The 55,895-nt window shown below is 73.4% G+C and carries 48 protein-coding genes and 2 pseudogenes (1 of these 50 running past the window's edge); 23 read left to right on the top strand and 27 right to left on the bottom strand.

Annotation, left to right across the window (positions count from 1 at the left end; translation table 11 throughout):
* The 6 genes from ACFXDE_RS10910 to ACFXDE_RS10885 form a co-directional block, all read right to left on the bottom strand.
* Positions 1-328, bottom strand: partial view of a permease gene (locus ACFXDE_RS10910; protein WP_380492966.1) — the start only. The gene continues 683 nt to the left of window position 1, outside the view; only the first 328 of its 1,011 coding nucleotides appear in the window; it begins with the start codon at positions 326-328; its stop codon lies beyond the left edge, outside the window.
* Positions 329-526: 198 nt separating this feature from the next.
* Complete coding sequence (locus ACFXDE_RS10905) at positions 527-1,027, bottom strand: Fur family transcriptional regulator (protein ID WP_380492964.1); 501 nt, start codon at positions 1,025-1,027, stop codon at positions 527-529.
* 4 nt (positions 1,028-1,031) lie between these two features.
* Positions 1,032-1,892 carry a metal ABC transporter permease gene (locus tag ACFXDE_RS10900; protein ID WP_380492962.1) on the bottom strand — a complete coding sequence of 287 codons (861 nt, stop codon included), beginning with the start codon at positions 1,890-1,892 and terminating at the stop codon, positions 1,032-1,034.
* Positions 1,889-2,806: a metal ABC transporter permease gene (locus tag ACFXDE_RS10895; protein ID WP_380492960.1), complete on the bottom strand. Its 918-nt coding sequence runs from the start codon at positions 2,804-2,806 to the stop codon at positions 1,889-1,891. Before ACFXDE_RS10895 ends, ACFXDE_RS10900 begins: the two co-directional genes overlap by 4 nt.
* Positions 2,790-3,689, bottom strand: coding sequence for a metal ABC transporter ATP-binding protein (locus ACFXDE_RS10890; protein WP_380492958.1), 900 nt, complete (start codon positions 3,687-3,689; stop codon positions 2,790-2,792). Before ACFXDE_RS10890 ends, ACFXDE_RS10895 begins: the two co-directional genes overlap by 17 nt.
* Positions 3,690-3,737: 48 nt before the next feature.
* Positions 3,738-4,721 carry a metal ABC transporter solute-binding protein, Zn/Mn family gene (locus ACFXDE_RS10885; protein WP_380492956.1) on the bottom strand — a complete coding sequence of 328 codons (984 nt, stop codon included), beginning with the start codon at positions 4,719-4,721 and terminating at the stop codon, positions 3,738-3,740.
* Positions 4,722-5,017: 296 nt separating this feature from the next.
* Between ACFXDE_RS10885 and ACFXDE_RS10880 the strand changes: the two genes are divergently transcribed.
* Positions 5,018-6,106 (top strand): polyprenyl synthetase family protein, encoded by a 1,089-nt coding sequence (locus ACFXDE_RS10880; RefSeq protein ID WP_380492954.1) that lies wholly within the window; start codon positions 5,018-5,020, stop codon positions 6,104-6,106.
* Between the two features lie 19 nt (positions 6,107-6,125).
* Here ACFXDE_RS10880 and ACFXDE_RS10875 read toward each other — a convergent pair whose 3' ends face one another.
* The 3 genes from ACFXDE_RS10875 to ACFXDE_RS10865 all read right to left on the bottom strand — a co-directional run bounded on the left by ACFXDE_RS10875 (position 6,126) and on the right by ACFXDE_RS10865 (position 8,930).
* Positions 6,126-7,022, bottom strand: coding sequence for an MBL fold metallo-hydrolase (locus tag ACFXDE_RS10875; protein ID WP_380492952.1), 897 nt, complete (start codon positions 7,020-7,022; stop codon positions 6,126-6,128).
* On the bottom strand, positions 7,019-8,266 hold the full coding sequence (locus ACFXDE_RS10870) for an MFS transporter (protein ID WP_380492950.1): 1,248 nt from the start codon (positions 8,264-8,266) through the stop codon (positions 7,019-7,021). The genes ACFXDE_RS10875 and ACFXDE_RS10870 overlap by 4 nt, the downstream gene beginning before the upstream one ends.
* Positions 8,267-8,348: 82 nt before the next feature.
* Entirely contained in the window at positions 8,349-8,930 is a 582-nt protein-coding gene (locus ACFXDE_RS10865) for a TetR/AcrR family transcriptional regulator (protein ID WP_380437709.1), read from the bottom strand.
* Positions 8,931-9,002: 72 nt separating this feature from the next.
* On the opposite strand from ACFXDE_RS10865, the gene ACFXDE_RS10860 reads away from it, so the two are divergent.
* Together ACFXDE_RS10860 and ACFXDE_RS10855 are read left to right on the top strand one after the other, a co-directional pair.
* On the top strand, positions 9,003-11,006 hold the full coding sequence (locus tag ACFXDE_RS10860; protein WP_380492948.1) for an AAA family ATPase: 2,004 nt from the start codon (positions 9,003-9,005) through the stop codon (positions 11,004-11,006).
* 136 nt (positions 11,007-11,142) lie between these two features.
* Positions 11,143-12,375, top strand: a complete 1,233-nt coding sequence (locus tag ACFXDE_RS10855) for an alpha/beta hydrolase family protein (protein WP_380492946.1) — start codon at positions 11,143-11,145, stop codon at positions 12,373-12,375.
* Between the two features lie 5 nt (positions 12,376-12,380).
* Here ACFXDE_RS10855 and ACFXDE_RS10850 read toward each other — a convergent pair whose 3' ends face one another.
* Positions 12,381-13,124, bottom strand: a complete 744-nt coding sequence (locus tag ACFXDE_RS10850; protein WP_380437767.1) for a FadR/GntR family transcriptional regulator — start codon at positions 13,122-13,124, stop codon at positions 12,381-12,383.
* 219 nt (positions 13,125-13,343) lie between these two features.
* Between ACFXDE_RS10850 and ACFXDE_RS10845 the strand changes: the two genes are divergently transcribed.
* From ACFXDE_RS10845 to ACFXDE_RS10825, 5 genes are read left to right on the top strand one after another with little or no spacing between them, the layout of a single operon-like run.
* Positions 13,344-14,927: an amino acid permease gene (locus tag ACFXDE_RS10845; RefSeq protein WP_380492945.1), complete on the top strand. Its 1,584-nt coding sequence runs from the start codon at positions 13,344-13,346 to the stop codon at positions 14,925-14,927.
* A complete protein-coding gene (locus ACFXDE_RS10840; RefSeq protein ID WP_380492943.1) occupies positions 14,924-16,282 on the top strand; it encodes a glutamine synthetase family protein in 1,359 nt (452 codons plus the stop codon). The genes ACFXDE_RS10845 and ACFXDE_RS10840 overlap by 4 nt, the downstream gene beginning before the upstream one ends.
* Positions 16,279-16,992, top strand: coding sequence for a gamma-glutamyl-gamma-aminobutyrate hydrolase family protein (locus ACFXDE_RS10835; RefSeq protein WP_380492941.1), 714 nt, complete (start codon positions 16,279-16,281; stop codon positions 16,990-16,992). The genes ACFXDE_RS10840 and ACFXDE_RS10835 overlap by 4 nt, the downstream gene beginning before the upstream one ends.
* Positions 16,989-18,362, top strand: coding sequence for an aldehyde dehydrogenase family protein (locus tag ACFXDE_RS10830; RefSeq protein WP_380492939.1), 1,374 nt, complete (start codon positions 16,989-16,991; stop codon positions 18,360-18,362). The genes ACFXDE_RS10835 and ACFXDE_RS10830 overlap by 4 nt, the downstream gene beginning before the upstream one ends.
* Positions 18,363-18,367: 5 nt before the next feature.
* Positions 18,368-19,135 carry a 3-oxoacyl-ACP reductase gene (locus tag ACFXDE_RS10825; RefSeq protein WP_030557237.1) on the top strand — a complete coding sequence of 256 codons (768 nt, stop codon included), beginning with the start codon at positions 18,368-18,370 and terminating at the stop codon, positions 19,133-19,135.
* A 61-nt stretch (positions 19,136-19,196) separates the two neighbouring features.
* Here ACFXDE_RS10825 and ACFXDE_RS10820 read toward each other — a convergent pair whose 3' ends face one another.
* From ACFXDE_RS10820 to ACFXDE_RS10790, 7 genes are all read right to left on the bottom strand, one after another.
* Complete coding sequence (locus ACFXDE_RS10820) at positions 19,197-20,561, bottom strand: carotenoid oxygenase family protein (RefSeq protein ID WP_380492937.1); 1,365 nt, start codon at positions 20,559-20,561, stop codon at positions 19,197-19,199.
* Positions 20,562-20,590: 29 nt separating this feature from the next.
* Positions 20,591-22,078: an MFS transporter gene (locus ACFXDE_RS10815; protein WP_380492935.1), complete on the bottom strand. Its 1,488-nt coding sequence runs from the start codon at positions 22,076-22,078 to the stop codon at positions 20,591-20,593.
* 100 nt (positions 22,079-22,178) lie between these two features.
* Positions 22,179-23,618 (bottom strand): lyase family protein, encoded by a 1,440-nt coding sequence (locus tag ACFXDE_RS10810; protein ID WP_380492933.1) that lies wholly within the window; start codon positions 23,616-23,618, stop codon positions 22,179-22,181.
* Positions 23,615-24,829 (bottom strand): MFS transporter, encoded by a 1,215-nt coding sequence (locus ACFXDE_RS10805; RefSeq protein ID WP_380492931.1) that lies wholly within the window; start codon positions 24,827-24,829, stop codon positions 23,615-23,617. The genes ACFXDE_RS10810 and ACFXDE_RS10805 overlap by 4 nt, the downstream gene beginning before the upstream one ends.
* Entirely contained in the window at positions 24,829-25,458 is a 630-nt protein-coding gene (locus tag ACFXDE_RS10800) for a GNAT family N-acetyltransferase (protein ID WP_380492929.1), read from the bottom strand. Before ACFXDE_RS10800 ends, ACFXDE_RS10805 begins: the two co-directional genes overlap by 1 nt.
* Before the next feature lie 37 nt (positions 25,459-25,495).
* The gene (locus ACFXDE_RS10795; protein WP_380493105.1) at positions 25,496-27,205 is read right to left on the bottom strand and encodes an FAD/NAD(P)-binding protein; all 1,710 of its coding nucleotides are present in this window, start codon (positions 27,203-27,205) and stop codon (positions 25,496-25,498) included.
* 445 nt (positions 27,206-27,650) lie between these two features.
* Positions 27,651-28,415 (bottom strand): VOC family protein, encoded by a 765-nt coding sequence (locus tag ACFXDE_RS10790; protein ID WP_380492927.1) that lies wholly within the window; start codon positions 28,413-28,415, stop codon positions 27,651-27,653.
* A 289-nt stretch (positions 28,416-28,704) separates the two neighbouring features.
* Between ACFXDE_RS10790 and ACFXDE_RS10785 the strand changes: the two are divergent.
* The 5 genes and pseudogenes from ACFXDE_RS10785 to ACFXDE_RS10765 form a co-directional block, all read left to right on the top strand.
* Positions 28,705-29,235 (top strand): annotated as a pseudogene (locus tag ACFXDE_RS10785) (carbohydrate binding domain-containing protein); the annotation flags it as partial.
* A gap of 267 nt (positions 29,236-29,502) precedes the next feature.
* Positions 29,503-30,456, top strand: a pseudogene (locus tag ACFXDE_RS10780) (chitinase); the annotation flags it as partial.
* Positions 30,457-30,616: 160 nt separating this feature from the next.
* Positions 30,617-31,294, top strand: a complete 678-nt coding sequence (locus ACFXDE_RS10775) for a TetR/AcrR family transcriptional regulator (protein ID WP_380492925.1) — start codon at positions 30,617-30,619, stop codon at positions 31,292-31,294.
* Positions 31,295-31,441: 147 nt separating this feature from the next.
* Positions 31,442-33,058: a cytochrome bc complex cytochrome b subunit gene (locus ACFXDE_RS10770; protein WP_380492923.1), complete on the top strand. Its 1,617-nt coding sequence runs from the start codon at positions 31,442-31,444 to the stop codon at positions 33,056-33,058.
* 43 nt (positions 33,059-33,101) lie between these two features.
* Positions 33,102-33,542, top strand: coding sequence for a PPOX class F420-dependent oxidoreductase (locus ACFXDE_RS10765; RefSeq protein WP_380492921.1), 441 nt, complete (start codon positions 33,102-33,104; stop codon positions 33,540-33,542).
* A gap of 9 nt (positions 33,543-33,551) precedes the next feature.
* Here the strand turns inward: ACFXDE_RS10765 and ACFXDE_RS10760 are convergent, their stop codons facing one another.
* Complete coding sequence (locus tag ACFXDE_RS10760) at positions 33,552-34,055, bottom strand: metallophosphoesterase family protein (RefSeq protein WP_380493103.1); 504 nt, start codon at positions 34,053-34,055, stop codon at positions 33,552-33,554.
* 239 nt (positions 34,056-34,294) lie between these two features.
* Between ACFXDE_RS10760 and ACFXDE_RS10755 the strand changes: the two genes are divergently transcribed.
* From ACFXDE_RS10755 to ACFXDE_RS10745, 3 genes are all read left to right on the top strand, one after another.
* Positions 34,295-35,530, top strand: coding sequence for a PucR family transcriptional regulator (locus ACFXDE_RS10755; protein ID WP_380492919.1), 1,236 nt, complete (start codon positions 34,295-34,297; stop codon positions 35,528-35,530).
* A 209-nt stretch (positions 35,531-35,739) separates the two neighbouring features.
* Positions 35,740-36,096, top strand: coding sequence for a DUF485 domain-containing protein (locus ACFXDE_RS10750; protein ID WP_380492917.1), 357 nt, complete (start codon positions 35,740-35,742; stop codon positions 36,094-36,096).
* Entirely contained in the window at positions 36,093-37,697 is a 1,605-nt protein-coding gene (locus ACFXDE_RS10745; RefSeq protein ID WP_380492915.1) for a cation acetate symporter, read from the top strand. The genes ACFXDE_RS10750 and ACFXDE_RS10745 overlap by 4 nt, the downstream gene beginning before the upstream one ends.
* Before the next feature lie 16 nt (positions 37,698-37,713).
* Here the strand turns inward: ACFXDE_RS10745 and ACFXDE_RS10740 are convergent, their stop codons facing one another.
* The 5 genes from ACFXDE_RS10740 to ACFXDE_RS10720 form a co-directional block, all read right to left on the bottom strand.
* Complete coding sequence (locus ACFXDE_RS10740; protein WP_380492913.1) at positions 37,714-38,601, bottom strand: carbohydrate ABC transporter permease; 888 nt, start codon at positions 38,599-38,601, stop codon at positions 37,714-37,716.
* Complete coding sequence (locus ACFXDE_RS10735) at positions 38,598-39,911, bottom strand: carbohydrate ABC transporter permease (protein WP_380492911.1); 1,314 nt, start codon at positions 39,909-39,911, stop codon at positions 38,598-38,600. The genes ACFXDE_RS10740 and ACFXDE_RS10735 overlap by 4 nt, the downstream gene beginning before the upstream one ends.
* 5 nt (positions 39,912-39,916) lie before the next feature.
* On the bottom strand, positions 39,917-41,242 hold the full coding sequence (locus ACFXDE_RS10730) for an ABC transporter substrate-binding protein (protein ID WP_380492909.1): 1,326 nt from the start codon (positions 41,240-41,242) through the stop codon (positions 39,917-39,919).
* 45 nt (positions 41,243-41,287) lie between these two features.
* Positions 41,288-43,000: a glycoside hydrolase family 13 protein gene (locus ACFXDE_RS10725; protein ID WP_380492907.1), complete on the bottom strand. Its 1,713-nt coding sequence runs from the start codon at positions 42,998-43,000 to the stop codon at positions 41,288-41,290.
* 194 nt (positions 43,001-43,194) lie between these two features.
* On the bottom strand, positions 43,195-44,502 hold the full coding sequence (locus ACFXDE_RS10720; RefSeq protein ID WP_380492905.1) for an ABC transporter substrate-binding protein: 1,308 nt from the start codon (positions 44,500-44,502) through the stop codon (positions 43,195-43,197).
* A gap of 146 nt (positions 44,503-44,648) precedes the next feature.
* Here ACFXDE_RS10720 and ACFXDE_RS10715 point away from each other — a divergent pair, with 146 nt between their 5' ends.
* The 4 genes from ACFXDE_RS10715 to ACFXDE_RS10700 are packed head-to-tail and all read left to right on the top strand — an operon-like array spanning position 44,649 to position 48,826.
* Positions 44,649-45,152, top strand: a complete 504-nt coding sequence (locus ACFXDE_RS10715; RefSeq protein ID WP_359970602.1) for a PadR family transcriptional regulator — start codon at positions 44,649-44,651, stop codon at positions 45,150-45,152.
* Entirely contained in the window at positions 45,149-45,913 is a 765-nt protein-coding gene (locus ACFXDE_RS10710) for an ABC transporter ATP-binding protein (protein ID WP_380492903.1), read from the top strand. Before ACFXDE_RS10715 ends, ACFXDE_RS10710 begins: the two co-directional genes overlap by 4 nt.
* Before the next feature lie 4 nt (positions 45,914-45,917).
* Entirely contained in the window at positions 45,918-48,344 is a 2,427-nt protein-coding gene (locus ACFXDE_RS10705) for an FtsX-like permease family protein (RefSeq protein WP_380492901.1), read from the top strand.
* A 47-nt stretch (positions 48,345-48,391) separates the two neighbouring features.
* Positions 48,392-48,826 (top strand): tetratricopeptide repeat protein, encoded by a 435-nt coding sequence (locus tag ACFXDE_RS10700; protein WP_380492899.1) that lies wholly within the window; start codon positions 48,392-48,394, stop codon positions 48,824-48,826.
* 14 nt (positions 48,827-48,840) lie between these two features.
* Here ACFXDE_RS10700 and ACFXDE_RS10695 read toward each other — a convergent pair whose 3' ends face one another.
* From ACFXDE_RS10695 to ACFXDE_RS10685, 3 genes are all read right to left on the bottom strand, one after another.
* Positions 48,841-50,073, bottom strand: a complete 1,233-nt coding sequence (locus ACFXDE_RS10695) for an epoxide hydrolase family protein (protein WP_380492898.1) — start codon at positions 50,071-50,073, stop codon at positions 48,841-48,843.
* A 34-nt stretch (positions 50,074-50,107) separates the two neighbouring features.
* Entirely contained in the window at positions 50,108-51,028 is a 921-nt protein-coding gene (locus ACFXDE_RS10690; protein WP_380492896.1) for a hypothetical protein, read from the bottom strand.
* 81 nt (positions 51,029-51,109) lie between these two features.
* A complete protein-coding gene (locus ACFXDE_RS10685; RefSeq protein WP_380446605.1) occupies positions 51,110-51,514 on the bottom strand; it encodes a VOC family protein in 405 nt (134 codons plus the stop codon).
* Between the two features lie 114 nt (positions 51,515-51,628).
* On the opposite strand from ACFXDE_RS10685, the gene ACFXDE_RS10680 reads away from it, so the two are divergent.
* Positions 51,629-52,606 (top strand): helix-turn-helix transcriptional regulator, encoded by a 978-nt coding sequence (locus ACFXDE_RS10680; RefSeq protein ID WP_380492893.1) that lies wholly within the window; start codon positions 51,629-51,631, stop codon positions 52,604-52,606.
* Positions 52,607-52,669: 63 nt separating this feature from the next.
* Here the strand turns inward: ACFXDE_RS10680 and ACFXDE_RS10675 are convergent, their stop codons facing one another.
* Positions 52,670-52,966, bottom strand: coding sequence for a winged helix-turn-helix transcriptional regulator (locus tag ACFXDE_RS10675; protein WP_380493102.1), 297 nt, complete (start codon positions 52,964-52,966; stop codon positions 52,670-52,672).
* 139 nt (positions 52,967-53,105) lie between these two features.
* Here ACFXDE_RS10675 and ACFXDE_RS10670 point away from each other — a divergent pair, with 139 nt between their 5' ends.
* Positions 53,106-54,827 carry an L-aspartate oxidase gene (locus tag ACFXDE_RS10670; RefSeq protein ID WP_380492891.1) on the top strand — a complete coding sequence of 574 codons (1,722 nt, stop codon included), beginning with the start codon at positions 53,106-53,108 and terminating at the stop codon, positions 54,825-54,827.
* Between the two features lie 2 nt (positions 54,828-54,829).
* The gene (nadC, locus tag ACFXDE_RS10665; protein ID WP_380492889.1) at positions 54,830-55,846 is read left to right on the top strand and encodes a carboxylating nicotinate-nucleotide diphosphorylase; all 1,017 of its coding nucleotides are present in this window, start codon (positions 54,830-54,832) and stop codon (positions 55,844-55,846) included.
* Positions 55,847-55,895 lie beyond the last annotated feature (49 nt).

Below are 55,895 nucleotides of genomic sequence, written 5' to 3'. Positions count from 1 at the left end.
GCAGGACGGCGCCGGCGACCCCGGCCACCGGTACGGCCAGGGCGGGGTTGCGCGGCAGCACCCGGGTGAAGACCCGCTCGGGGACGAACGCCCCGAGCGCCGCGGAGACCACGGTGCCGAGCACCAGGAACGGCACGCCCTGCACCACGATGGCGACCATGACGGTCCGCCAGGTCCGTACGACGCCCGCGTCCCACGCCGGCACCAGGACGACGGTGGCCACCGCTGGCGCCAGTACCCCGAACGGCAGCGCGGGCCTCCGGCGGGGCGGGGTGACCGCCGCTTCCGCCGGGAGGTGCCGGGCGCTGCCGAGACTCGTCTCCACCAAGGTGACCGCCCCTCAGCCCGCTCGCCGCCGATGGACGGCGAGAACTGTCTGCTCACCGTCAAGTGGGGAGCGGGAATAGAGTAGCGTTGATAATCATCTTCATCTAGAGGTCCCGGTGGGCCGGTCGCGCGGAGGGCCCGGGAGCGGAGGGCCTGGGAGTGGCGGGTCGTCCGCGCGGCCGGTGGCGGCCGCGGACGGTCAGCCGGCCGCGAGGCAGGTGGCGCAGGTGCCGGTGAGTTCGACGGTGTGCCGCACGTCCGCGAAGCCCGATGTCCTGGCGACGTGGTCGGCCCACGCCTCGACGGCGGCGGACTCGACGGACCGGCTCAGGCCGCACGCGCGGCAGACGAGGTAGTGCCGGTGGGCGGTGCCCGGCCGGTGGCGGAACAGCCGTTCGCCGTTGGTGTCGCGGATGACGTCGGCGCGGCCGACGGCGGCGAGCGCGGTCAGGGTGCGGTAGACGGTGCTCAGGCCCACCCGGGAGCCGGCGGCGAGCAGTCCGGCGTGCAGGAGCTGGGCGCTGACGAAGTCCTCGCACATGGCGAGGGCGCGCAGCACCTCGGCGCGCTGCGGGGTGAGGCGGCCGAACCCGCCGTCGTCCCGGGTCTGTTCGCGCGTGGTCCGGCGGCGGGCGGCGGCTCGGCGGAAGGCCTCCGTCAGCGCGGTGTTCTCCGTCTCGGCTATCGGCGTCGAGGTCATCGGCTCACCCTCCGTGCTCACGGCCGGTTCGGGCCGTTGCCGGACCGGCGGTCCGGGCCGGGCGGACCAGGAAGGTGGCGGCGTACACGGCGGTGGCGACGGCCATGATCGCGAAGCTCGGCGGCAGTTTCGGCGCCGCCGCGCTGAGCAGCAGGCCGCCCCACATGTCGGCGACGGCGAGCGCGGCCGACAGCGCGAGGGCGCGGAACGGGCGGTCGGTGAGCCGGATCGCCGCGCCTGCCGGTGCGGCGAGCAGCCCGAGCAGGAGGAGCGATCCGACGGCCTGGGTGGCCTCGCCGGCGCACGCGCCGGCCAGTGCGAGGAACGCGAATCCCAGCAGCCGGACGGGCACGCCGCGGGCGGCGGCCACGGCCTCGTCCAGTGTGGCGAACAGCAGTGGCCGGGCGATCAGCAGCACGGTCAGGCACACCGCGCCCGCGATGGCGACCGCGACGGCGGTCTGGTTCCCGTGCAGGCCGAAGATCGAGCCGAACAGGACGCTGGTGCCGGCGCCGCCCCGGGCGCCGCTGCGCGAGGTCGTGTGGACGGTGAGGAAGAAGGCGCCCAGGCCGAGGATCCAGGCGAAGACGCTGCCGATTACCACGTCGTCCGCGCGCCCGTGCCGGCCCAGGCCGCCGATCAGCAGGCCGACGCCGATGGTCGCGGCGAACAGCCCGAGGCGCAGGTCGTAGCCGCCGGCCAGGGCGGCCATCGCGCCGGTGAACGCGACGTGGCTGAGCGCGTCACCGGTGAAGATCTGGGCGCGCAGCACCAGGAAGTAGCCCACCAGGCCGCAGGCGAGCGCGATGAACGTCCCGGCGAGCAGGGCGTGCTGGAAGAACGCCTGGGTGACGACGGACGTCATGCGGCACCTCCGGTCGCGAGTGGTGTCCGCGCGCGGCGGCCGACGGCCTCGCGGGTGTGGCGGACCAGGTGGGCGAGGACGAAGGCGGCGAACGCGAAGCCCGTCACGAAGAAGCCCAGCGGGTACGGCTGGTAGTAGGCCGCGATCAGTCCGGCCCAGCAGGCGGTCAGGCCCAGGAGCACCGACAGCACCAGGCCGAGCCCCGGCCGGGCGGTGAGCTGCTGGGCGGTCGCGGCGGGGATCACCATCAGTGCGAACACCAGCAGCGTGCCGGTGATCTGGCTCGCCTCGGCCGTGGCCGCGCCCAGCAGGACCAGGAACAGCGTGCCCAGCAGCCGCACCGGCACGCCCCGGCCGGCCGCCACCTCCGGATCCACCGAGGCGAACAGCAGCGGGCGTCCGATCACCGCGAGCACGGCGAGCACCACCGCGCCGATCATCGCGAGGGTCACCACCTGCCCGGTGGTGATGCCCAGGAAGTCGCCGAACAGCAGCGCCATCGGCCCTTCCAGCAGGCCCTTGTACAGGCTGATGAAGAGGAAGCCGCAGGCCAGCGCGAACGCCTGGACCGTCCCGGTGACGGCGGACTCCTCCGCCCCGCCCTCCCGGCCCCCGCGCTGCAGCGCCGCGATCACCAGGGCCGCGGCGGTGCAGAACCCGAGGTAGCCGAGCGAGGTGGAGAAGCCGGCCAGGACGGCCAGCGAGGCGCCGGGGAACGCCGCGACGGACAGCGTGTGCGCGGCGAAGGTCTGCCGGCGCAGGACCACGAACCAGCCCACCACGGCGCACACGACGGCCACGATCAGTCCGGCCCGGAAGGCGTTCACCATGGACAGGTAGGACCACATGTCCTGGAAGTCGGCGACCAGGTTCCAGGAGAAGCGTGGTGACCACGCATCAGTCGCGAGCGGCATCGGCGTCCCCCCTCCCGTGCCGGTCGGTGTGGAGCGCCGGCGCCTCCGGCTGCCCGACCACGACCAGGCGGCCGTCGCTCGTGCGCAGCACCTCGACGGGCGTGCCGTACAGCCGGGTGAGCGTCTCGGAGGTGATCACCTCGGCGGGCCTGCCCGCGACGGCGCCGCCCTCGGCGATGTACACCACCCGGTCCAGGTGGTGGAGGATCGGGTTGACGTCATGGGCGACCATCACCACCGACACCCCCTCCTCGTGACAGATCCGGCCCAACAGCCCGGCGATCGCACCTTGGTTGGGCAGGTCCAGGCTGTCCAGCGGCTCGTCCAGCAGCAGCACGCGCGGGCGCCGCACCAGCGCCTGGGCGATCAGCAGCCGCTGCTGCTCGCCGCCCGAGCACTGCCCGATCGGCCGGTGCGCGTACCTGCCCGCGCCGACCAGTTCGACGGCCTGCTCGACCCTTTCCCGGGCGGCCCGGCGCTTGGCCCGGCCCAGGCCCGGGACGGGGATCCCCCACTGATCCCCGTCCAGGCCCAGCCGCACCACGTCCACCCCGCGGATGCGCACGCCCGCGTCGAAGGTGCGGCGCTGCGGCAGGTACCCGACGGCCGCGTTGCGCTCGCCGGGCGCGCCGCCGAGGACGCGCACCTCGCCGGCCGCCGCCGGGAGGACTCCCAGCAGGACCTTGACGAGGGTGGACTTGCCGACCCCGTTGGGGCCGAGGACGGCGGTGAACTCCCCGGCCCCGACGGTCAGGTCGACCCCCGACCAGAGGGTCCGCCCGCCCACGCGCACGGCCGCGTCGCGCAGCGACAGCACCGGCTCCCCGGCGGGAGCGGTGTGCCCGATGCCCGTACGGACCTTCTCGATCGGATGGATGCTCATGTGCCCGTCTCCCTCCGCTTGTTCACTTGCCCGGCTCGTTCCGCCCGCTCACTTGCCCGTGGCCGCCTTCAGCGCCTCGGCGATGCCCTGCAACTGCTGGGTCTGCCAGTCCTGGAAGGTGGCGTCGGCCGGGGCGAGGGTCTCGGTGACCTGGGCGACCGGGATGCCCTGCGCCTTGGCGGCGTTGACCTGCGCCACGACGTCAGGGTTGGAGTTCTGGGAGTTGTAGACGTAGATCTTGATCTGCTTGCCGGAGATCTGGCGGTCGATGGCGGCCTTGTCGGCGGCGGTCGGGTCGGTGCCCTCGCTCTCGGCGTCGAGGAACGTCTCCGGGGTGAGCATCTTCAGGCCGACGCTCTCGGCGAGCGGGGTGACGATCGACTCGGAGGCGCCGATCGGGGTGTCCGCGTACTTCGCCTTGATGTCGGCTTCCAGCTGGTTGTACGTGGCCAGCGTCCGGGTGGTGAAGGTCTGCTTCTGCTGGTCGAAGTAGGGCGCGTCGGCCGGGTCCGCCTTCTCGTAGTCGGCGGTGATCCGGTCGATCACCTTGTACACGCTGTCGTGCGAGTACCACTGATGGGGGTTGTCGCCCTCCTTCTTCCCCACCAGGTCGCCGATTTTCAGCGTCATCCGGTTCGGCCCCGGGTTCGCGGAGAGCAGCTTGTCGGACCACGCGTCGTAGCCGATCCCGTTGGCGATCACGTAGTCCGCGCCCGCGACGGTGCGGCCGTCGGCGGCGGTGGGCTCGTAGGAGTGCGGGTCGGTGTCCGGGTTGGTGATGATGCTCGTCACCTTGACGTGGTCCCCGCCGAGTTGGGCGGCGATCGAGCCCCAGAAGTTCTCCGCGGCGGCGACCTGGATCACCTTCGAGCCGCCGCCGGCGCTGCTCGACCCCGCGGCCGCCGCGGCCGCGGTCCTCGCCGATGAACTGGTGGAGCACGCGCTGGTGGCGGCGAGGGCGACGACGGCGGTGGCGCCGAGGACGACTCTGAAGGGGCGGGGACGGGCCTTGCTGGACGGGGCGGCACGCATGGGGACTTGCTCCTTCGAACCCGCTGGCCCTGCCGGTGGGCGGGGTCCAGCTCCGGTGGACACCTCCACGTTAGATGGAAACGATTTTCACAACCAGGGGCTTGTAGTTTGAGATGGAAATCATTGCCAAGTCTTGGCGTTGGGGCGGTGCGGGTCGGCCGGCCACCGGCTGCTCGGACCGCGCTGCGGATGGGGGAGCATGGTGTCCGAACCACCGCCATGAGAACCGCTGCCCTGGTCCGTGCCGCTCCGCGCAAGCCGGATGCACGTTCCCTCCTAGAACGGAAGACCGTCCCGTGACCGATGCCGCCGTCCTCACCGAGCAGATCCGGGCCCGCCTCGCCGGGTACGAGCGGCGGTTCGGCACACGGTTCGAGCAGTACTTCCGGGACCTGGCCGCCGACTTCGACGCCCCGAAGTCCAGCCGGTTCACCCCGGAGTGCCTCGGCCTCCTGCGGGACCTGTCACTGCGCGGCGGCAAGCGGATGCGGGTGGCCCTCCTCTTCGAAGCCGCCCGCCTGGTGACCGCCGACCCCGTGGAGGGGCTCGACGACGCCGCGCTGAGCATCGAACTGCTCCAGACCCACGGGTTGATCCACGACGACATCATCGACGACAGCCCCACCCGCCGGGGCGGTCCCTCCACCTACTACGCCTACCGCGCCCGGTTCCCCGACCGGCCGCAGGCCGCGCTCGGGCTCGCCCTCCTCGCCGGCGACCTCGCCCTCGCCCTGTCCCTCCGGGTCCTCCTCGACTCCCGGGCCCCGCTCCCGGTGCGGCAGGCCATGGTGGAGCTGCAGACGCGAGCGGCGTCGGCCACGTTCGCCGGCCAGATCGCCGACCTGGAACGGGACTTCACCGCGGACCCGGCCGAGGACCTGCTGCACGACGTGGCCGAGTACAAGACCGCCCGCTACTCCGTCCTCGCGCCGCTCCAGCTGGGACTGCTCGCCGCCGGCGCCGAACCGGGCCGCCACGACGAGGAACTGCGGCGCTACGCCCGGCTGGTGGGGATCTGCGGGCAGATGCGCGACGACTACCTGGACCTCTTCGGCGACGCGGCCGCCATGGGCAAGCCCACCGGCGCGGACATCCGGGAAGGGCGCCGCAACTACACCGTCCGCGCCCTCCTGGCGGTGGCGACCGGCTCCGAACGGGCCCTGGTGGAGTCCGCAGTCGGCGACGGAGCCTGCACCGAGGAGGCCATTGCCGCCATCCGGGACATCGCCGAGCGCCACGGCGTCCCCGAGAAGATGACGGCGGACATGCGGCGCCGCGCACGCGAGGCCGCCACCGAGGCCGCCGGGTGGCGTCCGCGGTGGCGGGAGGAGGCCGTCGCGTTCTTCGAGTACCTGCCGAGGTGGAGCGTCAAGCGCACCGAGTGAGCCGCGGCCGGCGCCTGGATCAGGCCGCCGTGGGCGGGAGTTGGCCGGCCGGCTCGGCGTGGAGGCGGTAGTGGCCGTTCTCGCGGCGGACGGTGCCGGCCGTGGGGTGCGGGAAGTGCGTGCCCAGGAGCAGGGCGTCGGTGTCGGCGAGGGCTTCGAGCATCCCGGCGCGGGTGCGGATCGCCTGGGCGGAGTCGATGTCGACGCAGCTGTGCACGTGGGGGTGCGAGAGCTGGACGGGGTGGTGGATGCTGTCGCCGGTGATCAGGGCGCGGCGGTCGGCTCCGCGCAGCTCCACGGCGACCTGGCCCGGGGTGTGGCCGGGGGCCGGGACCAGGCGGACACCGGGGGCCACTTCGCGGCCCTGCTCGGGGACGTCGACGGGGTGGTACAGCCCGGCGTCGTGGACGGGGTGGACGGAGTCGCGGAACATCTGGGCGCGGGCCTCGTCCAGCTCGGTGGCGGCCCAGTGGTCCCATTCGGTGCGGCTCGTGAGGTAGCGGGCGTTGGGGAAGGTGGGGACCCAGTCCTCGCCGTCGAGGCGGGTGTTCCAGCCGACGTGGTCGGTGTGCAGGTGGGTGGTGATCACGAGGTCGACGCTCTCGGGCGGGAAGCCGGCGGCCGTCAGGCGGTCCAGGAAGTCGGTGTCGAGGCCGTTCCAGGCCGGGTTGGCGCGGGTCTTGCCGTTGCCGATGCCGGTGTCCACGACGATCCGCAGTCCGCCGGCCTCCAGCGCGAAGCCGTGGCTCGCCAGGCGGGGGACGTCGGCGTCGGCGAAGTCGGGGCGCAGCCACGGTGCTTCGTCCAGCACCTCCTTGGTGGCGGCGGGCAGCAGCCAGGGGCCGGTCTGGCGGGGCAGTTCGATCTCGTCGACGCGGCGGACGGTGATGTCGCCGAGGTTCCAGCCGGTGTTCATCGGGGGGTCCTTCCGGAGGGGTGCGGGGCCGGGCGGTGCTGCCGCGCGGCGTGGGTGAGGCCGGTGGCGGCCAGCAGGACGACGGTCGCGGCGTAGACGGCGACGGCGGTCTGAAGGCCGTAGAGGTTGGTGAGCAGTCCGGCGAGGACGGCGGGGATGCTCATGGCGAGGTAGCTGAGGACGTAGTAGGCGGCGAGGGTGCCGGCGCGTTCGTCGGGGGCGGCCGGGGGGAGCAGCAGGCGCAGGGCTCCCTGGGTGACGGCGCCGAAGCCCGCGCCGGCGAGGGCGGTGCCCGCGAACAGGGCGGTCAGGCTGTGCAGTTGGGGGCTGCTCAGGGTGAGCAGGGCGCCCGGGATCAGGAGCGCGGTGCCGGCCAGGTTGACGGTGCGGGCGGGCAGCGCCCGGGCGGCGTGGGCGGCGAGGCCCGCTGCGGCCGTCATGGTGAAGAAGACCAGGCCGCCGGTGGCGCGGGTGGCGTGCGGGGCGATGAGCCGGGCGAGCGAGGGGCCGAGGGAGGAGTAGAAGCCGCCCAGGGCCCACGCGGCGACGATGCCGGGCGCGGCGAGGGCGAAGGCCGGGCGGGAGGCGGGGGAGACGGTGACCGCGGGGCGCAGGGAGCGCCAGGCACCGGGGTGGGGGCGGGCGGTTTCGGGGGTGAGCAGGACGGCGGCGGCCTGGGCGGTGAACAGGGCGAGCAGCAGCAGGTAGGCCGTCCGGGTCGGGGCGGGGGCGTACTGCACGAGGGCGGTCGCGGCCAGGACGCCGGCCGCCATGCCGGCCACGGGGGTGATGCCGTTGGCGGCCGTGGCCCGGCCGGGGCGGTCGGGGTCCTCGAAGTCGAGCAGGGCGGCTCCGGCGGCGCTGGTGGCCACGCCGGTGGCCAGGCCCTGCAGGATCCGGGCGGCGATGAGCGCCGGGACGCCCTGGGCGGTGGCGAAGAGGGCCATGGTGACGGCTTCGGCGACCAGCGCCCCGGCGAGGACCGGACGGCGGCCGAGGTGGTCCGAGAGCGTTCCCGCGGTCAGGAGCGCCACCAGCAGGGCGAGTGCGTAGGTGCTGAAGACGACGGTGAGCGTCATGGCCGAGAAGTGCCAGGCGGCCTGGTAGAGCGCGTAGACGGGGGTCGGCGCGCTGGAGGCGGCCAGCAGGCCGACCAGGACCGAGGCGTGGAGCGGGAAGGAGACGCGGCGGCTCAGCACGGGAAGGCGAGGGGGACGGGACGGTAGGGCGGTGATGCTGGACATGGAAGCACCTCTGAGCCTTAAGGCGAATGCTTTGCATTAAGCACTCTAGGCTCACAGTCCCTCAAACGCAAACTCTTAGCTTTTACGTGAGGGCGGGCGGCGGCGCGATCCGGCCCAGCGCCGTCGCCACCAGGTGGTCCGTGTAGGCGGCCGACAGGTCCGAGGGGCGGAACAGGATCCGGTACATCAGGGGGGCGACGACGGCGTCCAGCAGGCCCTCCAGGTCGGGCACGGCCTCCCCGCGCCCGGCCGCGCGCACCCCGACCGCCTTCAGCTGCTCGGCGGCGTAGTCGGAGCAGCGCGCCGCGTTGCCGTGCCCGGGATCGCCCAGCAGCGCGTCGCGGATGTACGCGAGGCCCGCCGTCGAGGACATCTCCTCGGCGAACTGCGCTGTCCACGCCTCCAGGTCCGCCCGCAGGCTCCCGTGGTCGGCCGGCGGGGCGTCGGGGCGCAGCCGCTCCACGGCCACGTCCGACAGGAGTTCCCGCAGGTCCCCCCAGCGGCGGTAGACGGTGGACGGCGTGACGCCCGCGCGGGCGGCGATCAGGGGCACGGTGAGGGCGTCCCGGCCCAGTTCCGCTTCGAGATCGCGGACGGCCTGGTGGACGGACTGCTGGACGCGGGCGCTGCGCCCGCCGGGGCGTGTGGTCGGTCGGGCACTCATGCGGTCCAGACTAACGCGAAGGAGTTGCGTCTGGTTGGATGGGCGGCTGAAACCAGAGGGAGGGGAGCCGCCATGGTGTCCGTGGGGGAGAAGCTCAGCAGCGCGCGCGTCCGGGCGTTCATAGGCCGGGACGAGCAACTGGAGCGCTTCGGCGACGCCCTGGCCGGGCGGCCGCAGGCGCCGTTCGCCTTCTACGTGGTCGGACCTGGCGGCATCGGGAAGTCGACGCTGCTGCGGCGTCTGGCCGACGACGCCCGCGCGGAGGGACGGCCGCTCGTCGAGCTCGACGGCCGCTTCGTCAGCCGGGACCCGGCCGACTTCGAGCGCGCGGCCGCCGCCTTCCTGGACGTCCCCGGCACGGTGCTGTTCGTGGACTCCTTCGAGCACTGCCAGTGGCTGGAGAGCTGGCTGTGGCACCACTTCCTGCCGCGCGCCGCGGACGACGCCCTGGTCGTGCTGGCCGGCCGGCTCGCGCCGCAGCCGCAGTGGGCCGCCGACCCCGCCTGGTCCGGGCTCCTGCACGTGACCGAGCTGGAGCCGTTCTCCGAGGAGCAGGCCCGCGGCCTGCTCGTGGCGGCGCGGATCCGCCCGGAACTGCGGGACCGCGTGCTGCGCTTCGCCGGGGGCAACCCGCTGGCGCTGTCCCTCGCGGCGGCCGCGGGATCGGCGGGCTGCGGCCGGGAGGAGATCTGGGCCCCCTCGGCGGACGTCCTGCGCACCCTGCTGACCGGCCTGATCGGCGAGGTGCCCACCGCCGCCCACCGGCGCGCCCTGGAGGTGGCGGCCCAGGCCTTCTCGACCTCGGAGGAGCTCCTCACCGCGGTGCTGCCCGAGGAGGACGCCCACGTCTTCTTCTCCTGGCTGAGGGACCTGCCGTTCATGGAGTCCACGCACCAGGGGCTCCATCCCCACGACGCCGCACGCGAGACGCTCGCCGCCGACCTGCGCTGGCGGGCGCCCAACGCCTTCGCGACGATGCGCCGGCGCCTCGCGGACGAGTACCTGCGGATCCTGCGCGAGGAACCCGAGGAGCGGGCGTGGACCGTCACCGACGAGCTCTTCTACCTCTTCCGGGAGGGCAAGGCCCTGGCGCGGCTGCGGACCTGGGACCGCGAGGACGAGGTGCACGACCGCCCCCTGCACCCGGAGGACCTGGCCGTCGTGCTGCGCATGGCGGAGGAGACCGAGGGCACCGCCTCCGCCGACCTGGTCCGCTACTGGGCGCAGCGCCAGCCGGAGGCCTTCAGTGTCTACCGCCTGGTCGGCACGGGCCGCGTCGTGGCGTTCACGGCCCGGCTCGCGCTGCCCGCCCCGCCCGACCCCGAGGACCTGGCCACCGATCCCGTCGTCGCCGCGGCGTGGGCGCACACCGAGACCGCCGTGCCGGTGCGCCCGGGCGAGCACATCGGGATCAGCCGCTTCACGGTCTACCCGGAGCGCTATCAGGTCCCGTCGCGCGTCATCGACCTGAGCAGTTCCCGCGCCCAGGCGGAGTCCGCCCGCGCCCGCGGCCGTGCGTACGGCTTCGCCGTCTGGCGGGACGCCGAGACGTGGGCCGAGCGCGTCAAGGGGACCCTCGCCGACACCGGTGCGCGGCCGCGCGTCGGCGCGCACACCTACGGGGTGTTCGGCGTCGACTGGCGCCAGGTGCCCGTGGAGGCCTGGCTCCAGCGCTTCATCACGGCCACCGACGAGCCCGTCTCGTCGGGACCGTCGCCCGTCTCGCGCTCCGCGTTCGACCAGGCCGTGCGCGAGGCCCTGACGCACTGGCGCGATCCGGGCGCCTTCGCCGCCTGCGCGCTGATGCGGTCCCGTCTCGCGGCCGACCTCGCCGATCCCGTCGCGGAGTTGCGCGCGCTGCTGCGCCGGTCCGTCGAGGACCTCGCGCGGGACCCGCGCGGCGTACGGGCCCGGGACGCCCTGACGGCGGGCTACTTCTCCGGCGCGCCCACCCAGGAGGCCGCCGCCCGCCGCCTCGGCCTGCCCTTCGGCACCTACCGGCGTCACCTGCGCCAGGGCCTGGACCTGCTCGGCGAGGCCCTGTGGCAGCGGGAGTTGCACGGCCCGACCCCGTAAGGGTGGACACGCCCGGGCAGGAGTGGACAGTCAATGCCCCTGCCCGGCCTGGAGAGTGGACACCGCCGCGCCCGAGGCTGTGGATCCCCGGGGCGCCATGACGCGCCCCGGCGATCCGCTACTCCGAGGAGCGACCATGAAGCCCCTGCTGTTCCCCAACGACGTGCAGTTCTGGTACGAGACCCTCCGCTCGTTCGGCCACATCGCCTACGGCGGCGCCGACTTCGGCGAGGTCGTGTCGACGAGCGCCCGCATCGTGGAGGGCGACTACGGCAGCTGGCACGACGAGTGGCTGGCCACCGCCGACCGGGTGGCCGCCGAGGCCCAGCGGGCGCTGGCGGCGGGCCACCGGGTCAGCGCCAGGGACGGCTTCCTGCGGGCGTCGAACTACTACCGCTCGGCCGAGTTCTTCCTGCACGGCAACCCGTGCGACCCCCGCCACGACCACGCCTACGACCGCAGCGTCGAGTGCTTCCACGCCGCGGCCGGGCTGTTCACCCCGCGCATCGAGCCGGTCCGCATCCCGTACGAGGGCACCACCCTGCCCGGCTACCTCTACCGGGCCGACGACTCCGGGGCGCCCGGGCCCACCGTGATCATGCACAACGGCTTCGACGGCACGGCCGAGGAGATGCACTACTTCGGCGCGATGGCCGGCGTCGAGCGCGGCTACACCGTCCTCGTCTTCGACGGACCGGGGCAGCCCGGGCCGCTCCACCACGACGGACTGGTCTTCCGCCCCGACTGGGAGAACGTCGTCGGCCCCGTCCTCGACTTCGCGCTGACCCTGCCGGAGGTCGACGGCGAGCGCGTCGCGCTGCTCGGCAACAGCATGGGCGGCCTGCTCGCCCCGAGGGCGGCGGCGTTCGAGCACCGGCTGGCCGCCGTGATCGCCCTCGACGGGGTCTACGACCTCGGCGAGGCCGTGACGAAGTCCGTGCCCGGCGACCGGGCCGTCGCCGAACGGCGGCTGCGCGCCGCCTCCGACCCCGAACTCGACTTCCGGTTCGGCCGGTTGATGGCCGACGACCCGGTGATGCGCTGGGCGCTGAACCACGGCATGTACGTCATGGGGGCCGACACCCCGCGCGCCTTCGGCGCCGCCTACCTCGACCACCACCTCCGCGACGGCATCGCCGAGCGGATCGCGTGCCCCACCCTGGTCTGCGAGGCCGCCGAGGACCTGTTCTTCGCCGGGCAGGCCCGGCAGCTGTACGACCACCTCACCTGCCCGAAGACGCTGATCGAGTTCACCGCGGAGGAGGGCGCCGACGCGCACTGCCAGGCGGGAGCCCAGCGGCTCGCCCTCGCGCGGATCTACGACTGGCTGGACGACACGCTGCACCACCGGTCCGCGGCGTCGTCGTAGCGGCCTCAGGCCAGGAAGCCGCGCAGCAGCGCCGCCGTCGCGGCGAGGTGCTCCTCGGTGGCGCGGCGGGCGCCGTCGCCGTCGCCGTCGAGGATCGCCCGCACCATCGCCCGGTGCTGCTCGGCGGCGTGCTCGATGTTGCGGTCCAGCATGGGGATCGCGTTGAGCAGGTCGTTGAGCCGCATCCGGGCCTCGGCGATGGCCGCGGCGAGGGTGGGGGAGCCGGTGAGCTCGCCGATGGCGAGGTGGAAGCGCGAGTCCAGCTGGCGGTACTGCTCCGCCGGCGCCCCCTCCAGCTCCTCCAGCCGGCTCTCCAGGTGGGCCCGCTGCTCGGGGGAGAGGGGGCGCCGGGCGGCGGCCTCGGCGGCGCCGACCTCCAGGACCTGGCGGTAGGTCAGCGCGTCCTCCAGCGCGCCGCCGAGGTCGCGGGCCGCGCGGCGCAGGTCGTCGACGTCCGGTTCGGGCATCCGGTAGGTGACGAAGGTGCCGCCGTAGCGGCCGCGGCGGGGTTCGACGCAGTCGGCCTGCTGGAGCGTGCGGAGCGCCTCGCGCAGGGTGTCGCGGCTGACGCCGAGCCGGGCGGCGAGGTCGCGTTCGGCGGGCAGCCGGTCGCCGGGGCCGAAGACGCCGAGCTTGATCGCCTGGAGCAGCCGTTCGACGGTCTCCTCGAAGGCGTTGCCGGTCCGCACCGGGCGGAAGATCGCCCCGGCCTGCCAGTCGAGCCGCGCCCGCTCACGTGTTTCGTCCACGTCCACGCCGGAATCGTACCTACGAACGGGATTCCCGTACTCGTTCCCGTCCCACTCTTGACGCGGCCCCCGTCCAGCCGGAACGATGCTGCTCACCCACCCAATGGACTGATTCCAGACCATTGAAGAGCCGTCCGACCGTCGAACCCGCCGGGGCGACCGCGCCACGCCGTCGTGGCCGCGCGCACCCCGGCACACCCTCAACCCCCAGGGGTGCCCATGACCGACGCACGCTCACCCGACCACCCTGGCCCCGCCGTGTTTCCGGTGGACTCCTCCCCCGTTTCCGCCGACGAACAACGCCTCCGCGAGCTGGGCTACACCCAGGAGCTGGCCCGCTCGATGTCGGGCTTCTCCAACTTCGCCGTCTCCTTCTCCATCGTCTCGATCCTCTCCGGCTGCCTCACCCTGTACGGGACGGGGATGAAGACCGGCGGCCCGGCCCTGATCATCTGGGGCTGGCCGGTGGTCGGCCTGCTGACCCTCTGCGTCGGCCTCGCGATGGCCGAGATCTGCTCCAGCTACCCGACGGCCGGCGGGCTCTACTACTGGTCCGCCAAGCTGAGTCGAACGAGCGGCCCGGCCTGGAGCTGGTTCACCGGCTGGTTCAACTTCCTCGGCCAGGTCGCGGTGACCGCCAGCGTCGACTACGGCGCCGCCTTCTTCACCAACGCGTTCCTCGACCTCCGCTTCGGCGTCGCGGCCACCCCCGCGCACACCATGGAGATCTTCGCGGTCATCCTGGTGGTGCACGGCCTGCTCAACACCTTCGGGGTGCGCCTGGTCGCCCTCCTCAACAGCGTGTCCGTGTGGTGGCACCTGGTCGGCGTCGCGATCATCGTCGGCGCGCTCGCGTTCCTCCCCGAGCGGCACGCCTCCGTGTCCTTCGTCCTCACCGAGTTCGTCAACCAGACCGGGTTCCACAACCAGTTCTACGTCGCGATGCTCGGCCTGCTGATGGCCCAGTACACCCTCACCGGCTACGACGCCTCCGCGCACATGACCGAGGAGACCCAGGACGCCGCCCGCTCCGGCCCGCGCGGCATCGTCAACGCCATCACCGTCTCCCTGGTCGCCGGCTGGATCCTGCTGCTCGGCATCACCTTCGCGATCCGCGACTACGACGGCGCGCTCAACAGCGACACCCAGGTCCCGCCCGCGCAGATCTTCATCGACGCGATCGGCTCCGGCGGCGCCCAGTTCCTGCTGCTCATCGTCATCGGCGCCCAGTTCTTCTGCGGCATGGCCTCGGTCACCGCCAACTCCCGCATGATCTACGCCTTCTCCCGCGACGGCGCGCTGCCCGGCTCCCGCCTGTGGCACCGCATCTCCCCGCGCACCCAGACCCCGACCAACGCGGTCTGGCTGGCCACCGGCGGCGCCCTGCTGCTCGGACTGCCCGCGCTCTGGAACAACACCGCCTACACGGCCGTGACCTCGATCTCCGTCATCGGCCTCTACATCTCCTACGTCATCCCGGTGTACCTGCGGCTGCGCCAGGGCGAGGACTTCCCGCGCGGCCCCTGGCACCTGGGCCGCTGGAGCCGGCCGATAGGCGTCGTCGCCGTCGCCTGGACGGCGGTGATCACCGTCCTGTTCATGCTGCCCACCGCCAGTCCGATCGACGCCGAGAGCTTCAACTACACCCCCGTCGCCGTGGCCGTCGTGGTCGGCTTCGCCGGCCTCTGGTGGCTGGCCTCCGCCCGGCACTGGTTCACCGGGCCCCACGTCGACGCCGTCCCGACCGCACCGTCCACGCCGTCCGCGCCCGACGCCCCGGACACCGAACTGGAGACCCGATGACCACCCCCCGGCTCACCCTCGACGAGCTGCGCACCCGCGTCGCCGACGGGTCCGTCGACACCGTCGTGCTCGCCATGACCGACATGCAGGGGCGCCTCCAGGGGAAGCGCGTCGCCGCCGAGTACTTCCTCGACGACGTCGTGCCCGGCGCCGCCGAGGGCTGCGGCTACCTGCTGGCCGTCGACGTCGACATGAACACCGTCGACGGGTACGAGATCTCCTCCTGGGAGAACGGCTACGGCGACCTGACGCTGCGCCCCGACCTCGCCACCCTGCGGTCCGTCCCCTGGCACCCCGCCACCGTCATGGTCCAGTGCGACGTCGTCCACCACGACGGCACCCCGGTCGCCGTCTCCCCGCGCCAGGTCCTCCAGCGCCAGCTGGACCGCCTGGCCGGCTACGGCTGGCAGGCCCAGGCCGCCACCGAGCTGGAGTTCATCGTCTTCCGGGACAGCTACGAACAGGCCTGGGACAAGGACTACACCCGGCTCACCCCGGCCAACCAGTACAACGTCGACTACTCCATCCTCGGCACCGGACGCATCGAACCCCTCCTGCGCCGCCTGCGCAACGGCATGGCCGGCGCCGGCCTCACCGTCGAGTCCGCCAAGGGCGAGTGCAACCTCGGCCAGCACGAGATCGCCTTCAAGTACGCCGACGCCCTCACCACCTGCGACAACCACGCCGTCTACAAGACCGGCGCCAAGGAGATCGCCGCCCAGGAGGGCTACAGCCTCACGTTCATGGCGAAGTACGACGAACGCGAGGGCAACTCCTGCCACATCCACCTGAGCCTGCGCGACGAGCAGGGCGCCCCCGTGTTCGCCGGCGACCGCCCGCACGGCTTCTCCCGCACCATGGAGCACTTCCTCGCCGGCCAGCTCGCCTGCCTCGCCGACTTCGCCCTGCTCTTCGCCCCCACCGTCAACTCCTACAAGCGCTACGTCCCCGGCAGCTTCGCGCCCACCGCGATCGCCTGGGGCCGCGACAACCGCACCTGTGCCCTGCGCGTCGTCGGCCACGGCCCGTCGCTGCGCTTCGAGAACCGCGTCCCCGGCGGCGACGTCAACCCCTACCTCGCGGTCGCCGCCCTGATCGCCGCCGGACTGCACGGCGTCGAGCAACAGCTCGAACTCCAGCCGGAGTTCACCGGCAACGCGTACGCCTCCGACGCGCCCCGGGTGCCCGCCACCCTGCGCGACGCGGTCGACGCCTTCGAGCGCAGCGCCGTCGCCACCGAGGCCTTCGGCAAGGACGTCGTCCGGCACTACACCCACGCCGGGCGCACCGAACTCGCCTCCTACGAGCGGGCGGTGACCGACTGGGAGCGGCGCCGCGGATTCGAGCGGCTGTGACCCACGACGACCGCCGGCGACCCCTCATCGGCATCAGCAGCTACCAGGACGACGCCGCCTGGTCCGTCTGGAACCAGCGCGCCTCCCTCGTGCCCCAGACGTACGTCGACGCCGTCGTCCGCGCGGGCGGCACCCCGGTGCTCCTGCCGCCCCAGCCGGGCGGCGCCGGCCACCTGCTCGACGCCCTCGACGGACTCGTCCTCGCCGGCGGACCGGACGTCGACCCGGCCCGCTACGCGGCGACCCCCGACCCGCGCACCGGCCCGCCCCACCACGCCCGCGACGACTGGGAGAGCCGGCTCCTCGGCGCCGCCCTCGCCCGGGACGTGCCGCTGCTCGGCGTCTGCCGCGGCATGCAGCTGCTCAACGTCGAACTCGGCGGCACCCTCGTCCAGCACCTGCCCGACGACAGCCACCAGATCGTCCCCGCCCGGTTCGTCCGCCACCGCGTCGGCCTCGCGGACGGCAGCCGGCTCGCCGTCGTCCTCGGGCCCGCCACCGAGGTCTCCTGCTACCACCACCAGGCCGTCGACCGGCTCGGCACCGGCCTTCAGGCCACCGCGCACAGTGCCGATGGCACAGTCGAGGCGCTCGAACTCACCGGCCACCGCTTCGCCCTGGGCGTCCAGTGGCACCCCGAGACCGACCCCGACGACCTGCGCCTGTTCCACGCGTTCATCACCGCCAGCCAGAGGGAGACCGCCCGATGACCGAACCTGACCTCTTCGAGGTCGTCAACCCCGCCACCGAGGAGGTGATCACCACCGTCGAACTGGCCGGCCTCGCCGAGACCGACGCCGCCGTCGCCCGCGCCCGCGCCGCCTTCGACACCTGGCGCCGGGTGGCCCCCGCCGACCGCGCCCGGCTGCTGCGCGCCTTCGCCGCCGCCGTCGACGCCGACCGCGAGCACCTCGCCGCCCTGGAGGTCGCCAACGCGGGCCACACCATCGGCAACGCCCGCTGGGAGGCGGGCAACGCGCGGGACGTCATCGAGTACTACGCCGCCGCCCCCGAGCGCCTGTTCGGCCGGCAGATCCCCGTCGCCGGCGGCATCGACGTCACCTTCCAGGAGCCGATCGGCGTCGTCGGCGTCATCGTGCCCTGGAACTTCCCCATGCCGATCGCCGCCTGGGCCCTCGCCCCGGCGCTCGCCGCCGGCAACACCGTCATCGTCAAACCGGCCGAGCTCACCCCGCTCACCGCGCTGCGCCTCGGCGAACTCGCCCTGGCGGCCGGGATCCCCGAGGGCGTGCTCCAGGTGCTGCCCGGCCGCGGCCCGGTCGTCGGACAGCGCTTCGTCACCCACCCCGACGTGCGCAAGGTCGTGTTCACCGGCTCGACCAGGGTCGGCAAGGAGATCATGGCGGGCTGCGCCGCCCAGGTGAAGCTCGTCACCCTCGAACTCGGCGGCAAGAGCGCCAACATCGTCTTCGCCGACGCCGACCTCGCCAAGGCCGCCGCGACCGCGCCCTACGCCGTCTTCGACAACGCCGGCCAGGACTGCTGCGCCCGCTCCCGGATCCTCGTCGAGGCCTCCGTGTTCGACGACTTCATGGCGCTCCTGGAGCCGGCCGTCCGCGGCGTGCGGGTCGGCGACCCGACCGACGAGAAGACCGAGATGGGCCCGCTGATCTCGGCCGCCCACCGCGAGCGGGTCTCCTCGTACGTCCCGGACGCGTCGGCCGTCGCCTTCCGCGGCAGCGCCCCCGACGGGCCCGGCTTCTGGTACCCGCCGACCGTCCTCGCGCCCGTGCGCCACGACGACCGCGCCTTCACCGAGGAGATCTTCGGCCCGGTCGTCGCCGTCGTCCCGTTCCGCGACGAGGAGGACGCCCTGCGCATCGCCAACGCCACCGAGTACGGCCTGTCCGGCTCCATCTGGACCCGGGACCTCGGCCGCGCCCTGCGGGTCTCGCGCGGCGTCGACGCCGGCAACCTCTCCGTCAACTCGCACTCCTCGGTGCGCTACACCACGCCGTTCGGCGGCTTCAAGCAGTCCGGCCTCGGCCGCGAGCTCGGCCCGGACGCCCTCGACGCCTTCACCCAGACCAAGAACGTCTTCATCTCCACGGAGGAATGATCAGCATGACCCAGCGACTCGACGGCCGCGTGGCCGTCATCACCGGCGCCGGCAGCGGCATCGGCCTGGCGACCGCCCGCCGCTTCGCCGCCGAGGGCGCGAAGGTGGTCTGCGTCGACCTCGACCCCGAGACCGGCGCCAAGGCCGCCAACGAGGTCGGCGGCCTGTTCATCCAGGCCGACGTCACCGACGAGGCCGCGGTGCGCGACCTCTTCCAGCGGGCCGTCGACGAGTACGGCCGCCTCGACATCACCTTCAACAACGCGGGCATCTCCCCGCCGGACGACGACTCCATCCTCACCACCGGCCTGGAGGCCTGGAAGCGCGTCCAGGAGGTCAACCTCACCAGCGTCTACCTGTGCTGCAAGTACGCGATCCCGCACATGCAGCGCCAGGGCAAGGGCTCGATCATCAACACGGCGTCGTTCGTCGCCGTGATGGGCGCGGCCACCTCGCAGATCTCCTACAGCGCCTCCAAGGGCGGCGTCCTGGCCATGTCCCGCGAGCTGGGCGTGCAGTTCGCCCGCGAGGGCATCCGCGTCAACGCCCTGTGCCCCGGCCCGGTGAACACCCCGCTGCTCCAGGAGCTCTTCGCCAAGGACCCGGAGCGGGCCGCCCGCCGCCTGGTCCACATCCCGCTGGGCCGCTTCGCCGAGCCCGAGGAGATCGCCGCCGCGGTGGCCTTCCTCGCCTCCGACGACTCCTCCTTCATGACCGCCAACACCTTCCTCGTCGACGGCGGCATCTCCGGCGCGTACGTGACGCCGCAGTAGTCCCCCCGAGACCGCCGGCGCGCCCGCCCCCTGTCGTGGGGGAGGGCGCGCCGGCGGCGTTTCAGGCGTCTGAGCCGTCGAGGGCGGTGTCGGGGATCCAGGAGCCGTGGATTCCCGCGGTCACCCGGCGGGGGAGGTGGACGGCGGCGACCCGGTCCAGGCCGGCCGCGTCGAGGACGAGGAGTTGCGAGGCGTCCTGCTTGAGGTCGGAGACGACGGTGAGCAGGTAGCCGTCGTCCTCGTGGACGGCGCCGGCCGCGGGGACGAAGACGGCCTCGCTGGGCAGGCGGGCGTCGCCGACCCGGTGGATGCGGCGGGCGCCCGTGGTGCGGTCGTACTTGACCACGCCGTAGCCGCCGTAGCCCTTCTCGTCGGGGAAGGAGACGGCGTACTGGTAGCGGTTCTCGACCCCGAGGTAGTCCTCGTTGAGGGTCGGGAACTCCACCGGGAGGTCGTCGACGATCCGCTCGTCGACGCTGCCCGCCGCCAGGTCGATCACCCAACGGCGGGTGTAGGAACGGGCGTTGGGCTCGGTGCCGCGCCCGGGGGCGCCGACCCACCAGTTCCAGGAGAGCCGGAAGCCCTCGCGGTCGACGGTCGGGCCCTCCAGGACGATGCGGCCCTGGCCGTCCTCGTAGGCGTTGGAGACGTGCAGCATGTTGCCCGGCTCGATGGAGAACCAGCGGATGTGCCGCGTGCCGTCCTCCCCGCGCGGCATGACGCCGATCCGGGCGGGCTGGGTGTCGCTCCAGCCGTACGGGATGCCGGAGTGCTCGTCCGGGTCGAAGGTGACGTTGCCCTCGATGAAGACCACGTGCCGGCGGGTGACGGCGAAGTCGTGCTTGAGCGAGGCGGTCGCGCCCGGGATCTCGGTGCTGCGGACGATCCGGCCCTCGGCATCGGCGACGTGGTAGACGAGGAAGGGCGGGAACGGCGAGGACCCGAAGAAGTGGAGCTCGCCCGTCACCGGGTCCTGCTTGGGGTGGGCCGTCATCGCGGTGCGCAGCTTGCCGTCGAAGTCGAAGGCGCCGACCGTCTCCAGCTCCCGGGTGAGCTCGAAGGGCAGGTTCGCCTCGCACAGGGCGAGCAGCCGGCCGGCGTGCTCGATGACGTGCGTGCCGGCGGTGCTGGCGGCCAGGTCGGGGCCGTGCTCGGTCAGGTACGGGGCGCCGTCGAGCGCGGGGGTGCGGACCCAGCGGTTGCGGTACCACTCGGCGCGGCCCTCGCGCAGGCGGACGCCGTGGACCATGCCGCTGCCCTTGAACCAGTGGGCGGGGGTGACGCCGGGCTTGGGGTTGTGGCTGTTGCGCAGCAGCCGACCGGTCAGCTCGGGGGGCAGGGCGCCCTCGACGGTGAGTTCGGTGGCGGTGATCTCGTCGGCGACGGGGGTGTAGTGGCCGAGCAGGTAGGGCTTGTCGGTGGTCATGGCAGTGCCTTCCGTGTCGATGTGGGTGTTCAGTAGGGACGGGAGGTTCGCAGGGTGCGTGGTTCGGCGGCCGGACGTGCGGGCTCGACGGCGATGCGCGGCCCGGTGCAGCGGGCGAGGAGCAGTGCGAGGACGGCCGTCGCGGCCAGGACGGCGGCCGAGACCGTGAAGGCGGCCCGGTAGCCGGCCGTGAGGGCTTCCAGGTGCGGCGCGTGGGCGGAGGCGCGGCCGGTGACGGAGCCGGCGAGGGTGGCCAGGGCGGCGAGGCCGATCGCGCCGCCGACCTGGCGGGTGGTGTTCACCAACCCGCCGGCCAGGCCCGCGTCCTGCGGCGGGAGGCCGTCCAGGGCGAACGCGGTGAGCTGGACGAAGGCGACGCTCAGGCCGAGGCCGACCAGGACGCTCGGCGCGAGGACGTCGGCGAGGTAGCTCCCGTCGGCGCTGATCCGGGACAGCCAGAGCAGGCCCGCGGCTTCGGTGAGGAGGGCCGCGGTCACGGTCGCGGTGGCGCCGATCCGCCGGGAGATGCGCGGGGCGAGCGTGGAGCCGAGCATGTTGGCGGCGGCGAGCGGGAGTTGGCCCGCGCCGGTGGCCAGGGGGCCGGAGCCGAGGACCTGCTGCTGGTAGAGCGGCAGGAAGAAGAACAGGGCGATCCAGACGGACCCGAGCAGGGCCATCAGCAGGTTGCCCGCGGCGACGCGGCCGGTGGCGAACAGGCGCGGCGGGATCAGCGCGTTCGGGCGGCGCCGCTCGATCACGGCGAAGGCCGCGAACAGCACGGCGGCGGTGCCGAGGGCGGCCGGCACCGGGCCGTCCGTCCAGCCGGCGCCGCGGGCGGTGGTGAGACCCCAGACCAGGCAGGTCAGGGCGAGCGTGACGGTGGCGGTGCCCAGCAGGTCGAACGCCCCGGCCCCGCTGCCGGCCGTCCGGGGGACGAGGGCCGCGACGGCGACCAGGACGGCGACCGTCCCGAGCGCGACGGCGTGGAAGATCCACGGCCAGCCCCACGCCTGGGTGAGCGCACCGCCCACCAGCACGCCGCCCGCCCCGCCCGCGCCGGAGACCGCGCCCCACACCCCCAGCGCCCGGCCGCGCGCGGGGCCGGGCGGGTACAGGTCCATGGCCAGGGCGAGCGCGGCCGGGGCGATGGCGGCGGCGCCCAGGCCCTGGACCACGCGTGCCGCGATCAGCACGCCGGGGGAGGCGGCCAGTCCCGCCGCCAGGGAGGCGCCCGCGAACAGCGCGAGGCCGGCGGTCAGCACCCGGCGGCGGCCGAACAGATCGGCCGCCCGTCCGCCCGCCAGGAGGAGCGCGCCGAACGCCAGGCCGTAGGCGTTGACCACCCACGTGGTGCCGCCGTCCGACAGGCCGACCCCGGCGCGGATCTGCGGCAGCGCGACGTTCACGATCGAGGTCGCGACCATGACGGTGAACTGCGCGGCGGCGAGCACCGTGAGCACGGCCGCCGGCCGGGGGCCGGGCGTCGGCGGCCCCGGCGGAGTGCGGTGGAGGTTCATGCCGCACAGACTCGTGCGGGCCGCTGTCCACTATCCAGGCCCGGCAGGAGCGGCGACTGTCCACTCCTGTCCGGGCCTGTCCGGTCGGGTCGGCGGCCGGTTACCCGGCCAGTTCGCCGAAGCTCGCCTCCAGTGCGGCCTCCGCCGAGCTCAGGCGGCCGGCCACCGCGTCGAGCCACGACGCGTCGGCCCGCACCGCCTCCTGGGCCTCCGCGAGCATCCGCCGGAACTCGGCCGGCTGCGGGCCGCCGAGCCCCCGGTAGGACGCGACCATGTCCACCGGGTCCAGCGCGGCACGGAACTGCGCCTCGGTCAAAGGGAGTTCGCCGTCGACGCCGTCGAACTCCGCCGCGATCTCCCGGTAGAGCCGCCGCGCCTCGGCGAAGTCGAGCCGCTCCACCGTCAGCCCGCCGCCGCGCCCGTACGTGACGAGGGCGGAGGCGAACCGGTGGCCGACGTGGAACGGGACGTCGCAGTCGCGCTGCAGGACGTTCGCCAGCTCCGAGGTCGTCGAGTAGTCGGACCGCACCTCGGCGAGCGCGGCCTCCTCGTCCAGCCGCATGCCGCCCACGATGGCGTGCACCTCCCCGAGCAGGGCGAGCGTGCGGTCGAGGGTCCGCTGCGCCTCGGCCCGCTTGTAGTCGGTGAGGCCCGAGCACACGTTGTGCGCGGCGAGTGCCGTCGAGACGCCGTCGCCGATCACCTCGCTGGCCAGCAGCCGCGCCCGGTTGAGCGCGACGGGGTTGCGCTTCTGGGGCATCAGGGTGCTGGGGCTGAGGAGGTCGGTGTTGTCCAGGGTGATCCACGGCCGAGCGTGGTGGTACTGCGCGTGCACGTCCTGGACGAACGTCCCGAGGGACAGCGCCAGCGTCATGGCGTTCGCCGCCACCTCGAACCCGATGTCGATCGGCGAGAGCTGCGCCGCGTCGAAGGAGTTCTGCACGGGCTCGTCGAAGCCGAGCAGTTCGGCCAGCCGCACCCGGTTGACGGGGAAGCTCGACGTCGCGAGGGCCGCCGCCCCGAGCGGGCACCGGTTGACGCGCGGATAGGCCTCGGCCAGGCGCAGGGCCGAGCGCCGGAGAGTCGCCTCGTAGCCGAGGAGGAGGTGTCCGAAGGTGGTCGGCTGGGCCTGGACGCCGTTGGTGTACGCGGGCACGATCGCCGTCCCGTACCGCTCGGCGAGCGCGAGCAGTCCGGTGCGCAGCTCGCCGAGCGCGCGGTGGACGAGGACGAGGCGGTCGCGCAGGAGCAGCCGGTAGACGGTGGGCAGCATGTCCTGACGGCTGCGCCCGGAGTGGATGCGGGAGCTGTCGGGGCCCACCAGGTCCCGGACCAGTGGCTCGACCTGCAGGTAGTCGGTCGGCCGGTCGGCCCCGGGTGCCTCGGCGTCGGAGACGACCTTGGCGATCGCGGCCGCCGTCCGGGCGCCGACCTCGCGCGGTGCGATGCCCTCCTCGACGGTCATCACCGTCGAGGCCTTGTCCAGCCGGCAGAGCCAGAAGAACGTGTCCCGGCTGTTCAGGTCGGTCGTGTCGGTCATGAAACGGGTTCCTCGATTCGATGGGGTCGGCCGGCCCCGGCCGACCAGGCGGCGAGCGCCACCAGGACGCTGACGCCGACCACGGCGGCCAGCAGGCCGACGGTCGCGCCCCAGCCGGCGGCGGTGTAGAGCGGGGACGGTGCGACGGCGCCGATGCTGCCGCCCGCGTAGTAGGAGGTCAGGTACAGCCCGACGGCGCTGGACTTGGCGGCCCCGCCGGCCTCGGCGGCGTAGCCGATGGCGCAGGCCTGGCCGGAGAAGACCCCGGTGGACGACGCCGCCAGGCCGACGATCACGGCGGGGGTGGACGGGACGAGGGTGAGGCCGAGACCGGCCAGGGAGACGACGCTGACCAGGACGAAGGTCCTGAGCCTGCCGATGCGGCCGATCAGGCGGCCGGTGAGCGGCGTGACGACCACCGCGACCAGGAAGACGGCGAACACCGCGCCGATCTCGAAGCTGCTCAGCCCGAACGGCGGGGCTTCCAGGACCATCCCCGCGTAGGTGAAGGATCCGACCTGGAGGAACAGGATCGCCGCCCCGATGAAGCAGGTGCCGAGCAGCCGCGCGTTGCCGAAGTGCCGCCCGATGCCCTGCAGGCTGGCCAGCAGCGACTCCGAGCGCCGGAACCGCCGCTCCCTGGGCAGCCAGGCCGCCGTCACCGCCAGGGTGACGAGCAGCACGAGGGCCATCGCGACGAAGGACGACCGCCAGCCGAAGTGCGTGGCCGCCGCGCCCGAGAGGAAGCGCCCGCAGAACCCGCCGAACGCCGTGCCGGAGACGTACAGGGCGTTCGCCCCCTGCGCCGCCGCGCCGGTGCACTCCTCCGCGACGTACGAGACGGCGACCGCGAACACGAACGGGATGAACAGGCCCTGGGCGAAGCGGCACACCAGCATCGCGGTGAAGTCCCGGGCCAGCGCGCAGGCGAGGGTGGCGGCGAGCGACGCGCCGATCGCCGCCACCATCACCCGCTTGCGGCCCAGGAAGTCGGAGACCGATCCGGCGAAGGGGGCCATCACCGCGACGCCCAGCGTCGTCGCGGTGATGGTCCAGGCGGCCTGCCCGACGGGCACGTTCAGGTCCGGGGCGAGCTCGGGCAGCAGCGGCTGGGTGGAGTAGATGTTGAGCAGCGCGCACAGGCCGAGCAGGAAGACGGCCGTCCGGGCCTTCAGGGACAGGGGCCCGGCGGCGTCGGGATCAGCTGGCACTACGCGGACTCGGAGGCGGACCCGGCGCGGGCGAGCAGCCAGGTCAAGTGCCGCTGCACGGCGGGCCATTCGCCGTTGATGACGCTGTAGTAGCAGGTGTCCCGCAGGGTCCCGTCCGGCAGGACGAGGTGGTTGCGCCAGACGCCCTCCAGCTTCGCCCCGAGCCGCTCGATCGCGCGCCGGCTGGGCTGGTTGAAGAAGGCGGTCCGGAAGCCGACCGCGATGCAGTCCTGCTGCTCGAACGCGTGCCGGAGCAGCAGCAGCTTCGCCTCGGTGTTGAGCGAGGTGCGCTGCACGCTCCCGCGGTACCAGGTGTGCCCGATCTCCAGCCGGCGGTTGGCGGCGTCGACGTTCATGTAGGCGGTCATGCCCGCGATCCGGCCCTGGGCGTCGAGCACGGTGAAGGGCACCATCCGCCCCTCCTCGGCGAGCCCGAGGCGCCACTCGATCTCCTGCCGCATGCCGTCGGGGGAGGGCACGGCGGCGAACCAGGTGTCCCACACCTTGCCGTCCTCGACGGCGTCGACGAGCTCGGCCTCGTGGCCGGCTTCGAGCGGGACCAGCGTCACGTGGTCGCCCTTGACCGTGAACGGCGTTATCCAGGGGGCTCGTTGCTGGGTGGTGGTCATCGTCGTCTCCAAGGGTCTTGAGGAAGGGTCCCGGCCGTCAGGCCTGCTGCGGGGACCGCTGCGGCGCGAGCAGGTGGTCGACCATGGCCTGGACGGCCGCGGCGGCGTCCGCGGTGATCCGGGAGTCGACGCCGGGGGCCGGCAGCATGTTGGTGAAGTAGTGCGCGCCTTCGGTGATGTGGCCGAGCGCGCAGATGTTCGGCACGACCGAGCCCTCCGCGTCGATCAGCCGTCCGGCGGTGTCGACGTCGAAGCCGCCCGGCCGGAACCAGCCGTTCGCGAAGGGACGGGCATGGCCGGCGGACAGCAGCGACCGCGTCAGCGGCGAGGTGTCGTGCTCGGGCAGGAACGGGTCGACGCTCGCCCCGACGAGCACGTCGAAGCGGGTGGGCGGCGAGGACTGCCGGGGGCTGTCGAGGACGAACTCGGCGCTCTCCGGATCGAGTCGGGCCGTCGCCCCGGGGCCCGCGCCGAGGTGCAGGACCCCGGCGGCGAACAGGGCGCGCCACTCGCGCGACCTGGAGGCGGGCGGCCCGGCCGCCACGGCGTTCAGCATCGGGGCGTACACCTGGCAGAACCGCTGGTGCGAGGCCGGGGTCAGCCCCCGGTGCTCGACGGCCAGCCGGAGCTCGTCACGCAGGTCGCGCAGGGCGTCGGCGGCGGCCTTGACCGGGTTCTTCAGGTTCCCCTCGGCGGCGCGGCGCTCGTCCGTCGCGAGGAAGTCGACGAGGTCCGACTGGTACGCGCCGAGCGTTCTGGGCGGGCCCGGCTCGGGGCGGCGGAGCAGGGAGTCGACCTCCGGGAGGTCCGCCGGTCCTCCCACGGCTTCGGCGGCCGCTCGCAGTTCGGCCCGCAGCAGGGGGAGCAGGTGGCTCTCGAAGTCGAGCTGACCGTGGGTCCGGCGCAGGTTCCGCAGCTCGTCCGCCGTCAGGACCGAGGGCCGGTGCGCGTCCGCCGGGGTCTTCTGGTTGACGGCCCGGGGAGAGAAGACCCGGCCGCTGCGCGAGTAGACGTGGATCCGGGGTTCGTCGCCGCTCGGACGGTAGACGGGCTCCCCGTCCGCCCCCGTGACGAACCGTCCGCCGCGGCCGACGGTCAGACTGGCGACCGCGTCGATCGCCGACAGCCCCATGCCGCGCACCGCGACGCGCGCGCCGGCTTCGATGGTGTCGAGTTTCTGCAGCGGGTAGCAGTTGCGGACGTACCGCAGCCGGGGGTTGGCCCGGTGGTGGTCGGCGACGAACTGCTGGACCGCCTGGTCCTCCTCCGTCGGGTGGTTCGTCCCGTGGCCGGTGGTGAGGAAGACGAAGTCCGCGGCGACGATCGCGCCGTCCGACAGGTTGAGGACCCAGGACCGGTCCCGCAGGGCCCGCAGCGTGTGCGCGGTCGCCCGGTGCTCGTGGACTCTGATCGTGTCGGGCGCTTGTCGGCGCAGGAGCCGGTAGGAGTGGGCCAGGTAGCGGCCGAGGACGCCGCGCGGCAGGTAGGTGTTCTCGGGGACGCCGGCCCATTCGGCCAGGCCGGGGCCGGAGGCCGGCTGCCCGGGAGCGCTGGAGTCACCGGTGCGGAACACCGTGACCTGGCCGGCGATGGTGTTCATGAGCAGGTGGTTCGGCTGGCTCGGGTAATGAGTCCCTGAACCCGGGTGATTCGGGTCGATCAGATGGATCGACAGGCTTTCCCAGGGGATCTGTGGTATTCCGCAGATCCGCTCCAGAATGCTGAGTCCGCGCGGGCCGCCGCCCACGATGGCAATGGAGACGTGCTTTGAAGTCACAGTAACCCCAGGGTTAAGAATCGGTCATTGCGCGGGGACTGTTGAGGTCTGACCTGGCAGTCGGCGTGGCGGGAGAGGGAATGAAGCGTCATGGCGACGAACTCCAGGTGATTTTCGGTGACTTCCGTGCAGCGGTGCGGGCACGGGCGGGCCGGCCTCGAATGGCCGTCGGACGGGCGGAGCGCGTCCCCTCAATGCTCAACGGGTCGCGCACGAAGTCCGGTTCAACGGAATTTATTCAACCGGAGCGCCGTCCTGACGGCAAGTGAGGAAAATGTGCCCTTGGGGCCGATGATTTGTGAACGTACGACCGGCGTCGTCGAAGCGCGGCCGCAACGGCTGCGGGAACGCGCAGGCCCCGGCTGTCCGACAGCCGGGGCCTGCACGGGGTGGTTCGACGGCCGCAGCGGCGTGATCAGCCGCCGGTGCGGGGCGCGAAGACGCCGAAGGCGGCGCCCTGCGGGTCGCGGATCACCGCGATCCTCGGGCCGTTCTCCATCTCCACGTCGACGGGCCCGTGCAGGACCTCGGCCCCGAGGCGGCCCGCCGTCGCCGCGGACGCGTCCACGTCGGCGACGAGGAAGTGCGGGATCCAGTGGGACGGGATCTCGGGCGGGAACTGGTCGCCCATCTCCATCACCCCGCCGAACATCTCGCCGGCCAGTCCGACCATCGGGTAGACGTCGTTCGGCCAGACCTGCCAGTCGAAGGCGGACTTGTAGAAGTCCACGGCGGCGTTGCGGTCCCTGGTGGACAGGTCCGCCCAGCCGAAGGCGTTCGGCTCGTTCACCACGCCGAAGCCCTGGAAGGCCCGGGCCCGCCAGACCGCGAACGGGGCGCCGGTCGGGTCGCTGAGCAGCGCCCAACGGCCGAGGTCGCCGATCTCCATCGGGCCCATCCACACCTGCGCGCCCGCGGCCTTGGCGGTCTCGCAGGTGGCGTCGGTGTCGGTGGTGGCGAACGACAGCAGCCACATCACCGGCTGCTGGGGGTTCATCAGCGGGGCGGCGCCCGCGGCGGGGGAGCCGCCGAGGGAGAAGGTCGTGTAGCCGCCGTACTGGGGGTCCGGGTCGGTCTCGGCGGTCCAGCCGAACAGTTCCCCGTAGAACCGCTTGGCGCCGTCCATGTCCTTGACGCTCAGCTGTGCCCAGCAGGGGGAGCCGGGGATGATCTCGGTCACCTTCAACGCGGGAGCCTTTCGAGTCGGGGTCGGGGCAGACCGACCATATCGGGTCATTCCTCGGATAACGGGCAGCCGACCGCGAAGTCCCGGGATCATTCGGCCGGTGTCCGGGGCGTGTTCGGCCGGACCGCTCCGCAAGTGGTCCAGACCTATTGACGGGCTTTGCCGCCCCTCCTACGATCCGGACCGGCACAGCCCCACATGTCCCCCCACCTCACCCAGAGCCGGGCGTCACACCCCCACGCGTCGGTCATGCCCATGACGCTCGGCGGGAAGGGAGCACCGCATGTTCCATCGGAGGCCGCACGGCCCACGCCCGCAGCGCGCGGTCGTGGCACGCGCACCCCAGGTGAACCGCACGAGCCGCGCCGAGCACGGGCCGACCCTCCTGAGGCGGTCCCTCGCCGGGGTGAGCGCCGCCGCCGTCATCGGCGCCGGCCTCGCCGCGGTCGGCGCCGTCACCGCCGGGGCCGCCACCACCAACCTGGTGGCCAACCCCGGCTTCGAGAACGGCCTCTCCGGCTGGACCTGCACCGGCGGCTCCGGGACGACCGTCGGCAGCCCGGTCCACTCCGGCGCCGCCGCGCTCCAGGCCACGCCGACCGGCCAGGACACCGCCCAGTGCAGCCAGACCGTCAGCGTGCAGCCCAACTCCCAGTACACGCTGAGCGCCTACGTCCAGGGCAGCTACGTCTACCTGGGCGCCACCGGCACCGGCGGCAGCGACCCGTCCACCTGGACGCCGGGCAACGCGTCCTACGGCCAGCTCAGCGTCGGCTTCACCACCGGGCCCGGCACCACCTCGGTGACGGTCTACCTGCACGGCTGGTACGGGCAGCCCGCGTACTACGCGGACGACGTGTCGCTCACCGGCCCCGGCGGCAGCAGCCCGTCGCCCACCGCCACGACGCCGACCAGCGCGCCGCCCACGTCCGCGCCGCCCACGTCCGCGCCGCCCACGAGCGCGCCGCCGACCACCCCGCCGCCCACGAGCGCGCCGCCCACGAGCGCGCCGCCGACCACCCCGCCGCCCACGAGCGCGCCGCCCACGAGCGCCCCGCCCACCACCCCGCCGCCCGGCGACACCTGCCCGACGAAGCCCAAGCCGTCCGGCAAGGTCCTCCAGGGCTACTGGGAGAACTGGGACGGCGCCGCGAACGGCGTCCACCCCGGCATGGGCTGGGTGCCCATCACCGACAGCCGGATCGCCGCCCACGGCTACAACGTCATCAACGCCGCCTTCCCGGTGATCCTCTCGGACGGCACCGTCCAGTGGCAGGACGGCATGGACACCAACGTCAAGGTCGCGACCCCCGCCGAGATGTGCCAGGCCAAGGCGGCCGGGGCGACGATCCTGATGTCCATCGGCGGTGCGGCCGCGGGCATCGACCTGAGCTCCGGCACCGTCGCCGACCGCTTCGTGGCGACCGTCGTCCCGATCCTCAAGAAGTACAACTTCGACGGGATCGACATCGACATCGAGACCGGCCTGTCCGGTGGCGGCGACATCAACACGCTCTCCGCCTCCCAGGCCAACCTGGAGCGCATCATCGACGGCGTGCTCGCCCAGATGCCCGCCGGCTTCGGCCTGACGATGGCCCCCGAGACCGCGTACGTCACCGGCGGCAGCGTCACCTACGGCTCGATCTGGGGCGCCTACTTGCCGATCGTCAAGAAGTACGCCGACAACGGCCGGTTGTGGTGGCTCAACATGCAGTACTACAACGGCAGCATGTACGGCTGCTCCGGCGACTCCTACCAGGCCGGCACCGTCCAGGGCTTCACCGCCCAGACGACCTGCCTGAACAACGGCCTGACCATCCAGGGCACCACGGTCAAGGTCCCCTACGACAAGCAGGTCCCCGGCCTCCCCGCCCAGCCGGGTGCGGGCGGCGGCTACATGGACCCGGGCCTCGTCGGCCAGTCCTGGAACGCCTTCGGCGGCTCCCTGAAGGGCCTCATGACGTGGTCCCTCAACTGGGACGGCTCGAAGGGCTGGACCTTCGGCGACAACGTCAAGTCCCTCCAGGGCCGTTGACTCTCCACTGACCCCCGCGCCCCGGGCCACCACGGCCCGGGGCGCGGGCGTCGTCGGTGGCACCCGGGCCGGCGCTGTGGCCCGGTTAGGCTGATGGGCGCCCGTTTCCTCCCGTTGTCCCGCCTTCCGCCCGCCCGCGACGATCACCGAGGCCGCCGTCATGCCCGCCACCCCGAACGACTCTCCCGCCGGCCCGGTGCCGGCCGCCTCCCGCCGCCGGGACGCCGCCCGCAACCGCGAGATCCTGGCCGCCGCCGCCCGCAAGCTGTTCGCCCGGGAGGGCCTGAACGTGCCGCTGGACCGCATCGCCAAGGCCGCGGGCGTCGGCAACGCCACCCTCTACCGGCACTTCCCCACGCGCGAGGCCCTGATCGAGGAGATCTTCGCCGACACGCGCACCGTGTTCGACCGGGCCGCCGCCGACGCCCTCGCGGAGCCGGACGGCTGGCGGGCGCTGCACGGCTACTTCGAGCGGATCTTCACCCTGGTCGCCGGCGACCGCGGCCTCAACGACCTGGTCACCGCGACCGCCCGCGACTCCCGCTTCCTCGCCGAGCTCTCCGAGAGCAACGCCGCGACGGTCGCCACCCTGGTCGCCCGCGCCCAGGAGCAGCACACGGTGCGCACCGACGTGACCACCATGGACCTGCTGATCCTCATGGGCCCGCTGGTGCGCGCCATGCCCGCCCTGACTGAGCAGCACCCGGACGGCTGGCGCCGGCCGCTCGCCCTCCTGCTCGACGCCTTCCGTCCGGCCGGCGCGACGCACGCGCTGCCCGGTGCGCCGGTCGGCTCGGAGCACCTGGAGGACACCTTCTACCGCCTCTGGGAGGCGTGAGGGGCGCCACTCCGTCCGCAGGCGGGGTGGCCGACCGTTGTGATCATGCCCACCCCGCCTGGAACCGGGGATCACTCCCCGGTTATCGTGGCCTCGGCTTGATGCGGGGAGCTATCCCCGTTTCACTTTCGACCGAGGTGCGTGGACATGACGCGGAATCAGAGCCCGGGGCGTGGGCAGCGGGCGGCCGACTGGGCGGACGGCCGGCTGGGGATCTACACCCTGGCCAGGGCCAACCTGCGCAAGATCTTCCCGGACCACTGGTCCTTCATGCTGGGCGAGATCTGCCTCTACTCGTTCGTCATCATCATCCTGACGGGCGTGTACCTGACGCTGTTCTTCAAGCCGTCGATGGCCGAGGTCGTCTACAACGGCTCGTACGTGCCCCTCAAGGGCATCGGCATGTCCGAGGCGTACGCGTCGACCGTGAACATCAGCTTCGAGGTCCGCGGCGGTCTGCTGATCCGTCAGATCCACCACTGGGCGGCCCTGGTGTTCGTGGCGGCCATGTTCGTGCACATGATGCGGGTGTTCTTCACCGGCGCGTTCCGCAAGCCGCGTGAGATCAACTGGGTCTTCGGCTTCCTGCTGCTCTTCCTCGGCATGCTGGACGGCTTCTTCGGCTACTCGCTCCCGGACGACCTGCTGTCGGGCACCGGCATCCGCTTCATCGAGGGCGTGCTGCTGGCCGTGCCGGTGGTGGGCACGTACATCCAGATGTTCCTGTTCGGCGGGGAGTTCCCCGGCCACGACATCGTGCCGCGGTTCTTCACGATCCACGTGCTGCTGATCCCGGGCATCATGCTCGGCCTGCTGGTGGCGCACCTGATCCTGGTCTTCTACCACAAGCACACCCAGTGGGCGGGCCCCGGCAGGACCGAGAAGAACGTCGTCGGCATGCCGCTGATGCCGGTCTACATGGCCAAGGCCGGTGGCTTCTTCTTCCTGGTGTTCGGCATCATCGCGCTGATGTCGGCGGTCGCCACGATCAACCCGATCTGGTCGTACGGCCCCTACCGGCCCGACCAGGTGTCCACCGACGCCCAGCCGGACTGGTACATGGGCTTCGCCGAGGGCCTGATCCGCGTCATGCCCGGCTGGGAGGTCGGGCTCTGGGGGCACACCCTCAACCTCGGAGTGCTCGTCCCGTTCACGCTCTTCCCGCTGGTCCTGGGCGCGATCGCGGTCTACCCGTTCGTCGAGGGGTGGGTGACGAACGACCGGCGGGAGCACCACCTGCTGGACCGGCCGCGCAACGCGCCCGTCCGCACCGCGCTCGGCGCCGCCTGGATCAGCGTCTACCTGGTGATGCTCGCGGGCGGCGGCAACGACCTGATCGCGACCCACCTGCACCTGTCCCTGAACGCGATCACCTACGCGGTGCGCATCGGCTTCTTCGTCCTCCCGGTGGCGGTGTTCATCATCACCAAGCGCTGGTGCCTCGGCCTCCAGCGACGGGACCGGGAGAAGGTGCTGCACGGCCGCGAGACCGGCGTCATCAAGCGCCTGCCGCACGGCGAGTTCGTCGAGGTGCACGCCGGGCTCACGCCCACGGAACTGCACCGGCTCACCGCGCATGAGCAGAACCGGCCGGTCGGGCTGCCGGTCCGGACGGACGAGAACGGCGTGGCCCGCAAGGCCGGCATCCTCGCCCGCACCCGGGCCAAGCTGTCCCGCGGCTTCTACGGCGAGGGCAGCCAGATCCCCAAGCCCACCGCCGAGGAGCACCACGAGATCACCAGCAGCCACGGCCACAGCCACTGACCCGGCCCCGGCCCGTCGCGCTAGAGGCCCGCGGGAGGACATCGTGCACGACCGTACCGAGCAGCTCTCCGACAGCAGGTATCTCCTGCTCACCACGTTCGGCGACGACGGCAGCCGCCTGGAGTCGCAGATCTGGGTGGTCGCCGACGGCCCGGCCCTCGGGGTCTGGACGCCGGCCCACTCGGGCGCGGCCGAGCGGATCCGGCGCCACCCCAGGGTGCTGGTCGGCCCCTGCGACGCCCACGGGCGCCCGACCGGCCGCCGGATCCCCGCCCGCGCGCGGGTCTGTGACGCGGACTCCACCGCGCGCTACCGCACCTCGCTGATCAACAAGTACGGCCTGACGGCCTTGCTCGTGCTGGCCCGCAGCCGCTTCCGGGTCGGACTCGCGGGGACGGTCGGCATCCGGATCACGATCGACGAGCTGGAGCGGCGGCTGGTCGGGCCGGAGTGGCAGCTGCCGACGACGTACTGTCCGAACTGAGGCATCGCCTCAGACAGGGTGCGGGACGTCGTGCAGGTGCACCTCGCTCAACCGGCCGTCGCCCACGAGAGCGGTCAGGTACGTGGTCGTGGGCTGCCGCCGCCGGTCCGTCGGGGAGCCGGGGTTGAGCAGCCGCAGGCCGCCCGGGGCGGAGCTGTCCCACGGGATGTGGCTGTGCCCGAAGACCAGCACGTCGGCGTCCGGGAAACGGGCCTCGCACCGCTCCTCGCGGCCCTTGGCGGGCCCGGTCTCGTGGACGACGGCGAAGCGCACGCCCTGCAGCTCGATCCGGGCGACCTCGGGCAGCCGCGCGCGCAGCGCGGCCCCGTCGTTGTTGCCGTGCACGGCGACCAACCGGGCGGAGCGGGCCTCGAAGAGGTCGAGCGTGTCCGTGTCCACCCAGTCGCCGGCGTGGAAGACGACGTCCGCGTCCGCCATGGCGTCGAGGAGCACCGGCGGCAGCCGGCGGGCACGCGTGGGCAGGTGGGTGTCCGAGGTCATCAGGAGTCGCAGCACGGCCTCCAGCATGGCGCACGGATCCCCGGACGCCGCCGAAGCGGGCGGTACGCATTGTGACGGGTCATGGCGCCGGCCCGCCCGGAGCGGCACTCGCCGCCTCCGAGAGTGCCGATTTCGTGACCGTGCCACGCGTCACACGGTCCGATGTCCGGCCGCGCGCCTAGCATGCAGGTCGGCCAACTCCCGCCGGTGCGGGGGAGGGTGTGCGTGACGGGCGAGCGGAAGGCGTGGTTGTGACGGATGACAGCGCGTGTGACCCGGCGACCGGGGAGGTCATGGCGGAGGGGCTGCTGGCCGACCTGCCGCGGCTGAAGGCGGAGATAACCGCGCGGCTGCTGGCCGAGCAACCGGTGTACGGGCGGCTGCCCGCCGAGCAGTTGGAGCACGACGTCAGCCGGGTCACCGAGCAGAGCATCCGCGGCATCGCCCAGTCGCTGCGCACGGGCCGGCCGCTGGAGCCGAAGTGGCGGGCCTACCAGCGCGCCTCGGCCGCCCGCCGGGCGGAGGAGGGCGTGCCGATCGAGGCCGTGGTCGACGCCTACTACCTGGGCGCGCAGGTGTGCGTCGACTTCCTGGCCCGCTACCTGCCGCCCGCCGAGGTGGGCATCGCCTACCGGACGCTGCTCACCGGCCTGCGGGTCACCGTCTCCGAGGTCACCGCCGGGTACCTGGAGGAGCGCCAGGCGCAGGCCGGCGAGAGCGACGCGGCCCGGCACACGATGCTGTCGGCGCTGCTCACCGGCACCGACATCCACACCGCGGCCCGCCACAGCGGCACCGCCCTGCCGCCCGCCTACCTGGTGCTCGCGCTGGCGATCGGCACACACCGCGACGAGCTGCGCGAGGACGTCGACACCGCCGTCGCCGCCCGTCGGAAGATCCGGCGGATCCGCGCCGAACTCGACCGGCGCACCGGCCGACCCGTCCTCGCCCAGCTGACCGCCACCGAGGGCGTCGCCCTGCTGCCCCGCACCGAGCCGGAGGCCGACCACCGCCCCTGGCTGGCCGCCGCGATGGAGGACCTCGGCCGCGCCGCGCGGGCGCCGCTCACCGCCGGGGCCGCGATCTGCACACCCGACCGGGTGCCGGACGCCGTCCGCCTGGCGACCGAGGTGCGCGACACCGCCGTCGTCTTCCAGCGCCCGCCCGGCGCCTACCTGCTGGACGACCTGCTCATCGAGCACCAGCTCACCCGCCCGGGCGCGGCCCGCGACCACCTCGCCGAGCTGCTCGTCCCGATCGCCGACAAGCCCGACCTGCTGCCGACCCTGCGGCTCTACCTCCAGAGCAACCTCAACCGCCGCGAGGTCGCCGCGCAGCAGCACGTCCACCCGAACACGGTCGACTACCGCATCCGCCGCATCGCCGCCCTGACCGGCCTGAACCCCGCCGAGCACGGCGACCGCATCAAGCTCAGCGCCGCGCTCGCCGCCCTGGACACCCGGCGGCTGGAGCACGCCGCCCTGTGATCCGCCTTGCGACCTGCTCGGTGATCCGCCTTGTGATCCGTGACAACTCCCGACCCGGAACTCTGTGTTCGGCACAGGAGTCACCCCGCCGGTGCGCCCCCATCATGGAGGACTACGCGCAGCCCGTCTGCAGAGAAACCCGCCCGCAGCCGACCAGCAGAGAAGCCCGCCCGCCCACACACCGACGCAAGGACGCAAGGACCACCCTCATGCCCTCGTCGCCCTCACTCTTCGGCCACCGGTCGGCCGGCACCCCGCCGCCCGGCGCGCGTCCGGCCGTCAGCCCCCGGGAACTGGCCGTCCTGCGCCGCCGCACCCTGCGGATCACCCGCGGCTTCGCGGCGCTCAACGGCGTGCCCCTCGCGCTCACGGTGGTGCTCGCGTGCACCGCCGGCGGGTTGCTGGGGACGAAGGTGCTCGGGCAGTTCACCGTGGGCATGCTGCTCGGCGTCGTGCAGGGCACCCTGCTGCTGTGGACGGCCGCCCGCTTCGACCGCCGCGCGGCCGCGCGGTGCGACGCGGAGGCCGAGCGCCTGCGCGCGGGCCACCGGACGGAGGCCCGATGAACCCCGCCACCCCGGGCGCCGGTACCCAGACGATGGTGCTCATCGCCTTCCTGGTCTTCGTCGGCGTGACGCTGCTGCTGTGCGTGCTGGTCGGCCCGGAGGGCGACGAGACGGCCGACTTCTACACCGCCAACCGCACGCTGACACCGTTCCAGAACGGCCTCGCCCTCTCCGGCGACTACATCTCGGCCGCCACCCTGCTCGGCACCACCGGGATCGTCGCGGTGAACGGCTACGACGGGATCACCCTCGCCCTCAGCACCGCCCTCTCGCTGGGCGTCCTGCTCCTGCTCGCCCAGCCGCTGCGCAACGCCGGCCGCTACACCCTCGGCGACGTCCTCGCCCTGCGCGCGGACGGCGCCGCGCCGAGGATCGCCGCGGCCGTGGTGACGCTCGCCGTCTCGCTGCCGTTCCTGGTCGTGCAGCTCTCCAGCGCGGGCACGGCCACCGCGCTCATGCTCGGGCTCACCCACAGCGGCGTGCAGCAGTTCTGCACCGTGCTGGTCGGCATGCTGATGGTCTGCTACACGGTGCTCGGCGGCATGAAGGGCACCAGCCTGGTCCAGATCGTCAAGGTCGTGCTGACCCTCGGCACCGTCCTCGTGGTCGTGCTGTCGGTGCTCGCGCGCTTCCACTGGGACGTCGACGCGCTGCTCGCCGCCGCCGCGAAGGGGAGCGGACGGGCGGACGCCTACCTGCGTCCGGGCCTGCGGTTCGGCGACTCCGCCGAGGGCTGGCTGAACTTCGTCGGCCTGCACCTCACCGTGGTCCTCGGCGCGTCCTGCATGCCCCACATGATCATGCGGGTGAACGCCTCGCCGACCGGGGCCGCCGCCCGGCGCTCGACCCGGCACGCGGTGGGCATGGTCGGCGCGTTCTGCCTGGCCGTCGTGGTGCTCGGGCTGGGCGCCGTCGCGCTGCTCGGCGGCCGGCTCATCTCGGCGGTCGACCCGAACGGGCAGGCCGCCCTGCTGCTGCTCGCGGGCAACCTGCAGGGCGGCACGGGCACGACGGCGGGCGGCGCGCTGTTCACCGCCGTCGCGTGCGCGGTGTTCGTCACCGTGCTGGCGGTGGTCGCGGGCATCACGCTCGCGGCGGCGGCCGCGCTCGCCCACGACGTGGCCGCCTGCGCGGTGCGCCGGGGCCGGATGACGCAGGTCGCGGAGGTGCGCGCGGTGCGGTGGTCGGTGGGGGCCGTCGGCGCGGTCGGGATCGCCCTCGCGGTCGCCGCGCAGGGCTACAACCTCCAGTTCCTGTCCTCCCTGGCGGTGACGGTCGCCGCGTCGGCCGTCCTGCCCGCCCTCGTCTACAGCCTGTTCTGGAGCCGCTACAACCGCACCGGACTGCTGTGGACGGTGTACGGCGGACTGCTCACCTCCGTGGGGCTGCAACTGTTCTCGCCGACGGTCTCCGGCGCGCCGGACGCGCTGTTCCCGAACGTCGACTTCCACTGGTTCCCGTTGCAGATGCCCGGGGTGGTCTCGGTGCCGGCCGCCTTCCTGCTCGGCTGGGCGGCCACCGTCCGGAGCCGGCGCGGGGACGGCGAGCCCGAGTTCCACGAGGTGCAGACGCGGACGCTGCTCGGCGCGGACGCCGAGTGACGCCCGCGGGCACGCGTCACTTCACCGACCCCGCCATCGCCCCCTGGACGAAAAACCGCTGGAAGCAGAGGAACACCACCACGGGCACCAGCAGCGACAGGAAGGCGCCCGGCGCGAGGATGTCCATGTTGCTGCCGAACTGCCGCATCTGGGACTGCAGGTAGACGGTGAGCGGCTGCGCGTCGTTGCCCGCGAAGATGAGCGCGACGAGCATGTCGTTCCACACCCAGAGGAACTGGAAGATGCACAGCGAGGCGACGGCCGGCGCGGCGAGCGGCAGCGCGAGGGTGCGGAAGATCCGCCATTCGCCGCAGCCGTCGATCCGGGCCGCTTCGAGGAGTTCGGCCGGGATGTCGAGGAAGTGGTTGCGCATCAGGAAGACGGCGAACGGCAGCCCGTAGCCGACGTGGAACAGCACGACGCCGGGGATGGTGCCGAACAGCCCGACGGCGCCCTCCAGTTTCGCGACCGGGATGAGCCCGACCTGCACGGGGACGACCAGCAGCCCGACGACGCCGACGAAGACCGCGTCCCGCCCGGGGAAGCGCATCCACGCGAAGGCGTACCCGGCGCCGGCGGCGAGGGCGACGGTGAGCAGGGTGGCCGGGACGCTGATCAGCACGGTGTTCCACAGGGCCTTGGGCACGTCGCCCCCGCCGAGCAACGCCGAGTAGTTCTGCAGCGTGAGTTCGGCGGGCTTGGTGAGGGCCGTCCACCAACCGCCGTTGGCGGCGGCCTGCTTGGGCCGCAGGGAGGATACGAGCAGGCCGACGGTGGGCACCAGCCAGGCCACGGCGGCGACGATCAGCACGGCCTGGACGAGTCCGCTGCGCGTGAGGGCGGCGAGCCGGCCGGCGAGTGGCACGGAGGGCCGCCCGCCGGGGCCGGGAGAGGTGGTGGTCATGTGTGACTCCCGCGGAAGCGGCGGACGTTGAGGAGCATCACGGGGACGACGAGCAGGAGCAGCAGGACGCTGAGCGCGCTGCCGAGGCCCTGGTCGTTGCCGCCGCCGAAGGAGACCAGGTAGAGCCGGAGCGCGAGCACGTCGGCGTCCTGCTGCACCGGTCCGGGCGCGATGATGTAGACGAGGTCGAAGATCTTCATCACGTTGATGACCATCGTGACGAACACGACGCCGAGCACCGGGGCGAGTTGGGGCACGGTGACGCGGCGGAAGATCTGCCATTCGCCGGCGCCGTCGATCCGGGCCGCCTCGATGGTCTCGCGGGGCAGGTTGGCGAGGCCCCCGGCGATGATCACCATGGCGAAGCCGGCCCAGATCCAGGTGTAGGCGCCGATGATGGCGGGGGTGACGAGGGCGGGTCCGAGCCAGTCGACGCCGCGGTAGGGGGCGGCGAAGTCGGCGGCGGGCAGCACCACCGTGAGGGTGGCGGAGGGGGCCGCGGCGAACTGGAAGGTGCCGTCGGCGGCCGTGGTCGTGGTGGCGATCGTCCGTCCGCCGTCACGGAGCTGGACCTTGAGGCCGGGCAGGCCCTTCTTCCCGGGGTCCAGCCGGCCGGGACGGCCGCCACCGCCCGGGACGAAGTCGAGGAACGCGGTGCCGCTGACGCCGTCGCCGCCGGTCGGCTGCCGGGCCGCCTGGGCGGCGGCCGGGACGGCGCCGGGCTGCACGCCGACCAGTGGCAGCAGGACGGCGCGGGTGGCGGCCGGTGCGGTGACGTCGCCGCCCTGGGCCTGGTCGAGGCCGGTGCCGGGGCGCGGCCGGGCGCCCGGGTAGGAGGGCTGGTCCGTGAAGGTGTCGTGGACGGCGACGGCGGCGGCGTTGAGGACGCCGCGGTGCGGGTCGGCGTCGTAGACGGTGCGGAAGATGATCCCGGCGGCGAGGAAGGAGATCGCCATCGGCATGAAGACGAGCAGCTTGAAGGCGGTGGCCCAGCGGACCTTCTCGGTCAGCACGGCGAACACCAGGCCGATCGCGGTGACCAGGGCCGGCGCGACGGCGACCCAGATCGCGTTGTTGCGCACGGCGGTGAGGGTCGCGTGGTCGCTGAAGGCGGCGCCGTAGTTGTCGAGCCCGACGAAGCGGTGGCCGGAGGCGTCGAAGAGGCTGCGGGCCACCGAGTAGCCGATGGGGTAGACGACGAGGGCGCCGAGCAGCAGCAGCGCGGGGAGGACGAACAGCAGGGCGAGGCCCCGGTGGCGCCGCAGGGCGCCACCGGATGCCCGGTCCCCGCGGGTGGGACGCAGAGACATGTGGATCAGCCCTTGTACGCCTTGGCGGCGTCCGCTTCGAGCTTGGCGGCGGCGCCCTGGACGTCGGAGGGGTCGGCGAGGAAGTCCTGGAGGTCCTTCCACTCGCCCTGGCCGGCCGTGCCGCCGAACGCGGCGGGGGCCTGGTCGGACATGTCGAAGCGGAAGGCGTCCCCGGCGTCGATCACGGACTTGGCGAACTGGCGGGTGGTGTCGTCGGGGTAGACGGCCGGGTCGACCGCCTTGTTGGGCGAGATGAACCCGCCGGCCTTGGCCCAGACGGCGGCGGCCTCCGGGCCGGCCAGGAACTCGACGAACTTCTGCGCGGCCTCGGCGTGCTTGGCGCCCTTGAGGACGACGGCCGCGTCGCCCGCGCCCATCACCGGCGCCTTGCCGCCGTCGACGGCGGGGAAGGGGAACACCTTCGCGTCGGTGCCGACCTGCTTCTTGAGCTCGGAGGCGATGACCCCGCCGACGAAGTCGCCCTCGTAGGTCATGGCGGCCTTGGGCTGCGGCCCGAAGACCTGCTGGACGGAGGTGGGGAAGTCGGTCTGCAGCGCGCCCTGGCCGCCGCCCGCGACGAGCTGCCGGTCGCCGAAGACCTTGCCGAGCGTGGTGAGGGCCTTGACGACGGACGGGTCGGTCCACGGGATCTCGTGCCGGGCGAGCTTGTCGTAGAGCTCGGGCCCGGCCTGGGAGAGGTAGACGTTCTCGAACCAGTCGGTGAGCGGCCAGCCGGCCTGGCCGGCGACGGAGAAGGCCGGGGTGCCGGAGTCGGAGAGGGTGCGGCCGGCCTTGAGCAGGTCGTCGAAGGTGGCCGGGGGCTGGACGCCGGCGTTCTGGAAGGCGGTGGGGCTGTACCAGACGGTCGACTTGTCGGCGGCCTTGAAGTAGAGGCCGTACTGGGTGCCGTTGACGGTGCCGAGCGTGGACCAGATGCTCGCGTAGTTCTTCTTCGCGGCCTCGGTGACGGCGGGCGGGAGCGGCGCGAGCCAGCCCTTGTCGGCGAACTGCTTGACGACGCCGGGCTGGGCGACCATGACGACGTCCATCGGGTCGCCGCCCTCGATCTTGCTGCCGACGACGGTGGAGAGGTTGTCGCCGGTGGACGTGTAGCTGACGCTGGCGCCGGTCTTCGCGGTGAAGGCGTCCAGGACCTTCTTGAAGTTCTCCTGCTCGGTGCCGCTCCAGACGGCGGCGACGGTCAGGCTCTGGCCCTTGAGCTCCTGGGTGGCGGAGCCGGACCCGGAGCCGCCGCCGCTGCCGCAGGCGGTCGTGGTGGCCGCGAGGACGACGGTGGTGGCCAGGGTGGGGAGGATGCTGCGGAGTCTCATCGTCGAGGCTTCCTTCGTGTGGGTGGGTGGTTGCACGAATCGACGTCAGATCGCTTGTACGGAAGTGGACTTGATCCACCAGGCGGCGGTAGCCGGCGGCAGGAGGCCGCTGGTGTACGGGTCACTGGCGCACGGGCCGCTGGCGAGCAGGGGAGGACCGGCGACCGGGGCCGGCGCGTAGGTGTCGCCGAAGTTGACGGCGCACACCAGGCCCTCGCCGCGGACGAACGCGAGGACCCCTTGCGGGGCCTCCAGCCACCGCAGCGTGCCTTCGCCGAGCTGGGGGAGTTCCCGGCGCAACTGCAGTGCGGTGCGGTACAGGTGGTAGACGGATCCGGCGTCGGCCCGCTGCCGTTCGGCGGTGTGGGCGGCGAACGCGGCCGGCTGCGGCAGCCAGGGCGCGGCCGGGGCGTCCGGCGGGCTGAACCCGAACGGCGCCTCGGTGCCCGACCACGGCAGCGGGATCCGGCAGCCGTCGCGGATGCCGGTGCGGCTGCCGGTCCGACGGAAGATCGGGTCGGTGACCAACTCGTCCGGCAGGTCGAGGACTTCGGGCAGTCCGAGCTCCTCGCCCTGGTAGATGTAGGCGGCGCCGGGCAGGGCGAGCATCAGCAGGGCGGCCGCCGCGGCCCGGGCGGGGCCCGAGGCGGGGTCCTGGCCGGCGAAGCGGGTCGTCGTGCGGACCTGGTCGTGGTTGTTGAGCACCCAGGTGACGGTCGAGCCGGTGGCGGTGATGTCCCGCACGGCGTCGTCGATCACCCGGTGGAAGTGCGCGAGGTCCCACGGCGCGTGCAGCAGGTGGAAGAAGAAGGCCTGGTGCAGTTCGTCGGGCCGCACGTACAGCGCCTGTTCGGCCGGGGTGGGCACGGAGGCCTCGCCGACGAGGAGGCGCTCGTGGCCGTCGCGGGCGGTGTACTCCTCGCAGACCGCCCGCCACCGGCGCCACACGCCGTGCACCTCGGGCTGGTTCCAGGCCAGTGGGTTGACCGAGTCGCGGGTGCGCTCGTCGACGTCCGGGTCGGGGGAGTCGGGCAGGTCGGGGTGCTTGTAGAGCCCGGCCGCGACGTCGATCCGGAAGCCGTCGACGCCGCGGTCCAGCCAGAACCGCAGGATCTCCTCGAAGTGGGCGCCGACGTCGGGGTCGCGCCAGTTGAAGTCCGGCTGTTCCGGGGTGAACAGGTGCAGGTACCACTGGCCGGGCCGCCCGTCGGGCTCGGTGACCCGGCTCCAGGCGGGGCCGCCGAACATGGCCCGCCAGTTGTTGGGCGGCAGTTCGCCGTCCTCGCCGCGGCCCTCGGCGAAGTGGAACCGGGCCCGCTCGGGGCTGCCGGGGCCGTTGGCCAGCGCCTTCCGGAACCACGGGTGCTCGCTGGAGCAGTGGTTGGGCACGACGTCCAGGACGAGCTTGAGGCCGAGCAGGCGGCAGTCCGCCACCAGGCGGTCGAACTCGGCAAGGTCCCCGTAGACCGGGTCGACGGCGCAGTGGTCGGCGATGTCGTAGCCGTGGTCGTGCTGGGGCGAGACGTAGAACGGGTTGAGCCAGACGCCGTCGGCGCCCAACTGCCGCACGTGGTGCAGGCGTTCACGGACGCCGGCGAGGTCGCCGACGCCGTCGCCGTCGGTGTCGCGGAAGCTGCGCACGTAGATCTGGTAGATCACCGCGTCGCGCCACCAGGGGCGGGAGGCGGGGGCGATGAGGGCGTGTGACCGGGCGCGCGGCAAGGCGGCCGCGTCGCCGTCGGGGAGGGTGTGGGGCATCTCGCTACTCCAACGGTTATGCATTCGCGTTAGGTATAGCAGGCAGAGACGTCCGCTGTTAAGACCCTGCTTCGAAAGGGTTTTCCAGGGATTACGAACGAGCCAGACCGGCTCGACATAGATACGTGTTAGGTACTCGCGAGTAGGTGCTCACGAACCGGGGGAACGCCCCCGAAGACGGCCGGCGCGAAGGCTCAGCCGACGATGGCGCGCAGGTCGGCCGCCAGCCGGGGCAGCGCCGCATCGGCGCTCCGGCGGCCCGACACGACCTCGAACGCCGACTCGCTGAACGCGAGGCTCAGCTGCTGGTACTGCGGCACGCTTGGGCGCGCCCCCGCCGCCAGGATCGCCGTGCGCAGCACCGGCAGGTACGGGAAGCGGGCCGTCAGCTCCGGATCCGTGTAGAGGTCCGCCCGTACGGGCGGCAGTCCGCCGTCGGTCAGGACGCGGGACTGCGCGCGGCGGCTCGTCAGGTAGCCGATGAGCGCCCGCGCGGTGCGCTGGTGCCGGGAGAAGCGGCTGACCGCCAGCCCCGACCCGCCCAGCACGCCGCTGCCCGGCCCGTGCGGCCCCGGCAGCGGCACCACGCCGAACCGCCCCGCCACCGGCGAGCCGGCCGTGGCGACCTCGTGGTAGACGTACGGCCAGTTCCGCAGGAAGAGCAGGCCGCCGCGCTCGAACGCCGCGCGGGACTCCTCCTCCTGGTAGCCGAGCACCTCGGGCGGGATCCACCGGTCGCGCACGCCCCCGGCCAGGAACTCCAGCCCGGCCCGGGCCTGCGGGCTGTCCACCACGACCGAGCCGTCGCCCGCCAGCAGGTCCCCGCCCGCCGAGCGGATGGCCTCCAGCGCGTTGACGGCCAGTCCCTCGTACGGGCTCAACTGGCCCGCGTACCCGCCCAGTCCGTGCGCGGGCGCCAGCGTCCTGGCCTGCCGCGCCAGTTCGTCCCACGTCGTGGGCGGCTGCTCGCCTGCGGCGGCGAGCACGTCGCTGCGGTAGTACAGCAGGGCGGCGTTGGCGACGAACGGCACCGCGTACAGCCGCCCGTCGTACCGCCCGGTGCCGACGACCGGCGGCAGGAGGCCGTCCAGCGCGAACTCCGCCTCGTCCAGCGCCGCCGTCCAGCGGCGGGCCGCGAACTCGGCCGTCCACACGACGTCGATGTTGAGCACGTCGAAACGGCTGCCGCCGGCCGACAGCTCCCCGGCCAGCTGGGCGTGCACCTCGTCCGCCGCCGCCGGCAGCTCGACCAGCTCGGCCGGCTGGTCCGGGTGCTCGGCGTTCCAGTCGGCCAGCAGCCCGCCCAGGTAGTGCGTGGTGTCCCGGCCGGTGGCCAGCGTGACCGGCCCGACGCCCTGCGGATCGCCCGCCGCGTGCGAGCGCCCGGCCAGGCCGTACCAGGCGGACGCGCCCCCGGCCGCGAGCACCGCCGCCCCGCCCACCAGCGCGCGCGTCACGCGACGGCGGCCCGCGTGGGGCCCGGTGGGCGGCCGGTCTGCCATGGAGCTCCTTCATCGGGTCGGCGCGGGTGGGGCGCCGACGCACGTCCCTTTATACGGCCTCCCTGCTCAACGGCGCCCACCTGCCCGTACTGTGTGACCGAGGTGTAACCAGCGACGACGGAAGACCAAGGAAGAGGTGACGCCCGGTGCGCCATCAGCTGCTGGCGCTGCTGGCCCGGCAGCCCGCCTACGGGTACGAGCTCAAGCAGGGGCTTGAGCAGACCTTCGGCGCGGCGTACCCTCAGCCGAACATCGGCCAGATCTACGTGACCCTGAGCCGACTGGAGAAGTCCGGACTGATCCGCGGCACCGAGGTGACGCAGGAGGGCAGACCGGACAAGAAGGTCTACGAGATCACCGAGAAGGGCACCGCGGAACTCGCCGGCTGGTTCGAGGCCCCCACCGAAGGGCCGAGGGTCAGGGACGAGTTCTTCATGAAGCTGATCCTCGCCGAAGGCACCGACCTCGCCGACCGGCTGACGCTGATCAACAACCAGCGCCGGCACTGCATCAACACGATGCGCGGACTCAACAAACTGGCCGCCACCGAACGCGGCAACCGGACCTCGCTACTGCTGATCGAGGGCGCCGTCCTGCACCTGCAGGCCGACCTCGACTGGCTGGAGCGTTGCCAGGAGGAACTCACGTGAGCGGCTCGGAGCCGATACCGCCGCTGCTGGCCGCCGACGCCCTGGTGCGCTCGCACCTGAGCGGCTCGACCCTGATACCCGCCGTCCGCGGCATCAGCCTGCGGATCGACCGGGGCGAGTTCGTCGCCGTCACCGGCCCCTCCGGCGCCGGCAAGTCCACCCTGCTGCACCTCCTCGCCGGCCTGCTGCGCCCCGACGAGGGCGAGCTGCGGCTCGACGGCCGCCGGGTCGACGCGTTGCGCGAGGCCGCCTGGGCCCGCCTGCGCCGGCGCCACTACGGCATCGTCTTCCAGAGCGGCAACCTCCTCTCCGACTTCTCCGTCGCCGACAACATCGAACTGACCGCCGTCCTCGCCGGCCTGCCCGCCCGCACCGCCCGCGAACGCCGCCAGGAACTCCTGGAGGAGCTCGGCCTCGCCCACAAGGCCGCCGCCGGGCCCGGCGAACTCTCCGGCGGCGAACGCCAGCGCGTCGCCCTGGCCCGCGCCCTGGTCAACCGGCCCGACCTGCTCCTCGCCGACGAGCCCACCGGCAACCTCGACAGCCGCAGCACCCGCGACGTCCTCGCCCTGCTCACCCGCTACCACGAGCAGGGCACCACGATCGTGCTCGTCACCCACGACGCCCGGGCCGCCAGCACCGCCGACCGCGTCGTCAGCCTCTTCGACGGCCGGATCGCCGACGACGCCCGGGTCGAGGAGCCCCCGGCCGCGCGGCGCGGCGCCATCGGGGTCCGCGACATCATCGACTTCGGCGGCTGAGCCGGTGCGCGCCCTCCTCCGCTGGATCCGCGCCGACCTGCGCTCGCACCGCGTCCACGCCCTGCTCGTCGTCCTCGCCACCGGCGGCACCGCCGCGGCCCTCCTGCTCGCCGGAGCCCTGCTCGGCGCCGCCGCCGACCCGTGGCAGCGCCAGTTCCAGGCCGCCGGATCGCCCGACGTCCGGATCGACCTGCGGCCGTCCGCGACCGCCCAGGCCGCCCAGGCCGCCGGGGCCGTCGGGGCCGCCGGGGCCGCCGGGGCCGAGAGCGCCCAGGCCGGGGGCGACGAACCGTCCGCCGCCCTGCTCGCGCGCGAACCCGGCGTCGTCGCCGTCTCACCGCCCCAGCACACGGCCGAGACCACCCTCGTCGGCCGCCGCCCCGACGGCGCCGCCACCGCGGGCCCCACCGACCGCACCACGCTCGTGCTGCGCGGCGACACCCCGGACGCGCCCCGCCCGCTGCTGCGCTCCGGCAGCTGGCTCGACCCGTCCGACAGCCACGGCATCGTGCTCGAACAGTCCGCGGCCGACGCCGCCTGGGCCCGCCCCGGGGACCGCCTGACCGTCCTCGACGGCCACGGCGGCCCGGTCGAACTGCGCGTCCTCGGCATCGCCGACAGCCCCGACCAACTGCCCAGCCAGGCCGCCGGCTACGACCTCGGCTGGACCCTGCCCGCCACCCTCGACCTCGTCCAGCCGGACCGGGCGGCCCAGGGCCTCACCCTCGGACTGCGCCTCGCCCACCCCTCCGACGCCGCCTACACCGCCCAGCGGGCGGTCAGCCTCCTCGGCGCCGACCGGGTCTCCCGGATCACCACCTGGCTCGACGCCCGCGACGCGCGGCAGCAGGACGACCGGCTCGCCGGACTCCTGCTCGGGCTCTGCGGCCTGGCCGCGCTGCTCTCCGCCGCCCTCGCGGTGGCCGGCGCGGCCGGCGGCCGGATCCGCACCAGGACCGGCGACATCGCCCTGCTCAAGGCGCTCGGCTTCACCGCCGGCCAGGTCGCCTGGATGTTCATCGCCGAACAATTGCTCCTGGCCGGCACCGGCGTCCTGCTCGGCGCGGGCGGCGCCGCGATCGCCGCGCGCGCCGTCCCGGCCCTCGGCGGCGGGACGGACGTCCTCCACCGGCTCGTCCCCGGCGGCACCGCCGCCACCGTCGGCGTCATGGCCGCCGCGCTCGTCGCCGTCGGGGCCGCCGCCGCCCTGCCCGCCCTGCGCGCCGCCCGGGTCGCCCCCGTCCCGCCGACCGACGGCACCCGACCGCCCGCCATGACGGCCCGCCCGGTCCGCCTCGGCCCGCTGCGGCGGCTGCCGCCCGCCCTCGTCCTCGGCCTCGGCGGCGTGCTGCGCCGGCGCTCCGGCCTGGTCGTCAGCGCGGTCCGGCTCACCGTCCCGGTCGTCGCCGCCACCCTGGCCCTGAGCACCTGGGCCACGCTCGACGCCGTCACCCGGCCCGACGGCGGCGTCACCGCCCCGTCCGTCACGGCCCGCCGGGCCAGCCCCGAACGGACGCCGGACGACGCTGGGCTCGCCGCCGCCCTGGCCGCCGACCCCGCCGTCCGCGGCGCCTACCCCGGCAGCGAGATGCAGGCCCTCGCGCCCGGCCAGTCCGCGACGCTCACCCTGCGCGCCGTCGGCACCACCGACGCGCCCTACCCGTACGCCGTCGTCGAGGGCCGGGCGATCCGCGCGACCGACGAGGCCGTCGCCGGCCAGGGCGCCCTCGACCTGCTCGGCGCCAAGGTCGGCCAGTGGGTGCGCGTCACCACCGGCGGCACCCCGCGCATCCTGCACGTCGTCGGGCGCGACCTCGAACCCGAGCACGGCGGCCGCGTCCTTTCCACCGGCTTCGACACCCTCGACCGGCCCGGAGACCCCACCCGCCCCGACTTCTGGCAGCTCGCGCTGCGCCCCGGCCACGACCCGGCCGAGGTCCAGCGCGACCTCCCCGCCCGCGCCGGACTCGCCGGGCAGGTCGAGCTGCGCCTCCCGGCCGGACCGGTCACCCGGCCCGGCGCGCTGCGGGCCAGCGTGGTCGGGCTGCTGCTCCTGCTCGCCCTCATCTGCCTGGTGGAACTGCTCACCACGGCGGCGGCGGGTTTCCACGAGCGGCGCCGCGACCTCGGCCTGCTGCGGGCGCTCGGCCTGACCCCGGGCCAGTCCGCCGTCGTGCTGGCCGTCCGCGGCACGGCCATCGCCCTGCCCACGGTCGCCGCCGGGGCGGCCGCCGGCATCCCGCTCGTCCGGTGGCTGATCGACCGCCAGGGCGAGCTGGGCGGCATCGGCGCGGGCATCGCGCGCGCCCCGTCGCTCTGGACGGTCCTCGCCCTGGCCGCCCTCGGCGCCGCGACGGCGGCCGTCCTCTCCGCCCTCCCGGTCCTGCGCGCCCGCCCGTCCACCCGGACCCCGGACGTCCCCGGCACATAGCTCAGGGGAGGATGGGCACCGCGTGTGAGTCTTGAGAGGGGACAACGGTGCAACTGCCCGCCGACGTCGGCGCCGAGATCGACGACCTGTGCCGGGAGGGCGACGCCCTCGCCGGGATGGGCGAGCTCGACGAAGCCAAGCAGCGCTACCTCGAAGCGCTGCGGCTGTTGCCCGGCGATCCCCGGCAGTGGGCGGCCTCGACCTGGATCTACGTCGCGATCGGGGACGTCCACTTCCGGACCAGGGTGTACGACAAGTCGCACAAATGCTTCCACAACGCCGTCCAGTGCCCCGGAGGACTCGGGAACCCCTACGTCCACCTGCGCCTGGGCCAGACCGCGTTCGAGCTGGGCGACCACGACCGGGCCGCGGACGAGCTGACCAGGGCGTACATGGGAGGCGGGCCGGAGATCTTCGCGGAGGACGCCCCCGAGTACCTCGCGTTCCTGCGGACGCGCGCCGACCTGAACGACGGCGCCTGAGCCCGCCGGGGCGTTCAGGGCCGGCGGCCGCGGAACGTCCGGCGCAGGTCGTCCACCCAGGCGTCGGGGTTCTCCCAGGGGATGAAGTGGCCGCCGTGGTCATGGGCGTTGACGTTGACGTGGTTGAACCAGGCGGCCTGCGGGCCGGTTTCGAACGCCCGGACGCGCTCGTCCGCGGTGTGGACGCCCGGCGGGTTCTCGTGCGTGACGAAGGTGAGGCCGACCGGGGCCTCCACAGCCGGGGCGCGGTCGTGGGCGGGGGACCACGGGTAGCGGTTGGCGTTGGCGTAGTAACGCATCGACGTGGCGATGGAGTTGTTCACCCAGAAGATCGTGGCGTGCGTGAGCAGGTCGTCCCTGCTGAAGACGGACTCGACGTCGCCGCCGTTGTCGCTCCAGGCGTTCCACCGCTCCAGCAGCCAGGCGAGCAGCCCGGCGGGCGAGTCGCTCAGCCCGTGGGCCAGGGTGGCACCGTCGAGCACGTGGACGGCGAGGTGCGACGCCCAGCGGTGGTCCAGCTCGACGATGCGCGCGCGGACGTCGGCGGGCTGGTCGTCGGTGAGGGGCCGGTTCCGGGCGAAGTCCCAGGCACGGGGACCGTTGAAGAAGTCGAGCGGCAGGCCGGAGCCGATGTGGATGCCGTACAGCTCGTCGGCGTACTTGTGGCCGAGCTGGCTGGAGACGAGCGCGCCGATGTCGCAGCCCGCGGCGGCGTACCTCCCGTACCCCAGGGTCCCGGTCATCAGGGTGTGCCAGAGGTCGGCGACCTTCCAGAAGTTGACGTCCGGAAAGCCGGTGAGCGGCCCGGGGAAGCCGAAGCCGGGCAGGGACGGCACGATGACGTCGAACGCGTCGGCCGGGTCCCCGCCGAAGGCCGCCGGGTCGGCGAGCGGCCCGATCACCTTCGACCAGTGCCAGAACGTCCACGGCCAGCCGTGGGTGAGGATCAGCGGGACCGGGCGCGGGCCGCGGCCGGCCTTGCGCAGGAAGTGCACCGGGACGCCGGAGACCTTCGCCACGTAGTGCTCGTGGGCGTTGATCGCGGCCTCGGCCCTGCGCCAGTCGTAGCCGTCCCGCCAGTGGGCGACCAGCTCACGGAGGTAGCCGGCCGGGACGCCGTAGGACCAGTCCTCGTTGCCCTCGTCCACCGGCGGCCGGGTCGAGGCGAGGCGGGCGCGGAGGTCGGCGAGGACCTCGTCGGGCACGTGGACCGGGGTGGGCTCCAGCGGGAAGGCGGGCGTGGTCATGGCGTGGCTCCTTCCGGGGTGGGCAGGGCCGACGCTACCGCGTTCCCGCCGGGCCGCGCGGTTCTCGCGGGGGGCGAGGCGGCAACGGCCCGCGGAAGCCGACCCGGTGACGGTACCTCAGCCGCACCAGTTCGATCACCGCGGTGACCGTCACCGCGACCGGCCCGGCCAGCAGTCCGGCCACCGAGGCCGCGTCGTGCGTCGACGTGTGCTTGGTGTCGACCAGCGTGACGTGCCCGAGCAGGGTGAGCCAGACCAGCAGCACCGCGACCAACGGCCGCACCAGCGGGTGACCGCCCACGGCGAAGGAGTTGCGGTGCATCAGGTACACTGACGGGAGGGTGAACGCCGGCAGCCAGATCGCCACCAGCAGGTTCAGCCCGACCGTGTTGCCGATGTACGCGTTGGCATCGGACTTCATCATCACCAGGAACGCCGCGAACGTGGCCACACCGGTGAACACCGGCCGGGCCACCAGGCGCGCCACCCGCCGCCTGGTGCCGCTCCGGGCCAGCAGCACCAGCGGCACGCAGGCGAGCAGCAGCGCGGCCGGCCCGCTGACCAGCATCACGATGCTGTCCCCGAACGAGTCGAGGAACAGCTCGTTGGCGGAGGCGCCGTTCGCCACCCGCACGACGAAGAGGACCAGGCCGAGGCCGAGCAGCGCCCGGGCCAGCATGAGCCGCTCCACCAGCGGGTCGAGCGTCTGCGCCACCAGCTGCGTGACCACCGGCTGCAGCATCGGATCCAGCAGCTCCGCCCCCGCCAGCGCCGCGACCCCGGAGGCCGACATCCGCATCATCCGGTAGGGCCCGTACAGCCGGCTCGCCAGCCGCCAGGGCAGGACCACGTCGAGCACCCAGTCCCGCGGTGGCCGCCGCGGCACCGGCGGCTGCCAGTAGGGCGGCCGCTCGTACCCGGCCGCGAGGCCGCCCGGCGGCACGGACGTGATCATGGACGGCCCCCCGTGGTCGTCGGAACGCTTCGCACGTCGAAGCGCTGAAACCGTGCCAGCTCACTGGGGCGGTGCGCAATCCTATTTGCCGTCCTTTCGCCGTGCGATGGCGGCCGGGGTGACGGGGGTGAAGAAGTTGACGAGGTTCCCGTCGGGGTCGCGGAGCAGCAGCGACCGGTTGCCCCACGGCATGGTGGTGGGCCCGGCGACGAAGTCGGTGACGAAGGAGGTCAGCTTCTCGTGGACGAGGTCCACGTCGTCGACCAGGAACTCGGTGATCACACTGTCGTTGGCCGCCGGCCGGGCGGAGCCCGGGGCGAACAGCGGGACGGTGCGGGTGCCGGCGATCGCGAGGGTCGCGCCCCCGACGGCGATCTCGGCGAAGTCCTCGGTGGCCCACGCCGCCCGGGCCCCGGTGGCCCGCTCGTAGAAGTCGACGAGGCGTGCGACGTCGGCGGTGATGATGCGGATCGAGACGAATTCCATGGCGGGCTCCTCGGCCGTTCGGAAGGTGTGCACGAGGTGTGCACGGGTTCGTACGTCGCAGGCTAGGAGAAATAGGGGACAGAATCGGTCCACTATTCGCGTTAGGCTGCGAACATGCCCCGACCCACCGGCCGTGTCCTCACACTCCTGGAGCTGCTGCAGTCGGGCGGCACCCGCACCGTGGCCGAACTCGCCGAGCGGCTCGGCGTCCAGGGGCGCACCGTGCGGCGGTACGTGGACCAGCTGATCGACCTGGACGTGCCCGTGGAATCGGTGCGCGGCCGCTACGGCGGGTACCGGCTCGCCGCCGGCTACCGCCTGCCTCCGCTGATGCTCAACGACGACGAGGCACTGGCCGTGCTGCTCGGCCTGGTCGCCGGCCGTCGAACGGGCCTGGCGGCGGCGGAGCGCACGGCGGGCGAGACGGCGGCGGCGAAGATCCGGCGGGTGCTGCCGAAGCACGTCGCCCGCCGGCTCGACACGCTCATGGAAGCCCTCGCCTTCACGGACCGGCCCGGAGAGTTCGACACCCCGGACGCCGAGGTCCTGCTCACCGTCGCCGACGCCGTGCGCCACCACCGGCCGCTCTCGATCCGCTACACCGGCCGCGACGGACGCCGCAGCGACCGCACGCTCCACGCGTACGGGATCGTCGCCCACGCGGGCCGCTGGTACGTCACCGGCCAGGACGCCCGGCTCGGCGAGGACCGGACCTTCCGGCTCGACCGCATCGCGGACGCCAGGCCCCTGCCCGGCTCGTTCGAGCCGCCCGAGGGCCCCGATCCGGCCCAGCGGGTGCTGTCGGCCTTCGCCACGGCCGACTACCGGCACGAGGTGACCGTGCGGATCCACGGAACGGTCGAGCAGATCCGCGCCCACCTCCCCGCCGCCGTCGCGATCCTGGAAGAGGACGTGGAGGAGGAGACGGCCGAGTGCTGGCGGCGCGTCGAGCTGCGGGTGGAGCACCTCGACTGGCTCCCGGCGGTCCTCGCCGCCCTCGACCGCCCCTTCGTCATCGACCGCCCCGCCGAACTGCGCGACCTCGTCCTCGCCCTGGCCGAGCGCCTCACGTCCCACGCCCGCCGAGCCTGACCGCCCGCCCCGGTCGGGTGGGTTCGCCGTGGCTGCGGTGCACGAAGCCTGCCGGGACGGCCTTCATGCCCCCGCAGGACCCTGATCGTCCTGCTCTTGCGCCTGCGCCCAGGTGGCCGCCCATTCGCCGAGCGGCCGGAGGGCGTCGCCGAGCTCCGCCCCCAGCCGAGTGAGCTCGTAGCCATCGGCCGCGGGGGCGATGATCCCGCCTGACGAGAGTTCGCGAAGTCGCTGGTAGAGGACGCTGGACGACATGCCTGCGCACCGTGCCAGCAGCGCCCGCGCACCGAGCGGACCGGCCCGCAGCTCCCAGATGATGCGCAGCGCCCACCGACGGCCGAAGAGGTCCATCGCGGCCATGATCGGACGGCCGGTCGTCGATCCACGAACCGGTGTTCCTGGGCGCGGTGTCGGCATGGTCCTCCTTGTGTTTCGTTATCAGAAACACTAGCATCCACCGCGTGTTTCTGATTTAGAAACAATCTCAAGGGGGCACCCAATGACCGCAACAGGAACCGGAACACCGACCGCGACCGGCATACGCCTGCACGCACCGGCCCCGGGCTGGTCGATCGACGCGGACGTCGTGGTCGTCGGCTCCGGCGTGGCGGGCCTCACCGCCGCCCTCCGCTGCACGGCAGCCGGCCTGCGCACCGTCGTCGTCACCAAGGCCCGCCTGGACGACGGCTCCACCCGCTGGGCCCAGGGCGGCATCGCGGCCGCGCTCGGCGAGGGCGACTCCCCTCAGCAGCACCTGGCCGACACGCTGGTCGCGGGGGCCGGACTCTGCGACGAGAGCGCGGTCCGCGCCCTGGTCACCGAGGGTCCCGACGCGGTACGCCGCCTCATCGCCGCCGGCGCCCACTTCGACACCTCGCCCGGGGGTGACCTCCAGCTCACCCGTGAGGGCGGCCACCATCGCCGCCGCATCGTCCACGCGGGCGGCGACGCCTCGGGCGCGGAAGTCTCCCGCGCCCTGGTCGAAGCGGTCCGTGCCGCAGTGGTCCGGACGATCGAGAACGCCCTGGTCCTGGACCTGCTGACGGACGCCGAAGGCCGTACGGCCGGCGTCACCCTGCACGTCATGGGCGAGGGCCGGCACGACGGCGTCGGCGCGGTCCGCGCCCCGGCCGTCGTCCTCGCGACGGGCGGCATCGGCCAGGTCTTCTCCGCGACGACCAACCCCTCGGTCTCCACCGGAGACGGCGTGGCACTCGCCCTGCGCGCCGGAGCCGACATCGCCGACCTCGAATTCGTCCAGTTCCACCCGACGGTCCTCTACCTGGGGCCGGGCGCGGGGGGCCAGCAGCCCCTGGTGTCCGAGGCGGTACGGGGCGAGGGCGCCCACCTGGTCGACGCGACGGGCACCCGGTTCATGCTCGGGCAGCACGAACTGGCCGAACTCGCGCCCCGCGACATCGTCGCCAAGGCCATCACCCGCCAGATGCAGCTCCACGGCACCGAGCACGTGTACCTGGACGCCCGCCACTTCGGCGCCGAGATGTGGGAGACCCGCTTCCCCACGATCCTCGCCGTCTGCCGCAGCCACGGCATCGACCCGGTCACGGAGCCGATTCCCGTCTTTCCGGCCGCCCACCACGCCTCGGGTGGCATACGGACCGACCTGCGCGGCCGCACCACGGTCCCCGGCCTCTACGCCTGCGGCGAGGTCGCGTGCACCGGGGTCCACGGCGCCAACCGCCTCGCCTCCAACTCCCTCCTTGAAGGCCTGGTCTTCGCGGAACGCATCGCGGACGACATCACGGCGACCGCGCGCGAGCACACCGACCCGGTGATCCCCGAGGGCACCACGCTCCCGCTCCTGGCCCCCGAGATCCGCCTCGCGATCCAGCGGATCATGACGAGGGGCGCCGGAGTGATCCGCTCCGCGGCGAGCCTCGCCGAGGCGGCCGCGCACCTCGAAGCGATCAGGGCGGACGCGGACGCCGAGGCCCCCGACGGCCGCGAGGCGGCCGTCCCCGGCGTCGAGGCCTGGGAGGCGACGAACCTCCTGTGCGTGGCCCGCGCCCTGGTCGCCGCGGCCCGACTCCGCGAGGAGACCCGCGGCTGCCACTGGCGCGAGGACCACCCGGACCGCGAAGACGCCGACTGGCGCCGCCACTTGGTCGTCCGGCTGCAGTCGGACCGCTCGCTCGCGGTCCACGCCACGGACACCACGGAATTCCCCCCTACCCTTCCTCCCCTTCTCCAGGAGGTATGACCGTGAGCACCCCTGACCTCCCCCTCCTCCCGGCCGACGGCCGCGGTGACGGCTGTGGCTGTGGCTGCGGCGAGGCAGGCGGCCTCGACCCCGCCCTCGCCCGGCTCCTCAAGGACGCAGGCCTGGACCCGGTCGAGGCCGAGGACATCGCGCGCACGGCACTCGCGGAGGACCTGGCCGGGAGCGTGGACGTCACCACGGTCGCCACGGTCCCCGAAGAGGCCGTGGCGACAGGCGACTTCACCACGCGCGAGGCGGGCACCGTCGCCGGGATCCACATCGCCGAAGCAGTGCTCTCGGTGGTCTGCACGGACACCTTCGAGGTCGAGCGCCACGTCGAGGACGGCGACCGCGTCGAGGCGGGCCGGAAACTCCTCTCGGTCACCGCCCGCACCCGCGACCTGCTCACCGCCGAGCGCAGCGCCCTCAACCTCCTCTGCCGCCTCTCGGGCATCGCGACGGCCACCAGCGCCTGGGCGGACGCCGTCGAAGGCACCAGGGCCAAGGTCCGCGACACCCGCAAGACGACCCCGGGCCTGCGCTCCCTGGAGAAGTACGCGGTCCGCTGCGGCGGCGGCGTCAACCACCGCATGTCCCTCTCGGACGCGGCCCTGGTCAAGGACAACCACGTGGTGGCGGCGGGAGGCGTGGCCGAGGCCTTCACGCTCGTCCGCGAAAGCTTCCCCGGCGTCGCGATCGAGGTGGAGGTCGACACCCTCACCCAGCTCGCCGAAGTCCTGGAGGCCGGAGCGGACTTGATCCTCCTGGACAACTTCACCCCGGCGGAGACGGCCGAGGCGGTGGCCCTGGTCGACGGCCGGGCGATGCTGGAGTCCTCCGGCCGCCTGACCCTCGACACGGCCCGCGCGTACGCCGAGGCGGGTGTCGACTACCTCTCGGTCGGAGCCCTGACGCACTCCTCGCCGATCCTCGACATCGGCCTGGACCTCCGACACGACCGGCAGCACCGGCTCGTACGCACGAGTACCACCGCACGTTCGGCTCCGGGTCGTACCTGAGCGGGGGAAAGCCGGACCGCCCGGGCGCCGGCTCGGGGGAGTCGGCGCC

Origin of the sequence: Kitasatospora sp. NPDC059408 (genome assembly GCF_042751525.1) — a bacterium.
Lineage (GTDB): Bacteria > Actinomycetota > Actinomycetes > Streptomycetales > Streptomycetaceae > Kitasatospora.
The sequence above is the reverse complement of the archived record's forward strand: the minus strand, read 5'-3'. Positions and strand labels throughout refer to the sequence as shown.

What these genes read in the sequence shown, in the direction of transcription:
- ACFXDE_RS10905 (WP_380492964.1), bottom strand. Translation starts at nt 1,027, where the DNA reads ATGACCTCGACGCCGATAGCCGAGACGGAGAACACCGCGCTGACGGAG.
- ACFXDE_RS10900 (WP_380492962.1), bottom strand. Translation starts at nt 1,892, where the DNA reads ATGACGTCCGTCGTCACCCAGGCGTTCTTCCAGCACGCCCTGCTCGCC.
- ACFXDE_RS10895 (WP_380492960.1), bottom strand. Translation starts at nt 2,806, where the DNA reads ATGCCGCTCGCGACTGATGCGTGGTCACCACGCTTCTCCTGGAACCTG.
- ACFXDE_RS10890 (WP_380492958.1), bottom strand. Translation starts at nt 3,689, where the DNA reads ATGAGCATCCATCCGATCGAGAAGGTCCGTACGGGCATCGGGCACACC.
- ACFXDE_RS10885 (WP_380492956.1), bottom strand. Translation starts at nt 4,721, where the DNA reads ATGCGTGCCGCCCCGTCCAGCAAGGCCCGTCCCCGCCCCTTCAGAGTC.
- ACFXDE_RS10875 (WP_380492952.1), bottom strand. Translation starts at nt 7,022, where the DNA reads ATGAACACCGGCTGGAACCTCGGCGACATCACCGTCCGCCGCGTCGAC.
- ACFXDE_RS10870 (WP_380492950.1), bottom strand. Translation starts at nt 8,266, where the DNA reads ATGTCCAGCATCACCGCCCTACCGTCCCGTCCCCCTCGCCTTCCCGTG.
- ACFXDE_RS10865 (WP_380437709.1), bottom strand. Translation starts at nt 8,930, where the DNA reads ATGAGTGCCCGACCGACCACACGCCCCGGCGGGCGCAGCGCCCGCGTC.
- ACFXDE_RS10860 (WP_380492948.1), top strand. Translation starts at nt 9,003, where the DNA reads ATGGTGTCCGTGGGGGAGAAGCTCAGCAGCGCGCGCGTCCGGGCGTTC.
- ACFXDE_RS10855 (WP_380492946.1), top strand. Translation starts at nt 11,143, where the DNA reads ATGAAGCCCCTGCTGTTCCCCAACGACGTGCAGTTCTGGTACGAGACC.
- ACFXDE_RS10845 (WP_380492945.1), top strand. Translation starts at nt 13,344, where the DNA reads ATGACCGACGCACGCTCACCCGACCACCCTGGCCCCGCCGTGTTTCCG.
- ACFXDE_RS10840 (WP_380492943.1), top strand. Translation starts at nt 14,924, where the DNA reads ATGACCACCCCCCGGCTCACCCTCGACGAGCTGCGCACCCGCGTCGCC.
- ACFXDE_RS10830 (WP_380492939.1), top strand. Translation starts at nt 16,989, where the DNA reads ATGACCGAACCTGACCTCTTCGAGGTCGTCAACCCCGCCACCGAGGAG.
- ACFXDE_RS10825 (WP_030557237.1), top strand. Translation starts at nt 18,368, where the DNA reads ATGACCCAGCGACTCGACGGCCGCGTGGCCGTCATCACCGGCGCCGGC.
- ACFXDE_RS10820 (WP_380492937.1), bottom strand. Translation starts at nt 20,561, where the DNA reads ATGACCACCGACAAGCCCTACCTGCTCGGCCACTACACCCCCGTCGCC.
- ACFXDE_RS10815 (WP_380492935.1), bottom strand. Translation starts at nt 22,078, where the DNA reads ATGAACCTCCACCGCACTCCGCCGGGGCCGCCGACGCCCGGCCCCCGG.
- ACFXDE_RS10810 (WP_380492933.1), bottom strand. Translation starts at nt 23,618, where the DNA reads ATGACCGACACGACCGACCTGAACAGCCGGGACACGTTCTTCTGGCTC.
- ACFXDE_RS10800 (WP_380492929.1), bottom strand. Translation starts at nt 25,458, where the DNA reads ATGACCACCACCCAGCAACGAGCCCCCTGGATAACGCCGTTCACGGTC.
- ACFXDE_RS10775 (WP_380492925.1), top strand. Translation starts at nt 30,617, where the DNA reads ATGCCCGCCACCCCGAACGACTCTCCCGCCGGCCCGGTGCCGGCCGCC.
- ACFXDE_RS10770 (WP_380492923.1), top strand. Translation starts at nt 31,442, where the DNA reads ATGACGCGGAATCAGAGCCCGGGGCGTGGGCAGCGGGCGGCCGACTGG.
- ACFXDE_RS10750 (WP_380492917.1), top strand. Translation starts at nt 35,740, where the DNA reads ATGCCCTCGTCGCCCTCACTCTTCGGCCACCGGTCGGCCGGCACCCCG.
- ACFXDE_RS10745 (WP_380492915.1), top strand. Translation starts at nt 36,093, where the DNA reads ATGAACCCCGCCACCCCGGGCGCCGGTACCCAGACGATGGTGCTCATC.
- ACFXDE_RS10740 (WP_380492913.1), bottom strand. Translation starts at nt 38,601, where the DNA reads ATGACCACCACCTCTCCCGGCCCCGGCGGGCGGCCCTCCGTGCCACTC.
- ACFXDE_RS10735 (WP_380492911.1), bottom strand. Translation starts at nt 39,911, where the DNA reads ATGTCTCTGCGTCCCACCCGCGGGGACCGGGCATCCGGTGGCGCCCTG.
- ACFXDE_RS10730 (WP_380492909.1), bottom strand. Translation starts at nt 41,242, where the DNA reads ATGAGACTCCGCAGCATCCTCCCCACCCTGGCCACCACCGTCGTCCTC.
- ACFXDE_RS10725 (WP_380492907.1), bottom strand. Translation starts at nt 43,000, where the DNA reads ATGCCCCACACCCTCCCCGACGGCGACGCGGCCGCCTTGCCGCGCGCC.
- ACFXDE_RS10720 (WP_380492905.1), bottom strand. Translation starts at nt 44,502, where the DNA reads ATGGCAGACCGGCCGCCCACCGGGCCCCACGCGGGCCGCCGTCGCGTG.
- ACFXDE_RS10695 (WP_380492898.1), bottom strand. Translation starts at nt 50,073, where the DNA reads ATGACCACGCCCGCCTTCCCGCTGGAGCCCACCCCGGTCCACGTGCCC.
- ACFXDE_RS10690 (WP_380492896.1), bottom strand. Translation starts at nt 51,028, where the DNA reads ATGATCACGTCCGTGCCGCCGGGCGGCCTCGCGGCCGGGTACGAGCGG.
- ACFXDE_RS10685 (WP_380446605.1), bottom strand. Translation starts at nt 51,514, where the DNA reads ATGGAATTCGTCTCGATCCGCATCATCACCGCCGACGTCGCACGCCTC.
- ACFXDE_RS10680 (WP_380492893.1), top strand. Translation starts at nt 51,629, where the DNA reads ATGCCCCGACCCACCGGCCGTGTCCTCACACTCCTGGAGCTGCTGCAG.
- ACFXDE_RS10675 (WP_380493102.1), bottom strand. Translation starts at nt 52,966, where the DNA reads ATGGCCGCGATGGACCTCTTCGGCCGTCGGTGGGCGCTGCGCATCATC.
- ACFXDE_RS10670 (WP_380492891.1), top strand. Translation starts at nt 53,106, where the DNA reads ATGACCGCAACAGGAACCGGAACACCGACCGCGACCGGCATACGCCTG.